We start from the raw sequence: 55596 nt of genomic DNA on the forward strand, positions 1-55596 counted from the left end.
ATCTGATGGAAATGGAAGCCACGCAAGCACCTTAAAATCACCATCATACACTAAATCAGTAAGTTGGCAGCATTACCAGAAAAGCCTGACGTCTATTTTCACCGCCAGGCCCTCCGCACTACATTCTTATGCAGCGGTTAAATACGTCTGGCCTGCCAGAAGTTTTTACGCCAGTAAACATTATCCAGAGAGGAGCGCATCACGCCACGGCTGGTCGAGGCATGAATGAACTGATTATCGGTGTCATAAATGCCGACATGAAGGCCGCTTTCACCGGAGCCCGTTTTAAAAAAGACCAGATCGCCGGGCAGGAGTTCGTCTTTATCAATTTCAGTGCCGATTTTCGCCTGCATACGCGTTTCTCGCGGAAGCTGGAGGTCAAATTTATCGCGGAAGGTCATCAGCACGAATCCTGAGCAATCCACCCCGCCCCGGCTCATGCCGCCGTAGCGATAAGGGGTGCCGCGCCAGTTGCTGAGCTGATCGTTCAGGCTGGCAATGACCGTAATGGAATCGGAAAGCCGTGGGTTGGGCGGAGGTGCATGATGGCTGCTGCATCCTGCAAGAAATAGCGCCGCAACAAGGAGAAACCAGAATCGCATTTCAGACGAATCCTCTGCTTTTTTTGTTCTTTCGGTAATTTAGCGTGCATCTATGCGACTGTGCAAGAAAGGTTATTCCTGCGCCGTGGAAATGAGCATCTTGTGGCCTTCAATATCCAGCCTCCGGAACGACATGTGGTAAGCGCTCGCAAGATTGGCGGCCGTCAGCACGTTGTCGCGCGTTCCGCTGGCAATCAGTTTGCCACGCGCCAGCAACCACACCCGATGCGCGTGGCGCAACGTATGGTTTAAATCATGGCTGCTCATCACAATGGCGATCCCCTTGCGACATAGCGCGCTGAGCAGGGTATCCAGCGCTGCCTGTTGGGCAACGTCCAGCCCGCTCATCGGCTCGTCCAGCAGCAGCATCCGCCCGTGAGGATTTCCCGCCGGATGGATCTGAAGGATAACGGCGGCCAGACGCACGCGCTGCCACTCGCCGCCGGAAAGCTGATTTGCCTGCCGGGTGAGCTTATCGTCTAACCCGAGCGCCGCAGCAACCTCGTTGAGCAAGCCCACCTGATTTTTATCAGACAGATGCAGCGTCAGGTAGTGCCAGACGGGCATCGCAAAGGGCGGAACCTGCTGCTGAACCAGGTAGCTTCGACGGGAGGCAAGTGTAGCGGGTAGCCAGTCGACGAGCGATTGCCCGAGAAAGGTTATCTCTCCTTCCCCGGTGGTCAGCCCCGCCATGCGAGCCAGCAGCGTGCTTTTTCCGGCGCCGTTTGGCCCAACCAGGTGAAGGATTTCACCTGCGTTGACTGCGGCAGTCACAGGCTCAAGACGTCCCTTCCCGGCAACGTCCGTGAGCTGCATCAGCAGCGTCATTATTTCGCCAGCGCCAGCTTGATTGATTCCATCACGATAGGATCTTCCGGCGTCATGTCAGGCGAAAAACGCTGCACGACCTGACCGTCACGTCCAATCAGGAATTTTTCGAAGTTCCACAGAATATCGTCCGGATAGAGCGGCGCGCGGCCTTTACTCGCCATACGTTCATAGAAACCACTCTCTTCAGGCGCAACGGCGGTCGGCGCCGCGGCCACCAGTTTGGCATACAGCGGATGACGATTTTCCCCGTTCACGTCAATTTTGCTGAACATCGGGAACGTCACGCCATAGGTTGTGCTGCAAAAGGTCTTAATTTCCTCTTCGCTGCCCGGCTCCTGGCCCAGGAACTGGTTGCACGGGAAGCCGAGTACGGTAAAGCCGTCTTTTTCCCAGGCTTTATGAATGTTTTCCAGCTGTTCATACTGCGGCGTAAGGCCACATTTCGACGCCACGTTCACGATGAGCAGCACCTTGCCCTTGTAGCCTTCCAGCGTGGTTTTCTCGCCGTCAATGGTCGTCACTTCGGTATTCAGAATATCAGACTGCATAGCATTCCCTCAGGTTGACTTACAGGTTGTGTTTTAACGTCCAGCTTTTAATAGTAGCCAGATAAAGACAGGCGCGCCCAGCGTTGCGGTCACCACGCCTATGGGCAACTCAGCGGCCGTCAGGGCGAGTCGGGCGATGATATCGGCAACCAGCAGCGTTGCCGCCCCGGCAACCGCCGAGGCCGGGAGCAGGGTTCGGTGGTCCGTCATGCCGCACAGACGCAGCATATGCGGGATCACCAGCCCAATAAAGCCAATCGCCCCCGCCAGCGCCACGCTTACGCCCACCATCCAGCCGATGGCGATAACCAGCACGTTGCGCCAGAATCCAATCGGCATCCCGAGCTGGCGAGCAGACGTTTCGCCCAGCGCGAGAATATTCAGCGGCTGCGCCTGGAAAACCATCCACAGGATAGCCGGGATCAGGAGCACCATCAGCCACCCCTGACGCCAGTCGACGCCACCAAATCCCCCCATCATCCAGTACATTAACTGGCGCAGATCGAAGGAGGTGGAGAAGTAGACGGCCCAGGTCATCAGCGCACTACAGATGATCCCCAACGCTACCCCGGCAAGCAGCAGCCGGCTGGTGGATAAATGGCGACGAGCAAAGCGCAGAAGGATAAGGGTTATCAACAGCGCGCCAAGGATGGCGCTGAGGCTAATCCCCCAGGCGGAGAGCTCGCCTCCCCCCAGCATCACGGCGGCGATAAGCCCGACGCCTGCACCATTCGAGACCCCGAGAAGCCCGGGTTCCGCCAGAGGGTTTTCAAATAATGCCTGCATGATCGTACCGCACAGCGCCAGCGCAGCGCCGACCAAAAGGACAGCCAGCGTCCGCGGCAGGCGGATCTGCCAGACAAAGAGCTGCCCTTCAGGCGTAAACCAGCTTTCCGGCCCCAGCCACCGATCGCCCGCACACAGGCTGACGGTGGTGGCGACAATCAACAGCACCCCGAGCAGACACAGGCGGCGGAGATCGGAGCGGTGCTGAAGACGGGCAAGATCAAGCATAGACGATAGGTTATCCGGTTGAGATATCATTGATTTTACGGCGGGTTTAGCAAATAGCGCAAAGAAAAAAGGCCGCGTGAGCGGCCTTTTTAGTTAGTTCATATTACTCTGCTTTGGGCGTTGCGTTTTCGACACGGCTTTTTAACTTCTGTCCGGGTCTGAAGGTCACCACGCGGCGGGCTGTAATGGGAATATCTTCCCCCGTCTTCGGGTTACGGCCCGGACGTTGGTTTTTGTCTCGCAAATCAAAATTGCCAAAGCCGGAGAGTTTAACCTGCTCACCATTTTCCAGAGCACGACGGATCTCTTCGAAAAACAGCTCTACCAGCTCTTTGGCATCCCGTTTGCTAAGCCCAAGCTTATCAAACAGATATTCTGACATTTCAGCTTTTGTAAGCGCCATAGGTTCAATCCCTCAATGATGCCTGGAATCGCTCTTTTAATGCCTCTACACATTTGGCGACGGTAGCGGCAATCTCCTCTTCTTCGAGTGTACGGCTGGTATCCTGAAGGATAAGGCTAATAGCGAGGCTCTTGAAACCTTCTGCTACGCCCTTGCCGCGGTACACGTCAAATAAGTTTACGCCAACTACCTGATTTACGCCAACTTTCTTACATTCGGCCAAAATATCTGCTGCGGGCACATTTTCAGCGACCACAACCGCGATATCACGGCGGTTTGCCGGGAAGCGTGAGACGTCCTGCGCCTGAGGAATGACGCGGTCTGCAACCGGGTTCCACTCCAGTTCGAATACGATGGTACGGCCATTCAGATCCAGCTTACGTTCCAGTTCCGGGTGAACAACCCCAATGAAACCAACACGTTTGCCGTCTAAATAGATCGCCGCACTCTGACCCGGATGCAGGGCTGGAATCGCTTCTGCGCGGAATTCAATTTCGGATAATTTACCGGTCAGATCGAGAATTGCTTCCAGATCGCCCTTCATATCGTAGAAATCAACCGTCCCTTTTGCCAGGTCCCAGTGCTCTTCATAGCGGTTACCGCTGATGGCGCCGGCCAGCATGAGATCCTGACGGATGCCTAAATTCGCCTGAGTATCCGGTACAAAGCGCAAACCGCTTTCGAAAATACGTACACGGTTTTGCTGACGGTTCTGGTTATAAACGATAGTGCCCAGCAGTCCCGTCCACAGGGACAGACGCATCGCTGACATCTCGCTGGAAATCGGGCTTGGCAGGATCAGCGCTTCCTGACCCGGGTGGATCAGCTGTTGCAGCTTAGGATCAACGAAGCTGTAGGTGATCACTTCCTGGTAGCCTTTGTCGTTCAGCATGGTTTTCACACGCTTCAGAGACAGATCGGCTTCGCGATGGCTGCCCATCACCAGACCCGCCTGCACCGGCTCGTCAGGGATGTTGTTGTAGCCGTAAACGCGGGCCACTTCTTCCACCAGATCTTCTTCGATCTCCATGTCGAAACGCCAGGATGGCGCAACGGCTTTCCACTCGTCCTGACCTTCTGTGACTTCGCAGCCCAGGCGCGTCAGAATGTCGGTCACCTGCGCATCGGCAACGTGGTGACCAATCAGGCGATCCAGCTTGCTGCGGCGCAGGGTAATGGTCGCACGCTTCGGCAGTGTCGCTTCGTTGGTCACATCAATTACCGGACCCGCTTCACCGCCGCAGATATCGATCAGCAGGCGAGTTGCACGCTCCATCGCTTTGTATTGCAGCGCAGGATCCACGCCACGCTCGTAGCGATGAGAAGCATCAGTGTGCAGACCGTGACGGCGTGCGCGGCCGGTGATGGAGAGCGGGCTGAAGAACGCGCATTCCAGCAGGACGTTTTGCGTCTCGTCGTTAACGCCAGAGTGCTCGCCGCCGAAGATACCGCCCATCGCCAGCGCTTTGTTGTGATCGGCAATCACCAAGGTGTCGGCGTTCAGTTTCGCTTCGCTGCCGTCCAGCAGAACCAGGGTTTCGCCCTCTTTCGCCATGCGCACGACGATCCCACCTTCGATACGATCTTTATCAAAGGCGTGCATTGGCTGGCCCAGCTCCAGCAGAACATAGTTGGTGACGTCAACCACGGCGTCGATAGAACGGATACCGCAGCGACGCAGTTTCTCTTTCATCCACAGCGGGGTTGGCGCTTTAACGTTAATACCTTTCACCACACGACCGAGGTAGCGTGGGCAGGCCTCAGGCGCGTCTACCTGAATCGGCAGCACGTCACTGATGGTTGCCTCAACCGGCGCGATCTCCGGCACGTTCAGTTCGGTCTGGTTTAGCACGGCCACGTCGCGGGCCACACCGATGATGCCTAAGCAGTCGGCACGGTTTGGCGTTACGCTGATTTCGATGGTGTTGTCATCAAGCTTCAGGTATTCGCGGATATCGGTACCGACTGGCGCATCCTGCGGCAGTTCAATAATGCCGGAGTGATCGTCGGAAATACCCAGTTCGGAGAAGGAGCACAGCATACCTTCAGACGGCTCACCGCGCAGCTTAGCCGCTTTGATTTTGAAATCGCCCGGCAGTACCGCACCGACGGTCGCCACGGCCACTTTCAGGCCCTGACGGCAGTTTGGCGCACCGCAGACGATATCCAGCAGACGATCACCGCCCACATTGACTTTTGTTACGCGCAGTTTGTCAGCGTTAGGGTGCTGACCGCATTCAACCACTTCGCCCACGACCACGCCGGTGAAGGCGCCAGAAACCGGCTCTACACCGTCAACTTCCAGACCCGCCATGGTGATCTGGTTGGAAAGCGCGTCGCTGTCCAGCGTGGTGTTCACCCATTCGCGTAACCACAGTTCACTGAATTTCATTGTTCTGTCCTGCCCTTATTTAAACTGTTTGAGGAAACGCAGATCGTTTTCGAAGAACGCACGTAAATCGGTTACGCCGTAGCGCAGCATGGTCAGACGCTCCATGCCCATACCGAACGCAAAGCCGGAATACACTTCTGGATCGATACCCACGTTGCGCAGCACGTTTGGATGCACCATGCCGCAGCCCAGCACTTCCAGCCATTTACCGTTTTTACCCATCACGTCAACTTCCGCAGACGGTTCGGTGAACGGGAAGTAGGACGGACGGAAGCGAACCTGCAAATCTTCCTCAAAAAAGTTGTTCAGGAAATCGTGCAGCGTGCCTTTCAGGTTGGTGAAGCTGATGTTTTTATCAACAATCAGACCTTCCATCTGGTGGAACATTGGGGTGTGGGTCTGATCGTAGTCGTTACGATAGACGCGACCCGGCGCGATGATGCGGATAGGCGGTTCCTGTTCCTTCATGGTACGGATCTGAACGCCGGAAGTCTGGGTACGCAGCAGACGGGTAGCGTCAAACCAGAAAGTGTCGTGGTCAGCACGTGCCGGATGATGGCCAGGAATGTTGAGGGCATCGAAGTTATGGTAATCATCTTCAATTTCCGGGCCAGTCGCCACGGTAAAGCCGAGCTCACCGAAGAAACTTTCAATACGATCGATAGTACGGGTAACCGGATGCAGACCGCCGTTTTCGATACGACGACCCGGCAGAGAAACGTCAATCGTTTCTGCCGCCAGACGCGCATTCAGTACTGCGCTTTCCAGCTCGGCTTTACGCGCGTTCAGCGCCTGCTGTACCTGCTCTTTGGCTTCGTTAATCACTGCACCGGCTGCCGGGCGCTCCTCTGCTGGCAGTTCACGCAGGGTAGTCATCTGAAGGGTCAAATGCCCTTTCTTGCCCAGATATTCGACGCGGACATTGTCTAACGCGGCAACATCTGAGGCCTGGTTAATGGCGGCCGTTGCACTGGCAACCAGCTCTGCGAGATGTGACATGGTTTTCCTCATTATGTCGGTGCAGACACCGAATTGTTGGACGTATTCTCTTAACTTCAGGCACAAAAAAAGCCTCCATCGGGAGGCTTATCTGGCGCTGTTTTTCGTTTCATCTTTCACGCGCTAGCCTCCTGAAGTCAGGTGCTAAAGTAAAAGAAGAAGCGGAAAATAGCAGCATTCATGCTTGCGTTACCTTGTAGGGTAAAAACCGTTAAGACCTTATTGAAAAGCCTGCACGGATAAATGTCAATCTTCTGATGGTGTTAAATGAAAAGAGGAGGCAAAGCCCCCTCTCTCAACTGGCTTATGCCAGTGCTGCTTTCGCTTTTTCGACCAGAGCGGTGAACGCTACTTTGTCGAATACTGCGATGTCAGCCAGGATCTTACGGTCGATTTCAACAGAGGCTTTTTTCAGGCCGTTGATGAATTTGCTGTAAGAAATACCGTTCTGACGTGCTGCTGCGTTGATACGCGCAATCCACAGTTGACGGAACTGACGCTTACGCTGACGACGGTCACGGTAAGCGTACTGACCTGCTTTGATAACAGCCTGGAAGGCAACGCGGTATACGCGTGAACGCGCACCGTAGTAGCCTTTAGCTTGTTTCAAAATTTTCTTGTGACGTGCACGTGCAATTACACCACGTTTTACGCGAGCCATGTGTGCTCTCCTGTATCTATTCTAAGTTAAAAAAGTTAAACGTTAACGACTTATGCGTACGGCAGGCACGCGATGACCAGGCCCAGATCGCCTTTAGAAACCATGGCTTTTGGACGCAGGTGACGTTTACGCTTGGTAGCTTTCTTAGTCAGAATGTGACGCAGGTTAGCGTGCTTGTGCTTAAAACCACCTTTACCGGTTTTTTTGAAGCGCTTAGCAGCACCGCGTACGGTCTTAATTTTTGGCATTTTAATAACTTCCACTTCGCATTGTTAAATAAACGAAACATAGGCGAACAAAACCTATGAAACCCGAAGGCTCCACAGATTTTGCTGCTTGAAGGCCTTACTGTTTCTTCTTAGGAGCGAGCACCATGATCATCTGGCGGCCTTCGATCTTCGTAGGGAAGGATTCGACTACTGCCAGTTCACTCAGATCGTCACGGACGCGGTTAAGCACTTCCATACCAATCTGTTGGTGGGCCATCTCACGACCGCGGAAACGCAGCGTGATCTTGGCCTTATCGCCATCTTCCAGAAAGCGAATCAGGCTGCGGAGTTTTACCTGATAATCGCCATCGTCGGTACCAGGACGGAATTTGATTTCCTTAACCTGGATAACTTTTTGCTTCTTCTTCTGTTCCTTAGAAGACTTACTCTTTTCATAAAGGAACTTGCCGTAGTCCATGATACGACAAACTGGCGGTTCGGCGTTAGGGCTGATTTCAACTAAATCTACTCCAGCTTCTTCAGCCTTTTCGATCGCTTCTCTCAGACTCACAATCCCCAGCTGCTCGCCTTCCAGACCTGTTAAGCGAACTTCCTGGGCGCGAATCTCGCCATTGATACGATTCGGACGTGCCGTTTGAACTCGTTTTCCGCCTTTAATACCTTATTCCTCCAGTTGTTGAAGACTGCGGCTGCGAATCTCTTGTTGCAGCTTCTCAATCACTTCACTTACGTCCAGGCTCCCCAGGTCTTTACCACGGCGGGTGCGAACGGCAACTTTGCCTGCTTCCACCTCTTTATCACCACAGACCAACATATACGGGACACGACGTAAAGTGTGCTCGCGGATTTTAAAGCCAATCTTCTCATTTCTCAAGTCTGCTTTTACGCGAATGCCCGCATTTTGTAGTTTCTGCGTCAATTCTTTAACGTAATCCGCCTGAGAATCGGTAATGTTCATCACCACGACCTGCACTGGCGCAAGCCAGGTTGGGAAGAAGCCTGCGAACTCTTCGGTCAGGATGCCGATGAAGCGCTCCAGTGAACCGAGAATCGCACGGTGAATCATAACCGGCACCTGACGCTCGTTGTCTTCGCCAACATAAGAGGCGCTTAAACGCTGCGGCAGGGAGAAGTCCAGCTGTACCGTTCCGCACTGCCATGCGCGATCGAGGCAGTCATACAGGGTAAATTCAATTTTCGGACCGTAGAATGCGCCCTCGCCCAGCTGGTATTCGAACGGAATACCGTTCTCTTCCAGCGCTACGGCGAGATCCGCCTCTGCGCGATCCCATGTCTCATCGCTGCCGATACGTTTTTCCGGACGCGTTGAGAGTTTGACCACGATCTTTTCGAAGCCAAAGGTGCTGTACATATCGTAGACCATACGAATACAGGCGTTAACTTCTTCACGGACCTGATCTTCAGTACAGAAGATATGCGCATCATCCTGAGTAAAGCCACGAACACGCATCAGACCGTGCAGCGCACCTGATGGCTCGTTACGGTGGCAGCTACCGAACTCCGCCATACGCAGCGGCAGATCGCGGTAGGATTTCAGACCCTGGTTGAAGATCTGAACGTGGCCCGGGCAGTTCATTGGCTTGATGCAGTATTCACGGTTCTCAGACGAAGTGGTGAACATCGCATCTTTGTAGTTGTCCCAGTGGCCGGTTTTTTCCCACAGCACACGGTCCATCATGAACGGGCCCTTCACTTCCTGATACTGGTACTCTTTCAGCTTGGAGCGCACGAACGTTTCCAGTTCACGGAAGATAGTCCAGCCGTCGTTATGCCAGAACACCATCCCCGGCGCTTCTTCCTGCATATGATACAGGTCAAGCTGCTTACCGATTTTACGGTGGTCACGCTTAGCCGCCTCTTCCAGGCGTTGCAGGTATGCGTTCAGGGCTTTCTTATCGGCCCACGCGGTACCATAGATACGCTGCAACATCTTGTTGTTGCTATCGCCACGCCAGTAAGCGCCTGCGATTTTCATCAGTTTGAAGTGATGACAGAAGCGCATATTCGGCACGTGCGGACCACGGCACATGTCGACGTATTCCTGGTGATGGTACAAGCCTGGCTTGTCATCATGAGCGATGTTTTCATCAAGAATCGAGACTTTGTAGCTCTCGCCGCGCTTCACGAAGGTTTCACGCGCTTCGTGCCAGCTGACTTTCTTCTTAATGACGTCATAGTTAGTTTCGGCGAGCTCGTGCATACGTTTTTCGAGCGCGTCGATATCTTCCTGGGTCAGGGTGTGGTCAAGGTCAACGTCGTAGTAGAAACCGTTGTCGATAACCGGGCCGATCGCCATTTTGGTGTTTGGCCACAGCTGCTTGATAGCATGGCCTAACAGGTGCGCGCAGGAGTGACGAATGATCTCCAGACCTTCTTCGTCTTTCGCGGTGATGATCGCAAGCGTTGCATCGCTTTCAATCAGATCGGACGCGTCTACCAGCTCGCCGTTTACGCGGCCTGCAATGGTTGCTTTTGCAAGTCCAGGACCGATATCCAGGGCAACATCCATTGGGCTAACAGCGTGGTCGAAATGGCGTTGGCTGCCATCAGGAAGAGTAATTACAGGCATTTTATATCCTTATTTGCAGTGATGCCCCACACATAAGAGCATATACAAAGAAAATAATCGTGATTAAACAGTAGATTACGAAACCATCTGACCAACAATCGTCAAATTGGTTCGTCATCATTCACCGGCCGATTTCAGAATAATGCGGGTTTACGACAGGCGACGTAATGGTAACACTATTGACAGGGCGAATGCACCTTCCAGCGACCGTTTTGAACCGCACATACTGTTGTCTGCATTAATGAACTTTTGTTGACGGGTGCTCGCAATCCGAAAGTGCTGAGCTATTCTTGATCTGGTCCTTAAACATCGAAGGGGTATCACATGAACGTATCGAGTAGAACCGTTGTGATATTAAATCTACTTTCCGCTGCTGGCCTGGTATTGATTCTGGCTGACAGATTCCATTGGTTTTAAGCCGAACCGGTGTTCCGGCATAACCTGTTCTCCCTTGTTGAGCGCTTTCTGGCGCAGACTTTGGTAGACTAAGGGTATCAACTGACAAGGATTAGGTTATGCCAACAAAAAGATTTGCCGTGAAGCACTGGAAAATGGTCGTGGTGTTAATTGCTATTTGCGGCGCGATGTTGCTGCTGCGCTGGGCCGCTATGATCTGGGGCTGATATTTTGTCAGCGAAAACCTGCCGTGAATTTACTGAATAAATCTTAACTATCTTTACGATAATTTATGGTCCAAAACCGGTACGTCATAAGCCGGTTTTCGACAGGCTGTGGCAGCGTATATATTCCGTCACACGTGGCAGTTGAAATATCAGGACCACTCACCCGCCACCAGCTTATGTACATCAAATGCATCATTCATTGACTGGCCGGTAGACTGAGAGCCAGGGGCAATGTTGGAGCCTGCTTCTACATCAGAGGCTTTAGCGATCCCGATTGGGCTGTTAACGTCATTGGCAGGTTGCGTATTATCAGCAGCAAATACGCCAAATGAAAGTGCGGAAAGCACCATCGCTGCTGTAGCGGTTTTGATTTTTTTCATAATTTTATTCTCATACTTATTTAATGCGATATGCCTGAGGCAAGTTTTTCGCCTGTGCCGTAAGTGTAGATCTGGATCACATTCTTGCCTAGTCAAATTATTTATCAATTCGTGTCAAATAAACTGAATAAGCCCTGGCCAGCTAATTATGGAGAAATTATGAAGATGAAACCAGACACATTATTTTAAAACGACGTTTAATATAAATAAGCACAGTTTCAGAAAATAAAAAACGGGCCGGGATTATTCTCGGCCCGACGATATTACATTTTATAACCTAATGAAATCGTGGTTCGGCGATCGGTATGTTCCGGTGCAGAATCAGGTGGGGATGAGTTCCAGGTTACGTTGTACGCCACCTTGAGTCCAAAGTGTTCATTGATCGCCACGTTCAACGCACTTTCTGAGTTCAGCGTTGTATCTTCAGCACCAAACACCGACACACCCTGGGTGAATTTTGCGTTGTCGGTCATCTGCCATGCATAGGTGCCCGATGCATAACCCAGCGGCTGGGTTTCATCTTCGCCGTTGGTGTACTCGTCGTAACGGACACCCGGACCGAATTCAAAACGCAGGCTGTGCACCGGCCCATTGAGGAACTGACGACCATAACCCGCAGTTACGACATCACGCTGGCGATAGCCGTTGTAGCGGTCAGTCAGCCAACTCGCCTGCCCGAACAGGTAGTCATAATCGGTCATGTTGTATCGGCTACGTCCGCCTACCGCGTATTTCTCCGATGAGCGTTGATCGTTAGCAGAGGTGTTGCTGGCATTTCCCCACAGCGACCAGGCCGTGGTGTTGCCGTACCAGGTCAGGGTGCTGTCTGCGGTCAGGGAGGAACTTTTCGTGTTACCGGATTGCGCCAGATACCCGGCATTCACGTTACCTTCAAAGGGTTTTTTGGCAGTGGAGGGATCGTCCATGACAGTAAAAACGGTATCATCGGCGGTTGCATTCAGTGACGCAAATACGCCACCCGCCAGCATCAGTGCTGCGGGTACTGTCTTCAAAAGCTTCATTTTATTTAAGGAGTCCGTACAACATAAAAAGAGACCGTCACGGTCTCGGAAACTTTCTTGCGGATCAATGACAAGGCGACCATAGAAAGGTAACAAATTATAAAAAGCCGCAAATAACATAGCAATATTTTCTTCTTTCATTTTTTGAATAAGAACGATCCCAAAACGCGTTTTATTTTATATGCCCGGCGCAGCTTATTTGTCAGCATTCATATTTAAAATCATACTGTTATTTACGTTGCCTTCCTGCCAAATGGTGCCAGGCTTAAAAGAACCCATGATAAAAGGAGGTCATGATGGCTTCGATTTATACGCTGACACTCTCCCCTTCCCTCGACTCCGCGACCATGACGCCGCAAATCTACCCGGAAGGTAAGCTGCGCTGTAGCGCGCCGGTGTTTGAGCCGGGCGGCGGCGGCATCAACGTGGCGCGCGCTATTACCCATCTCGGCGGAAAAGCCACCGCCATCTTCCCCGCTGGCGGCGCCACGGGAGAACATCTGGTGGCGTTGCTGGCAGATGAACAGGTGGCCGTAGACACCGTCGACGCTAAAGACTGGACCCGGCAGAATCTGCATGTCCATGTTGAATCCAGCGGCGAGCAATATCGCTTTGTGATGCCGGGGGCGATATTGACCGATGATGAGTTTCGTCAACTGGAAGAGAAAGTGCTGACCATTGAAAGCGGCTCATTACTGGTGATCAGCGGTAGCCTGCCGCCGGGCGTCAAAACAGAGAAACTGACGGCGCTGGTTCAGGCGGCGCTCCAGCGCGGCATCCGCTGCATTGTCGATAGCTCGGGCGAAGCCCTGAAGGCGGCGTTAGAACCCGGACAACTTGAACTCGTTAAACCTAACCAGAAAGAGCTCAGTGCCCTGGTTAATCGAGAACTCAGCCAGCCTGATGACGTTCGTACTGCCGCAGAAGAGCTGGTACGTACGGGAATAGCGCATCGCGTCGTGGTCTCTCTCGGTCCTCAGGGGGCGCTGGCCGTCGATAAGACGGGCTTTGTGCAGGTTGTGCCACCGCCGATGAAAAGCCAGAGCACCGTGGGTGCCGGTGACAGTATGGTTGGCGCGATGGTGCTGAAGCTGGCGCAGGGGGCTTCGCTTCTGGAGATGGCTCGCTATGGCGTCGCGGCAGGGAGTGCAGCCACAATAAACCAGGGAACGCGTCTGTGTTCGCTTGCGGATACCCAGAAAATTGTCGATTACCTCGAGAGAAGCTGAACCTGCTTCCCCTTCCCATGGAAGGGGAAGTCGCTAAACAGGGCTTATCGACTATGCTAAGAAAACTTTCAGGATAACAACGAGGTGAATTATGAGCAGTGGTGATATCACCCGCTACGTCGTAACCGTGAATATTCATGAGGCGTCGCTGACCGAACTGAATGAACTCAACAACGCGTTCACGCGCGCCAATTTTCTGCTTACGCTGACGGACGATGAGGGCAATATTCACGATCTCGGCTCACTGGCATTTGGCCTGATAAGCCCGCTGAGTCAGGAAGAGGTGAAGGCGCTGGCCAGTAGCCTGGTGGAAAGCGTGACTGACAAAGCCACGGAAATTGATGTGGATAGCTGGGAAAACTGGCATAAAAAAGAACAATAAGTGCCCTGTATAAAATTAAACCGCTCAGTTGTGCGTTAGTTCCTGTTTTTTTATAGCCGTTTTGCGCTAACTTTATGATCTGGCAGACAACATGGGAGAGACATCATGTGGCAGGCTATCAGTCATCTTTTAAGTGAGCAGCTGGGTGAAGGTGAAATTGAACTGCGTAACGAACTGCCAGGCGGAGAGATCCATGCCGCATGGCATTTACGTTACGCCGGGCGCGATCTTTTCGTTAAATGTGATGAGCGCGAATTGCTCCCCATTTTTACTGCCGAAGCCGATCAGCTTGAGCTGTTATCGCGCAGTAAAACAGTCACCGTTCCGCAGGTTTTAGCCGTCGGCAGCGATCGTGACTATAGCTTTCTGGTGATGAACTATCTTCCCGCGCGTCCTCTGGATGCGCACAACGCCTTTATTCTCGGGCAACAGATCGCCCGTTTGCACCAGTGGAGCGATCAACCTCAGTTTGGGCTCGATTTCGATAACGACCTCTCCACCACCCCACAGCCAAACGCATGGCAGCGCCGCTGGTCGACTTTTTTCGCCGAACAGCGCATCGGCTGGCAGCTGGAGCTGGCCGCTGAAAAGGGATTAGCGTTCGGCAACATCGACGCGATTGTTGAACATATTCAGCAGCGTCTGGCTTCGCATCAGCCTCAGGCTTCCCTTCTGCACGGTGATTTATGGTCAAACAACTGCGCGCTTGGGCCTGATGGTCCCTATATATATGACCCGGCCTGCTACTGGGGCGACAGAGAGTGTGACCTCGCGATGCTGCCGTTGCACCCTGAACAGCCGCCGCAAATTTATGATGGCTATCAGTCTGTCTCGCCGTTACCTGCGGGTTTCCTTGATCGTCAGCCGGTTTATCAGCTGTACACCTTGCTAAACCGGGCTATTTTGTTTGGCGGGAGTCATCTGGTAAATGCCCAGCGGGCGCTGGACCGTATTCTGGCGGCATAGCGGGAAGGGGCAGCATCACGCCCCTTCCCTTAGGATTTACAGGAAGCCAAGCAGCGTAAAGAAGAAATACCCGGCCACAATGATGATGACCGGCAGGATGTAGAGCGGGAAAAACTGCACAAAAATGGTATGACGCGGAACGACAATGCGCGATTCGATCTGCTCGCGGCTCATCCCGTCAGGGCCTTTCGCCTTCTCAAGTATCAGCTGATCTTCCACCCCTTCGCGTAAAAAGCGGGTCTGGCGACTCATGCGCGCGCCGGAGGCCTGCAACGCCATCGCGATAAATATCAACGCATAGATTATCCAGAAACCGACATTCAGCTGGTGGTGAAAATCCGGCGTGGGGGAGTTGAACCAGAAGACGTTCAGGAACGGGGTGTTAAACCGCATCATCTCAATCATGACGTGGGCAAAATCAAGCATAACGGCATTGATGCCCGGCTGTTTTTCGCTGTGATCGTACATAAATTTGAGTACGGAGATCAGCGTTGAAATCAGGGCGGGAATAAAAATAACCCAACCAGCAATACGTTTTAAGACCGCGATGCGTCCAGCTTGTTGATACGTCATTAGTTCCTCTTCATAAAGACGCGTTATTTGTGCCTAAGTCTACCTGCTGTCGGTCAATTTCGCCCGCTCTTTGCATGCAATATGCTAAATTGCTTGTGCTTAGCACCGTTCGTCTTACCCCAAGATAAGGAGATGTTGTAATGTCGACACCGCGCAAGATACTTGCCGCTATTTTTGACATGGATGGATTGCTGATTGATTCCGAACCCCTGTGGGATCGGGCTGAACTGGACGTGATGGCCAGCCTCGGCGTCGATATCAGTCGTCGTAACGAGCTTCCCGATACCCTGGGGCTGCGCATCGATATGGTGGTTGACCTTTGGTATGCCCACCAGCCATGGGTTGGCCCGAATCGCGACGAAGTTACGGCGCGCATTATCAACCGCGCCATCTCCCTCGTAGAAGAGTATAAGCCTCTGTTACCGGGCGTACGCGACGCTATCGCCCTGTGCAAGGCGCAAGGGCTGAAAGTGGGGCTGGCCTCCGCCTCACCGCTGCATATGCTGGAAAAAGTGCTGACGATGTTCGGGCTGCGCGACAGCTTCGACGCGCTGGCCTCGGCCGAAAAGCTTCCGTACAGCAAGCCACATCCGCAGGTGTATATGGACTGCGCCGCGAAACTGGGGCTGGATCCGCTTACCTGTGTGGCGCTGGAAGATTCGGTTAACGGCATGGTGGCGTCCAAAGCCGCACGTATGCGCTCCATCGTTGTGCCGGCTGAAGAAGGCCGACACGATCCCCGTTTTGCCCTGGCGGATGTCAGGCTGACGTCTCTTGAAGAATTGACTGCCCGCCATCTGCGTGGGGAGTAACGCTCTTTCAGGCAGCTTCGGCTGCCTGCCCCGCAGAATCAAAACAACGTTTTACTTTATTTGCTTTTCTCATTCCAGACTCCTATTCTTACGTGCAGAATGACAATAACCTGACTTCTGAGGCGCGTATGATACTGGATGCTTTTACTCTGGCAGGAAAAGTGGCGATGGTGACCGGGTGCGATACCGGTCTGGGGCAAGGCATGGCCATTGCCCTCGCCGAAGCAGGATGCGATATCGTGGGGGTTAACCGCAAGGTTCCTGACGAAACGGCAGCGCGCGTTACGGCGCTGGGACGACGCTTTATCGCGATTCGCGCCGATCTTGGCAAGCAGGAGAGTATTCAGAGCGTGGTGGATACCGCAGTCGCTGAGATGGGCCGCATCGATATTCTGGTTAACAATGCCGGCGCCATCCGCCGTGCCGATGCGCTGGAATTTAGTGAGAAGGACTGGGACGAGGTCATCGATCTCAATCTGAAATCAGTCTTTTTCCTCTCTCAGGCAGTGGCGAAACAGTTTATCGCGCAGGGTCAGGGCGGCAAGATCATTAACATTGCTTCCATGCTCTCCTTCCAGGGCGGCATCCGGGTGCCCTCCTATACGGCGTCCAAAAGCGGCGTGCTGGGCCTCACCCGCCTGCTGGCGAACGAATGGGCAACGCTGGGCATTAATGTGAATGCTATTGCGCCGGGTTATATGGTGACAAATAACACCCGGCAGCTTCGCGATGATGAGCAGCGCAGCCAGGCGATCCTCGACCGGATTCCGGCGGGCCGCTGGGGTCTCCCGGAGGATTTACAGGGTCCGGTGGTGTTTCTGGCTTCAAGAGCATCTGATTACGTTAACGGTCATACTCTCGCCGTAGACGGTGGCTGGCTGGCGCGCTAACCGCGCGTTTGTGACAAAGAGTTACACCGTCACCTCTTTCACACACTGTATAAAAACCCTATACTGTATGAATCGACAGTTTACCGGGTTTTATCATGACGGCGGAAGGCCACCTGCTTTTTTCACTTGCCTGTGCAGTGTTTGCCAAAAACGCTGAACTGACCCCTGTGCTGGCACAGGGGGACTGGTGGCATATTGTCCCTTCCGCCGTACTTACCTGCCTGCTGCCGGACATAGATCATCCAAAGTCATTCCTTGGCCAGCGGCTAAAGTGGATTTCAAAGCCCATCGCCAGAGCCTTTGGTCATCGCGGGTTTACCCACAGCCTGCTGGCCGTATTTGGCCTGCTTACACTCTTCTATTTAAAGGTTCCGGAGAGCTGGATCGTCCCGGCGGATGCCATTCAGGGCATGGTGCTTGGCTACTTAAGCCATATCCTCGCCGATATGCTGACGCCAGCGGGCGTACCGCTGCTCTGGCCCTGCCGCTGGCGTTTCCGCCTGCCAATCCTCGTGCCGCAAAAAGGCAACCAGCTGGAGCGCGTTCTGTGCATGGCGCTGTTTGCGTATGCCGTCTGGATGCCGCAGACATTGCCCGAAAATGGTGCAGTGCGCTGGTCATCGCAGATGATCAACTCGCTGCAATTTCAGTTCAATCGTTTTATTAATCACCAGATTGAACATTAAACCGACAATATAATCACTTTTGTCATAAACCATTCCATATGGATATAAGCGTGACATCACACTTCTGATAACCTTGCGCCAACAGGTTCGGTAAAAACCGACCGTATAATAAATCAGGAGAACGGGGATGAATTTTCCACTCATCGCGAACATTGTTGTGTTCGTCGTATTGCTATTGCTTCTCGCCCAGGCTCGCCACAAACAGTGGAGCCTGGCGAAAAAGGTACTGGTCGGTCTGGTCATGGGCGTGGTGTTTGGCCTGGCCTTACACGCTATTTACGGCTCCGACAGCCCGGTACTGAAAGACTCCATTCAGTGGTTCAACATTGTCGGTAACGGCTATGTACAGCTGCTGCAAATGATCGTTATGCCGCTGGTATTCGCCTCTATTCTGAGCGCCGTAGCCCGCCTGCACAATGCCTCTCAACTGGGTAAAATCAGCTTCCTGACCATTGGTACCCTGCTCTTCACCACGCTGATTGCAGCGCTGGTGGGTGTGCTGGTAACCAATCTGTTTGGCCTGACTGCTGAAGGTCTGGTGCAGGGTAGCGCTGAAACCGCGCGTCTGACGGCGATTGAGACCAACTACGTGGGTAAAGTGGCCGATCTGACCGTTCCGCAGATGGTGCTCTCCTTCATTCCGAAGAACCCGTTTGCTGACCTGACCGGCGCAAGCCCAACCTTCATTATCAGCGTGGTGATCTTCGCGGCATTCCTGGGCGTGGCTGCGCTGAAGCTGCTGAAGGACGATGCGCCGAAAGGCGAGCGCGTTCTGACGGCCATCGATACCCTGCAAAGCTGGGTGATGAAGCTGGTGCGTCTGGTCATGCAACTGACGCCGTACGGTGTCCTGGCGCTGATGACCAAAGTCGTTGCAGGTTCTAACCTGCAAGACATCATTAAGCTTGGCAGCTTTGTGATCGCCTCTTATCTGGGGCTGGGCATTATGTTTGTGGTGCACGGTATCCTGCTGGGCGTGAACGGCGTTAGCCCGCTGAAATATTTCCGCAAAGTCTGGCCGGTGCTGACCTTCGCCTTCACCAGCCGTTCCAGCGCGGCATCTATCCCGCTGAACGTGGAAGCACAGACCCGTCGTCTGGGCGTACCGGAGTCTATCGCCAGCTTCTCGGCCTCCTTTGGCGCCACCATCGGGCAGAACGGCTGTGCGGGTCTCTACCCGGCGATGCTGGCCGTGATGGTTGCCCCAACCGTGGGGATTAATCCGCTGGATCCGGTCTGGATTGCGACGCTGGTCGGTATCGTGACCATTAGCTCCGCCGGTGTTGCGGGCGTGGGCGGCGGCGCGACCTTCGCTGCGCTGATCGTTCTGCCTGCGCTTGGACTGCCGGTGACGCTGGTTGCCCTGCTGATCTCTGTTGAACCGCTGATCGACATGGGTCGTACCGCCCTGAACGTGAGTGGCTCAATGACCGCCGGTACCCTGACCAGCCAGTGGCTGAAGCAGACCGACAAAACAATTCTCGACAGTGAAGATGATGCCGAACTGGCCCATCGTTAATCACGGCCGAAATAAAAAAACCGCCTGAGGGCGGTTTTTTTATGGCTGTTATTCTTCAACCTCTTCATCCTGGCGGGTCTGCATAGCCCATCGCTGCGCCGATTCTGGCACAGTAAACGCAGGGGAGCGACGGAAGTGCTCGCCAATCAGCACGAAGGCAACGTATTTACCCCGTAACATCCAGACATCGCGAAAACCATCCACTTTCAGGGCATGGTCAGGCGGCGCGGGTTCAACGCGGGGCACATAGCTAATAACCTGGCGGTTTTGTTGACGAAGAGGTTTCATAAGCGACGGGTTCACTAAAGCAAATTCTTAAAGCAGGAAATTTCTATCATAGCCGATTCTCCCCCCACCCGTCGCGCCTGACATGTGGCAGATGGCTCCTTTCGCTAATCACTTCCTCTGAAAACGCTTAGTTCGCCTGCTAATTCATCACATTGTTCTATCCTTAATAGGGTTTTCAGGAACGAACAAAGGAGAATCGTGCAATGTCGAACAATGATAAACCCCATCAATCCCCTATTCATGGCACCGAAGAATCTCAACCGGGAATGGACTCACTCGCCCCTGCGGATGGCTCTCATAAACCGTCGCCGGGCCTCTCCGCGCCGGGCGAGCAACCTACTGCACCGGGAAGCATGAAGTCACCCGATGCGGACAACGAAAAGTTAAAATCTCTCGACCCGCACCGCAAAGGGGGTGAAGGCTATGCGCTGACCACCAATCAGGGCGTGCGCATCGCCGATGATCAGAACTCCTTGCGCGCCGGAACGCGCGGCCCGACGCTGCTGGAAGATTTCATCCTGCGGGAAAAAATCACCCATTTCGACCATGAGCGTATTCCTGAACGTATCGTTCACGCTCGCGGCTCTGCGGCGCACGGCTATTTCCAGCCGTACAAGAGCCTGAAGGAGATCACGAAGGCGGATTTCCTTTCCGATCCGAACAAAATTACACCGGTATTTGTGCGCTTCTCTACCGTACAGGGCGGCGCGGGTTCGGCCGACACGGTGCGTGATATCCGCGGCTTCGCCACCAAATTCTATACCGAAGAGGGCATTTTCGACCTCGTCGGGAATAACACCCCGGTTTTCTTCATTCAGGATGCGCATAAATTCCCTGACTTTGTCCATGCGGTAAAACCAGAGCCACACTGGGCCATACCGCAGGGACAAAGTGCGCATGACACCTTCTGGGACTACGTCTCCCTGCAACCGGAAACCCTTCACAACGTGATGTGGGCGATGTCTGACCGGGGGATCCCACGCAGCTATCGCACCATGGAAGGCTTTGGTATTCATACCTTCCGTCTGATTAACGCTGAAGGTAAAGCGACGTTTGTGCGTTTCCACTGGAAACCGGTCGCGGGGAAAGCGTCCCTGGTGTGGGATGAAGCACAGAAGCTGACCGGGCGCGATCCGGACTTCCACCGTCGCGAACTGTGGGAATCCATTGAAGCCGGTGATTTCCCGGAATACGAGCTGGGGTTACAGCTGATCCCGGAAGAGGACGAATTCAAATTCGACTTCGACCTGCTCGACCCGACCAAGCTTATTCCCGAAGAGCTGGTGCCGGTTCAGCTGGTGGGCAAAATGGTGCTTAATCGCAACCCGGATAACTTCTTCGCGGAGAATGAGCAGGCTGCGTTCCACCCGGGCCATATTGTGCCGGGGCTGGATTTCACCAACGATCCGCTGCTCCAGGGCCGTCTGTTCTCTTATACCGATACGCAGATCAGCCGTCTCGGCGGACCGAACTTCCACGAAATTCCTATCAACCGTCCGACCTGCCCGTACCATAACTTCCAGCGTGACGGGATGCATCGCCAGGATATCGATACCAACCCGGCGAACTACGAGCCAAACTCCATTAACGATAACTGGCCGCGTGAAACCCCGCCGGGGCCAAAACGTGGCGGATTCGAGTCGTATCAGGAGCGCGTGGATGGAACAAAAATTCGCGAGCGCAGCCCGTCATTCGGCGAATATTACGCTCAGCCTCGCCTGTTCTGGAACAGCCAGACCCCGATTGAACAGCAGCACATTATCGGCGGTTTCAGCTTTGAGCTGAGCAAAGTGGTGCGTACCTACATTCGCGAGCGCGTGGTCGACCATCTGGCGCATATTGATATCCAGCTTGCTCAGGGCGTGGCGAATAATCTCGGCATCACGCTCACCGATGAGCAATACCATGCCGCACCGCCAAAAGACGTGAACGGGCTGAAGAAGGATCCGTCCCTGAGCCTGTACGCGGTACCTGGCGGGTCAATTAAAGGCCGCGTAGTGGCTATTCTGCTGAACGATAAACCGCGCGCCAGCGACGTACTGGGGATCATGCGGGCGCTCAAAACCCAGGGCGTACATGCCAAACTGCTTTACTCTCGTATGGGTGAAGTGACGGCCGATGATGGCTCCGTCCTGCCGATTGCCGCGACCTTCGCCGGAGCACCGTCGCTGACGGTTGATGCGGTGATTATGCCGTGCGGCGACGTTGAGAGCCTGCTCGGTAACGGTGATGCCGCCTATTATCTGCTGGAAGCCTATAAGCACCTGAAGCCAATCGCTCTGGCAGGCGATGCGCGGAAGTTTAAAACTCTGCTGAAGGTACCGGATCAAGGGGAAGAAGGCATTGTCGAAGGTGATAACGTCGATGATGCGTTTATGACCCGGTTGTTTGACCTGCTCGCCGCGCACCGCGTGTGGTCGCGCAGCAGTAAGATTGACCAGATACCGGCGTAAAAAACCTGAAGCCCTCACCCCGGCCCTCTCCCCTGGGAGAGGGAGAAAACAATAAAAACGGTAACCAAAAGGTTACCGTTTTGCTTTTACCTCGCCACCGGGCTTTGCCTCAAAGATCCCTGAACGTCCCCAGACGATACCCACGCTCGGCAATCGCATACTTTAACGACGCCGATGTCAGCACATCCAGTTCTGCCAGACGCGGCCAGCAGTAGGCGCTCTTACGTACTATCTCATCGACAAACGCCGGGTGCGCCATTACCTCAAGCGAGCGCTCCCCTTTTGCGGCGGAGCCATCCAGCACCTTCAGGAACAGCGCTTCATCGATCTCGTCGCCATAAAATGCGCTGCTGAACCCCTCCGTTGACGTCACCGCGACGTCCGGCAACCCGCGCACCTCACGATCCACGCGCATCGCCACGCCTTTACGTTGCGCAAACTCTGCCACAAGCGGGAAAATCGCCGGGATCATATGCACATGATGATGGCTGTCAATATGGGTAGGTTCGCGGCCAAACACATCCACAAAGCGGTTAAACTGGCACTCCAGCTCGCGGGCAATCTCATCGAGCGGCAGAGCGTCCTGCTCCGCCATTTCCCAAATCCATTTCCCCAGTTTTCCCTCGCGCGTCAGACCCGGCATCGGTGAAAGGGGCAACCCAAGCGTCAGCACAAAATGCATGCCCACGCCCAGCTCGGGCAGCTCACGGCTTAACTGCGCCGCATGTTCCACCGCCTCACCGTTGATGAGCGCTGTTGTAGAGGTCACGACGCCCCGGCGACAGGCTTCAATAATGCCGTAGTTCTGCCCTTTTGACAGGCCAAAATCATCGGCATTGACGATCAGCAGGTTTTCCATCGCGCCTCCTCTTAACGGTGTGTGAGTTTCAGTTTCTCAACCGTTGCAGCAAAGTTTGGCAGCCATTTTTCATGCGCCAGGATCATCTCACTCGCGAGTTTTTCAGCGTCACGGTCAGAATGCACCAGCGGGCTGAGATTCAGCGCCAGCAGCACGTCATTCAGTTCGCCGCTCAGGGCAGCATTGCTCGCCGCCACTTCAAAGCCTTTGATGGTGTGAATCAGCCCCATCACCTTATCGTCGAAGTGGGTAATGCGGGGATGCGGTTTTGCACCCTCGCGTCCAAGGATGCAGGTCATCTCAACGGCCCAGTCTGCCGGGATATTGTCGATGTGCCCGTGATGGGGAACGTTCACATAGTGCTCGGCCTGCTTGTCATTGTAAATGGCGTTAATCACTTCACACGCCGCATCCGAATAGTATGCCCCGCCGCGCTGCTCCAGCTCTTTCGGTTTGACGTTCAGGTTCGGATCTTTATACAAATCAAACAGCTGCTTCTCTACTTTCTGCACAACCTGAGCGCGTGCGCCACCTTTGTAGTATTCGCCCATTTCAATGGCCAGCATCTCTTTCTGCTTGAAGTAGTAAAGCAGATACGAGCACGGCAGCAGATTCAGGGAGCGGATCAGCCCTTCGCTGAACGGCAGATCGAAGATGTTTTTCACCGAGGCCGCAGTCAGGCGACCAGAGGCGACGCCGTCGAGCAGTTCCGCAAAGCGCGATTGCCCGTTCACAATCACATCTTTGATAAAGACCATGTGATTCAGGCCGAACAGGTCAATGGACAGATCATCGTGCTCGGTCAGTTCCAGTACATCGCGGATGAACATCTTCATGCCAATCGGAATATTGCAGACGCCGATAAAGCGTTTGAAACCGGTATGGCGATAGACTGCCTCGGTGACCATCCCGGCCGGGTTGGTAAAGTTAATCACCCAGGCGTTCGGGCAGATCTCCTCCACGTCTTTAATGATGTCAAAAATGACCGGAATAGTACGCAGGCCTTTAAACAGGCCACCTGCCCCGTTGGTTTCCTGGCCCAGATAACCGTGGCTCAGCGGAATGCGCTCGTCCAGCTCACGCGCCTTCAGCTGGCCGACGCGCAGCTGCGTGGTCACGAAGTCAGCATCTTTCAGTGCCAGGCGACGATCCAGCGTTTTATGCACGGTTAAGGGCACGCCCGCTTTTTCAACCATGCGTTTGCACAGTTCAAAAATAATATTCAGCTTCTCCTGACCTTCTTCAACATCCACCAGCCATAATTCGCTGACCGGTAATTCATGATACCGTTTCAGGAAACCTTCAAGTAATTCCGGGGTATAGCTGCTGCCGCCACCAATGGTTACGACTTTTAATTTCTGTTGCATAATATCTCCCTTAGCGTATCAGGTTAATCGCCTGCAAGGTATAGCGTGCTCTTCCCGCTATTTGGGCAAGCCATTACGTCACTGTTCCTGGCGGATAAACCGCCGAAAGTTAATTAATTACCGTTAAATTTTTGCGGTAACTGTTCGGTGTGAATGAAGTCAATTTTTTAAAGGTTTTAATAAACAGACTGGGACTGCTGTAACCCGATTCGTAAGCGATATCGGTGACAGAGTAATTAGTAATTTCCAGCTGTTTTTTGGCAAAGTTAATGCGGATTTCATTAATAATTTGCACAGGCGTTTTACGGTAATAACGCTGCGTGGCGCGCGTCAAATATTCCTGCGATTTACCCGACAGCGCCACCATATTCTCCAGGGCGTTATCGCTGAACTGTCCTTTGTCGTGCATCAGCTCCACGGTACTACGCAGCCACTGAGGAATATCATCCACCACCTGCTGTTCTTCACGGTGATGGCGGAGGCGATTCATGACGTAGAACGTCACAGTTTCAATAAATTCATCAAATTCATTGTCGCGGAAATTCAGCGAGGCGATAACCGTTTCAATCCAGGTCATAAACTCATTTTTAACGCGATACACCTGTGACGCCACAAAGCAGAACGGCACCAGCGGCAGATAGTGCTTCTCGAAGAAACGCCTGCTCACCCCTACGTTCAGAATGCGTGTCGCACCAAACTCATAAAAGCTCTGGTGATAAGATCCCATCGGCAGGAAGACGAAATCGCCACGCTCAAGCAGGACGCGCTTACCGTTGATCTCCTGATAGTAGCGGCCGGTCAGAACAATCGTGAACTCGTAGTAGTCATGCTGGTGCAGACCGCTGGCGCTCTCCGTTTTGTTGTAAATCACCACGTGAAAATTTTTGCCATTAAACAGCTGCTGCTCATGTGCGGTTTTGATTTCCATCGTGCTGACCTCCTGCTACTTCATCCTGACTTATTGCATCTTCTCGTGAAGCTCGATGAGCTCCGCTACCAGCTCGCGCGCCAGCATGGAGGTCATCAGATGATCCTGCGCATGTACCAGCACCAGACTCACTTTCATCTTCCCTTCGCCCTGGTCGCTTTCGATAAGCTTCGTCTGCACCAGATGCGCTTCGTTTAACGCCGTACGGGACTGCTCCATCATGGTTTTCGCGGCAACGAAGTCGCCCTGCTTAGCCTGCTTAAGCGCCGCATACGCCAGGCTGCGTGCCTGCCCGGAGTTGATGATGAAGCCCATCACCACCTCTTCCAGATCGTTCTCTGCGGTTTCTTCGGCAACGATACTCTCTAAATCTAACATTTTTTAAGCTCCTTTCCGCTGGCGCGGGTTGCCCCGCGCCGTGCAATTTTAGAATTTCAGTGCGAGGGCGATATCCTCTTCGCTCTCTTCTTCATCGATAACCGTTGCGGCCTTGTTCGCAATCGCCACGAACGGCATGTAGAGCAGGGTTGCAATCCCAAGGTTGAATATCGCCAGCAGGAAGGCGGCCACGCTACCATTGGTGTTGAAGAACGCGCCCAGACCAGCCGGCATCGTCCACGGCGCAATGTTGGTCACCGGCGGGATAATGCCCAGGTAGTACGCCGTCAGCGTAATCGCGGCCAGCAGCGGCTGAACCAGGATGAAGGGAATGAACATCACCGGGTTCATGATAATTGGCAGACCAAACAGGATCGGCTCGTTAATCTGGAAGATGCCTGACGGCAGGGCCAGCTTCGCAACCTGACGATGGTCAGCGCGGCGAGAGACAATAAAGACCGCGATGATCAGACCCAACGTCGCCCCGGTACCGCCCAGGAAGATATAGGAGTCAAGCATCGGCTTCGCCCACACATGGAAGGTTTTACCGGCCGCCAGCGCCGCATCGACGGAGCCGTACTGCTGGTAAAGCGCGACGTTTTCCAGTGCCCATGGGGTCATAATACCGCTGTCCAGCGCCGCCAGTGCCAGTGAACCATGCACGCCGAAGAACCACAGCAGGGAGGTAAAGATGACATACGCCCAACCGACCACGCTACCCATCGACGCCAGCGGCGTTGAGATAGAGTCCATAATGATCTGGTGGAAGTTAGTTCCCCAGTGAGAGAGCGCCCAGGCAATAATCCCCATGATGGAGAGAATAATGAAGCCCGGAATCAACGCGGAAAATGAACGAGAAACAGAGGCCGGAACGCTATCCGGCAAGCGGATAACCCAGTTACGGCGAATAATGAAGGTGAACATTTCGGCCACCACCAGCCCGATAATAATACCGGAAATGATGTTTGCCCCACCCAGCCAGTTGGCGCCAACGGCATAAGCGTCGCCCACGCTGTACGGTGTGACGGTCATGAACGCGGCAATGGACAGTAAGCCTGCCGCCAGCGGATCCACTTTACGCTCTTCCGCCAGCGCCATTCCAATAAAGAAAGGCGCCATTAGCGACATAATACCCAACGTACCGTTGTATACGTTGCCGCCAATGGCTTTTAAACCATTAAGGGTTTCAATAGTTGAAGCATCTAACCTAATTCCTATGAATAAAAAAAGGAACCTTCTCCAAAGCTCAGAAAAACGTTGTTAATTAAAACGAACATTGCCCCGGCTAATGTCAACGGCATTAATTTAATAAAGTCGTTCTTAATGGCATTAACGTGAGGCTGCTTTCCTATTTTAACAGCAAAAGGAAGGAGTACCTTTTCAAGTGAAGCGATGACTTTACTCATAGGAAAATACCCTTAAAGGCCGCAACGATCGTTACGGCAGATTGTGTGTGAAATAACTCTTTGACGGGAAAAATAAAAAATTAATTAGCAGCTTTTTTAATCGCCGCAACGGCAGCTTTTAATACACCTAAACCATCAATCTTGCCGTATAAAACGGAATCGATCACTTCGACCGGCTTATTGGGTAGCAGACGTTGAATTTCTGGCAGCATATAAGCAATTTGCGGCCCGAGTAAAATAACGTCTGCTTTCTGGCCCTTCTCGCCCGCCAGCGTTTCCGGAAACGCCTCAATCACCACAGGGACTTCATATTTTTCGGCCTGCGCGCGCATTTTGGAAACCAGCAGCGAAGTGGACATGCCCGCAGAGCAAAACAGATAGATATGTTTCTTTTCCATGATAACTTCCCTCTTGTTTGGCTACCCGCCGTCTCGCTATCACTCGACTCGCTATCCTGGCTGACGGGCAGTGTGCTGAACATTGTTTATCGTTGAAGTGAGTATACGCAATGGTACAGGGAGGGGATAATTCTGGATAGACTGAAATTGTCTCTCATTGACCTGGCTTGTTGACTACCTTCACATTTCAGGCAAATAATTCGCGCCAAGAAATAAGATTCACGTATGCATAAAAAAACCGGCCTTCCGGCCGGTTTGTTAACGCTCTCAGGCAAGCAGGCTTACTGTGCCTTAGGTGCCTGTGGGTCGGTGTCGTATTCGGCACAGGTCTGGTAACCAGAATTGATCACGTGACCCGTATCATCCAGGGCGACAAAGTAGGTCTCTGCCTTACCATCACGTTGACCCAGAATATAGGTCTGGCAGGTACCACGCGCGTGGATCATAGTAACTTCTGAAGAAGGTTTACCGGCAATGGCTGCAACCTGGGAACGCGTCATGCCTTTTTTGACGTCTTTTACCACTGGCTGTGTGAACTGATCTTTGGTGCGATCGTAAGCTGTACACCCTGCCAGCATAGTCAGTACCGCCGCTGCGCTTAAAATTCCTGCTACGTTCTTGTTCATATTCCGTCCTCTTGTTTATCAGCGTGTTAACTAAGCATGGGATAAAAATTACTATTGTTCAACTTTGCGAGTTACGCCAGACGAATTTCGGAAAATTCTAATAAAACAACGGTAAGCTGCTAAATCGCTGTAAAACAGTACACTCAAAACTGTGATCCTTGTCGTTTCCCCGACAAAGGGTTAGTTTTAACAGATCACACTTTCTGTTTGGTTCTGCATAGGGAGGGCGTAATGGCTCTGCAACAAGAAATTATTCAGGCGCTGGGCGCGAAACCTGCGATTGATGCCAATGAAGAGATCCGTCGTAGCGTTGATTTTTTGAAAGCTTACCTGTCTGCACACCCTTTCCTGAAGACGCTGGTGCTGGGTATCAGCGGCGGTCAGGATTCCACTCTGGCCGGCAAGCTGAGCCAGATGGCCATCTCCGAGCTGCGTGACGAGACCGGTGACACCGCGCTGCAATTTATTGCCGTACGTCTGCCGTATGGCGTGCAGGCCGACGAGCAGGACTGTCAGGATGCGATCGCGTTTATTCAGCCGGACCGTGTTCTTACCGTAAACATCAAAGGTTCGGTACTGGCAAGCGAGCAGGCCTTGCGTGAAGCCGGTATTGAACTGAGCGATTTTGTTCGCGGCAACGAGAAAGCCCGTGAGCGCATGAAAGCGCAGTACAGTATCGCAGGGATGACCAAAGGGGTCGTCGTCGGCACCGACCACGCCGCGGAAGCCATCACCGGCTTCTTCACCAAATACGGCGATGGCGGCACGGATATCAACCCCCTCTTCCGCCTGAACAAGCGTCAGGGCAAGCAACTGCTGGCGGCGCTGGGCTGCCCGGAGCACCTGTATAAGAAGGCGCCAACGGCGGACCTGGAGGACGATCGCCCTTCCCTGCCGGATGAAGCGGCGCTGGGCGTCACATATGACAACATCGATGATTATCTGGAAGGCAAAACGCTCGACGAAGGTACCGCCAAAATTATCGAAGGCTGGTATCTGAAAACCGAGCACAAGCGCCGTCCGCCGATTACGGTGTTTGATGATTTCTGGAAAAAGTAAAAGCAAAACGGTAACTCAGTTTTACAGGCCGGGTAAGGCGTAACCGCCACCCGGCTCTTTTTTAACCACCGAACACCTGCTACACTGTATGCCTGAACAGTATATGGAGCAGTATGTGAGCAGGCGTCAATCCGCCCCGCGTCTTGAGTTTGAAGCGGCGGCTATCTACGAATATCCCGAGCATCTTCGCCCCTGGCTTGAGGCTCTGCCTAAACAGCCTGGCGTCTATTTCTTCCACGGCGACAGCGATACCATGCCGCTCTATATCGGCAAAAGCGTGAATATCCGCAGCCGGGTGATGTCGCACCTGCGTACGCCGGATGAAGCATCGATGCTCAGGCAGTCCCGGCGGATCACCTGGATCGAGACGGCAGGCGAACTGGGCGCGCTTCTGCTCGAAGCCCGGCTCATCAAGGAACAGCAGCCGCTGTTTAACAAACGCCTGCGCCGCAACCGCCAGCTGTGTTCCTTGCAGGTTAACGCAGGAAAACCGCAGGTTGTTTATGCCCGGGAAGTGGATTTTTCGCATGAACCCAATCTTTACGGTCTGTTTGCCAACAAACGTGCCGCACTGCAAGCCCTGCAATCCCTGGCTGATGAATTACAGCTTTGTTACGGCCTGTTAGGACTGGAAGCCACCACCCGCGGTCGCGCCTGTTTCCGCTCCGCGCTGAAACGCTGCGCCGGGGCGTGTTGTGGAAAAGAGAGCGTTGAAGAACATCATGCCCGGTTTATGGCGGGCCTGGCCTCTATCAGCGTTAACTGCTGGCCGTGGGAAGGCGCGGTGGCGCTGAAAGAAACCCGCGATGCGATGACGCATTATCACATCATCCGCAACTGGCTCTGGCTTGGCGCCGTTGAAAGCCTGGATGACGCTACCGCCCTGCTGCGCACCCCTGCCGGGTTCGATCAGGATGGTTACAAAATTCTCTGTAAGCCATTATTAACCGGAAAATATGAGATCATCGTCCTCAGTGACCCGGCAGCCAGGTAATTTCACTGAACAGCAGCGACCCCTTCGTTTCCAGTAAACGGAGGGTATGACTGCCCGCTTCCCAGCTGGCACCCTGATCGGCGGTCAGTAATTTGTCGCCCAGTTGCCAGGCGCCACTTAAGACAAAGACCACCCCACCGCGTGACGCGAAGGTAGTGAACGTTCGGGTAGCAACGCGCACCTTTGCCTGGCAGCAATCCCGTCGGGTCATGATGTTGAAGTCCATCGACATCTGCCCCTCTGTGAGCACGGCTTTCACCGCCAGATCGCCCGCAAATCGGTAAGGCTGGTGATGCTTCAGAGTATGACAAAACGCCCTGCCTGCATCCAGGGTCACCTCGCCGCCTTCCAGCAGCGTAATCACCCGGTCAACGCCCGGGAACGCGGAGAATTCGCCGTTACTGGCGATGGAGGCAATACTGGCCCGCCAGAAAAAATCCCGCGTCGCGGGAGGAAAACAGCAAATCTCACGCGTCTCACCCGCACCATTACGCCAGAGACTGACCGGCATTTTACGGATATCAAAGAATTCCATGACCACTCCTGAAGGACGCACCGTGCGCCAGGGCATTTTCACAGACGTATTATCGGCAGCAGTCAGGCCAGACCTTAGGCATGGGATAAAAGAAAAACCGCCGGTCCTGTCCACAGCGTTTTCGCTTTTGTAGACAGGAGCCCGGCGGTCTTAAGAGAGTGAACCGATTATTCGGTTGGTGCAGGCATTTTACCTTCCGGCGCTGCACGTTCTGTCAGACGCTTCTCAAAATTGGCATTAAATTGCTTTTTCTGTTCCGGCGTCAGAATGTTGTAAATCTTGTTCTGGGTTTCCATGTGGGCCAGCATGCGTGCTTTATGCTGCTCGGCCATTTTGTCGATCTGCGCTTCCGCTTTTGCTTTATCGAAGCTGTCGCTGGCAATGATGTCATGCATTGCGCGGCGCTCTTCCAGCGGAGGACGTTTCATCTGGTCACGCTGGCTTTTCATGATGTCGCGGATCTGCTGCTTCTGCGCATCGGTGAGGTTCAGATCTTTAAACATCATCATCTCATGGTGCATACCCGGCTTGCCTTTATGATGCATCATCATTTTGCCTTCCGTCGGCGCGGCGGTAGTGGTCGCGGTATCGGCGGCGAACGCCATGCTGGTAGCGCCCAGAGCCAGGGTAGAGGCAACAAACAGTGCAGTTAATTTACGCATAATGTCTTTCCTTACTTTCAGTTATTCTTCGGCGCTATGCCGTGTTGACGAGATTAACTTTACGGCGTTTATCGTCAATTAGTCAGAGCAACGGTAAAACAATGAAAGTGTAAAAAACAACTTTTCGCCAATTGTGGAGAAATTAAGGAAAAAGCGTGGAGAGATGAAACAAAAATATTCAACAGGATGATTTTAAAGAGATTATGGAGAAGTATAGCGAAGTGCCGTTTAATAATAAAGCAATTCTCCAGGAATATTCCGCAAACAATACCAGAGCGCTTTTAACGCTAAGAAATTTATTCTTCATTTCCCCTCCGGTCTGCGCGAGGGGAGACGTTCAGGGCATTTTTTCCAGCATCAGACCTGCTCGCAAACCAAACGCGACCGACGGATTAGGAAATAAAACATATTCCGTGGATTTCTGTACCGCATAGCGCGTCTCACCATCTTCCGCCAGCAGGACGCCCTGGCGAAACGGCGTAAAGTTCAGCGTATGGGGTGCCATATGAAGCTGGAAAGCCTCGCTTTGACGCGTGATCTGCTGCACGACCCGATAGCGCACGACGGGTTCCCGGGTGGGTTCCGGCGCAACCCCGGCTAGCAACGCCCGGAGCGCCTGATGCGTAGGGGTAAAACGCGTCAGGTCGTTTTGCCCGAACGGCAGCGCTTTTCCCAGCTCCAGGGTGCAGGATAACGCGCCAACATTCTCGCAGGTGAAGTGGGTAAACGTGCCGCCTGGCGTCTGGTGGAAGACCAGTGCCTCCAGCCCCGCATCGCCAAGCCAGGTCAGAAACGCCTCATCCCACGGCTGATGACGCTGCGGTAACACGCCAAAACGCACATGGTACGAGGCGCGAATGGCCGTATGCAGATCAAGGTGCCAGCGCGTTTCCCCCGCCCCGGCAAAAAACGCCGTGACCACCTTCTCCAGCCATTGCGCGCGAGTCGTCTCATCACTCTGTGGAAACTGCGCCCAGCGACCACCAAACATGCGGTTGATGTCGCTCACGAGATACCGTTTATTTTGCGCCAGCGCAGGCGGATTTCCCAGTACCACCAGCAGACGGCAGTGCAGCGTGATCTCTGCGCGATACAGCGCGCGCAGCAATAGTTCGACAATCTCCACGGGCGCGGTTTCGTTTCCGTGAATGCCGGTAGAAAGCAGCAGCGACAGGTTATATTTCCCCGTCGGCGTGAGTTCAAGCACGCCCGGCCCCAGCCATCGCCAGTGGAACGAAGGGCCTGCCCCCTCTTGCCGCTCCGGTGTCTCTTCGGCCAGCGTCAGCGCCAGTAAGTTTTCCATATCGTCTCCTTAGCGCTGGAACGGATAAACCGATCCCAGTTGCAGGATGGTTGATAATGCATCCAGCGCTTCGCGGCCTTCGCGCAGCAGCTGCGGATCAACCAGATCGGCCTGAACCAGACGGTCACGATAATAGCGGTCCACCCAGTCATTGAGAGTATTGAACAGCGTGTCGTTCATCATCACCGCCGGATTCACGGCCTGCAATTCCTCCGGCGTTAACACCACGCGTAGTCGCAGGCACGCCGGTCCCCCGCCGTTGGCCATACTTTCCCGAAGATCAAACACGCGCAGTTCATCAATCGGGTTATCCGCCTGCACCAGTTCGCTGAGATAGCGCCAGACGCCCTGATGGTTTCGGGACTCCTGCGGCAGCACCAGCATCATGCTGCCGTCATCCCGGCTCAGCAGCTGGCTGTTGAACAGATACGTTTCGACCGCGTCCTGCACGCTTACCGCCCGCGTGGGCACCTGAATCGGCATAAATCCCGGCACGCGTTCGCGCAGCGTGGCCAGCAACTTTTCCTGATGGGCAAACGCCTGCTCGTGGCAGAACAGCACCTGACGGTTGGAAACGGCAATGACGTCGTTATGAAACACGCCCAGGTCGATCACCTGCGGATTTTGCTGGGCAAAAATCACCTGAGAAGGATTAACCTGGTTCAGCCGCGCAACCGCCTGGCTTGCGGCTAAGGTTTGTCTCGCCGGATAACGAACCGGCGCGGCGTGGCCGCCCTCTTCCCGTCCATAGATAAACAGCTGCAAACCCGGCTCGCCATAGTCGCCGCCCAGACGGTTGTGGTTTGCCGCCCCTTCATCGCCAAACATCGCGACCTGCGGCAGCGCCGAATGTACCTCGAAATGCGCATCATGATTAAAAATGGCGCGCAGCACGCGCCCGGTGGTCTCCGCTTCGCTGGCGCGGTGGAATTTGTTGTTCAGGTTAGCAACGGTCAGATGCACTTTGCCGTCCAGCGTATCCGCCGACGGCGCAACGGTGGCGGCATTCGCCACCCACATCGAGGAGGCTGAACTGGCTGCGGAAAGCAGGTGTGGCGTCTGCGTGCCTGCTTTTTCCACCACCTGTTCATCCGTACCGCTGAACCCCAGCTGGCGCAGCACGGCCACGTTTGGGCGCTCCTGCGGTGGGATCACCGCCTGCGGGAAACCGGCATCGGACAGCGCCTTCATTTTCAATAGCCCCTGCTTCGCCGCCAGCTTCGGGTTCGAGACCTGGAAACGGTGCTTCGTCGAGGCTTCATTACCGAACGACAGCCCGGCATAGTGGTGCGTCAGCCCCACGAGGCCGTCAAAGTTAACCTCACGCGCTTTCATGGGCGTCACCCTCAGTAAAATCCAGCCCCGGATTCAACGTCTCCGGCAGCGTCAGCGCCGGGGTTTCCAGGCTTGCCATCGGCCACGCGCAGTAATCGGCGGCATACCAGGCGCTGGCGCGATGGTTGCCCGACGCCCCTACGCCACCAAACGGCGCAGTGCTCGCCGCACCGGTCAGCGGTTTGTTCCAGTTCACGATCCCGGCGCGCGCTTCCAGCAGCAGCTGGTCGAATTTCTCGCGATGCGGCGATATCAGGCCGCTCGACAGGCCGTAGCGGGTATTGTTGGCCATCTCGATCGCCGACTCAAAATCGTCATAGCGCCAGACGCACAGCAGCGGGCCAAAGACCTCTTCATCCGTCACGTTGCTTGTCGCACTCATCTCAATAATCCCCGGCGTCAGCAGCGACGTGCCGGGCTGAACCAGCTTCGGCTCCAGCAGGGTTTTCGCCCCGCGCGCCACGTGCTCCTGCCACGCTTTCAGTACGTTCAGCGCCGCCTGCCCGGAGATCAGCCCGCCGATAAACGGCTGCGGCTCGGCATCCCATTTCGCGGGAACCAGACGCGCGCTCACCTCCACCAGACGCTTCAGGAACGCATCCCCCTGCGCGCCGCGCTTAACCAGCAGGCGGCGGGCGCATGTGCAGCGCTGTCCGGCGGTAATGAACGCCGACTGAATGGTCAAGTGGACCGCGGCATCGATATCCTCCGGATCTTCCACAATCAGTGGGTTGTTGCCGCCCATCTCCAGCGCCAGAATTTTTTCCGGTTGCCCCGCCAGCTGACGATGCAGCTGATAGCCCGTTCCGGCACTGCCGGTAAACAGCAGACCGTCAATGTCGCTCAGCGCACTCAGCGCCTGACCGGTTTCACGCCCGCCCTGCACCAGATTCAGCACCCCCGGCGGCAGCCCCGCCTGCTCCCAGAGTTTTACCACTGCTTCTCCGGTTAAGGGGGTTAACTCACTCGGCTTGAAGATGACGGTATTCCCCGCCAGCAGCGCAGGCACAATGTGCCCGTTCGGCAGATGCCCGGGGAAGTTATACGGGCCAAACACCGCCAGTACCCCGTGCGGACGGTGGCGCAGCGTGGCAGCGCCGTCTGGCATCTCGGTATGCTGCTCGCCGGTGCGGGTATGGTACGCCTTCACCGATATCGCAATTTTGTTGATCATCGCCGTGACTTCGGTTGTTGCCTCCCAGCGCGGCTTACTGGTTTCGCAGGCAATGATGCGGGTCAGCTCGGCTTTATTGGCCTCCAGCAGCGCAGCAAATTTCTCAACCAACGCCTGGCGCTCGAAGAATGGCCGTTTCGCCCACGCCGGAAACGCGCGGCGTGCAGCCTGACAGGCCTGCTCAACCTGCCCGGCGCTTGCGTCGTTCCCAGACCAGAGCACCTCCTGGCCGACCGGGTTAGTTTTTGTCCGCGCGTCACCTTCGCCCGTAACCCAGTCACCGTTAATCCATAGAGTCATGCTGTTTTCTCCTCAGGGCAGAGCCGCACCAGGCGAACCGTGTCGCCAGCGTTACATTTCAGGGCATCCAGTTGCGCAGCCGTCAGTACCAGACGCTCGCATGATGGGTTGGTTCGCACCAGCATGGCGCGGAAGTTGGTGTAATTCTCGTTCGAGACCAGGCAGGCTGGCCACTCGCCCGGCGCGGGCTGGCCTTCTGAAACCTCAACCAGGCGGCTTTTACGGATGGCGCGAACGCGGTCAATGTCGCATTCCAGCGTCGGGCCGCCGTCGAAGATGTCGACGTAGTTACGGTAGCGAAATCCCTCTTTCTCCAGCACCGCGCGGGCCGGGGCGGTTTGCGGGTGAACTTCGCCGATCACCGCCTGCGCTTCTGGCGTTAGGAAATGGGTATAAATAGGATGCTTCGGCATCAACTCGGCGATAAACGCCTTCTGACCGGTGCCGCACAGGTAATCCGCCCGGCTAAATTCCATGGAGAAGAAGCGTTCGCCCAGACTCTCCCAGAACGGCGAGTAGCCCGTCTCATCAATCACGCCGCGCATCTCCGCGACCACTTTTTCGTTGAAGCGGTCGCGAAAGGCGGCCATAAACATAAAGCGCGATTTGGAGAGCAGATAACCGTTGCCCTCTTTGCGCCAGTCCGGATCGAGAAACAGGGTGCAGAGTTCGCTGGCGCCGGTATGGTCATTACAGAGAAAGAGCGTCGGCAGCGCGTTGTAAACGTTCAGCTCTTTCGAGGCGTGGACCATCGTGCCGACGCGGTAGTTGTACCACGGATCATTAAGCCCGACGGCCACCTCGATAGCGCAAATCCCCGCCACGGTTCCCGTGTCGGTATCTTCCAGCACGAACACATAGCCCTGTTCGCTTTTTGGCAACGTCCCCTGCCAGGTTTGCAGGGCGCGCTCAATGCGCGCCGACAGCGTTTTTTCATCAGCAGGCAGCGAGGTCAGCCCGCCCCCTGTCTTACCGGCAAGCTGCATAAGCCCGGCGAGATCGCCGTGCGCAACGGGACGGATGACCATCATGATGACACCCCGGACTTCACCTGTTCGCAGGCCAGCGCAAAACGATCTAAGCCAGTTCTGACCTCTTCCTCGCTGACGATCAGCGCAGGGGCAAAGCGCACCACGTTAGCACCGGCAATCAGCACCATTACGCCCTGCTTTGCCGCTTCCTGTGAAATCAGCTTCGCTTTGCCGGCAAACTCAGGGGCAAGCTCACAGCCTATTAACAGCCCCAGACCGCGGATCTCTTTGAACAGGCCAGTTTTGCTGTTAATGGCCGTGAGTCGCTCAACAAACCACTGGTGACGCTGCTTCACGCCGTTCAGCACCTCAGGGGTGTTGATGATATCCAGCACCTGTCCGGCGACAGCGGTTGCCAGCGGGTTGCCGCCGTATGTGGTGCCATGAGTGCCCACGGTCATCACGCTGGCCAATTTTTCGGTGGTCAGCATCGCCCCCACCGGGAAACCGCCGCCGAGCGCTTTGGCTGTTGAGAGCACATCCGGGGTCACGCCATAGTGCATGTAGGCATACAGCTCACCCGTGCGGCCCACGCCGGTCTGGACTTCGTCAAAAATCAGGACCGCGTTATGCCGATCGCACAGCTCGCGCAGCCCTTGCAGGAACGCTTTCTGGGCGGGCATGACGCCGCCTTCCCCCTGCATGGGCTCGACAATCACCGCACAGGTGGTGTCGTCAATCAGCTCGCTGGCAGAGTGTAAATCGTTATACGCCGCATGACGGATATCCGGCGGCAGCGGCGCAAAATCCTGAGAATATGAGGGCTGACCGCCCGCACTGACGGTAAACAGCGTGCGGCCATGGAAAGCATTTTTAAAGGCTACGATGCCGCTCTTATGCGCGCCGAATTTATCGTGCGCATATTTGCGCGCCAACTTCAGCGCCGCTTCGTTCGCTTCCGCGCCGGAGTTACAGAAAAAGACTTTTTCTGCGAAGGTGGCGTCGATCAGCTTCTTCGCCAGACGCAATGCCGGTTCGTTGGTATAACCGTTGCCGGTATGCCAGAATTTCGCCGCCTGGTCATTCAGCGCCTGCCGCAACGCCGGGTTTGCATGCCCCAGCGCATTCACCGCAATCCCACCTGCAAAGTCGATATACTCTTTGCCCTGCTGATCCCACAGGCGAGAGCCTTCCCCACGTACCGGAATAAAAGCCGCCGGAGCGTATACCGGCATCATCCATTCATCGAAATTTTCACGCGTAACTGACAGAGACATAGCGACCTCATCCGGTAAATAAAAGGTTGTTTAAATGTTAAATAATTGAGTGTTTGCACTGTGAATGTAGATTGCAGCGTTCGTGCCAGCCAGCGATAAAAATGCATAAATGGGTTTGGGTAACAGAATATCAATGAGTTACAATATGGAGTTATTCACTTATAATGCATAAATAGTGAATATTTTTACGACAAGCGGCGCTTTGCCGCATGAAAACAAGAAAGAGTATGCAGAGGCCAAATATAATTCTGGAATTGTGATCGCTCGCGAAATTTATCGGTCGTTTACGCCCTGTTCGAGGGCAAAACGCGCCGAAATGGTGCAAATATTGCACCGTTGGCATTATCTGTCGCAGTAATTGGGCGAAGCGGATAACAGACGACGTAAATTCTGCTACCATCCTTGCACTATTCACCTTGCATTGGCAGCGACTATGAAATTTGTCTCTTTTAATATCAACGGCCTGCGTGCCCGCCCTCACCAGCTTGAAGCGATTGTTGAGCAACATCAGCCAGATGTGATCGGCTTGCAGGAGACAAAAGTTCACGACGATATGTTCCCGCTCGAAGAGGTAGCGAAGCTGGGCTATAACGTTTTTTACCACGGTCAGAAAGGCCACTACGGCGTTGCGCTGCTGACCAAAGATACGCCGGTGTCGGTGCGCCGTGGCTTCCCGGGTGACGGTGAAGAGGCGCAGCGCCGCATCATCATGGCGGAAATTCCTTCCGCACTCGGCAATGTGACCGTCATCAACGGCTATTTCCCGCAGGGTGAAAGCCGCGATCATGAAACCAAATTCCCGGCCAAAGCGAAGTTTTATCAGGATCTGCAAAACTACCTGACAACCGAACTCAAAAAAGAAAACCCGGTGCTTATCATGGGCGACATGAATATCAGCCCGACGGATCTGGATATCGGTATTGGCGAAGAGAACCGTAAGCGCTGGCTGCGCACCGGCAAATGCTCTTTCCTGCCGGAGGAGCGCGAGTGGATGGAGCGCCTGCTGGGTTGGGGGCTGGTGGATACTTTCCGCACGGCTAACCCGGAAACGCAGGACCGTTTCTCGTGGTTTGACTACCGCTCTAAAGGCTTCGATGACAACCGGGGCCTGCGTATTGATTTGCTGCTGGCGAGCGCCCCCCTGGCCGAACGCTGCATCGAAACCGGTATCGACTATGACATCCGCAGCATGGAAAAGCCGTCCGACCATGCGCCGGTATGGGCAACGTTCAAGCTGTAAACTTCAGTGAATATTAAAAAAATTAGTCTCCTGTGCGCCCTTCTGGGCGCATTTGTTTTAATTGTTGTTTTGCTTCCTCCGGGCATGCTCTCCCTCGACACGCTAAAAATACACCAGCAAACGTTGCTCGCTCGTGTGGAGCAAGCGCCCCTTCAGAGCGCTCTGTTCTATTTTGCGGTTTACGTTCTGCTCTCCGCGCTATCGATCCCCGGAGCCGCGCTTCTGACGCTGCTCGGCGGGGCGCTTTTCAGCCTGTGGGAGGCGACGCTGTTGGTGTCATTTGCCTCGACGCTCGGCGCCACGCTTGCCATGCTCGTCAGCCGTTATCTGCTTCGAGACTGGGTGCAACGGCGCTTTGCCGCACAGATGAGCACGATAGATGCGGGAATGGATCGCGACGGCGCGCGCTACCTTTTTGCCCTGCGCCTGATGCCGTTGTTCCCGTTCTTTCTGGTCAATTTGCTGATGGGGCTAACCCGTCTCAGGGTGCGTCACTACTGGTGGGTCAGCCAGCTTGCGATGCTACCTGCCACCGTCATTTATCTGAACGCCGGACGCGAGCTGGGAAAACTTACCTCGCTGCGCGATATTCTGTCGCCGGGACTGCTGTTCGCCTTTACACTGTTAGGGTTATTACCGCTGGTCACTCGCTGGCTGTTTTCCCGTTACATCCCTTCGATTAAAAAGTGAGGCATTATGCGCCGGGTGCGTTTTTGCGCGTTTCTGACGAGTCTGCTGCTGGCAACCTCTGCCTTCGCCGCAGAGAGCTGGCAATCCATTCAGCAACAGGCCACCGGGCAGACCGTCTGGTTTAACGCCTGGGGCGGTGATGAGGCCGTTAACCGCTACCTCGACTGGGTGAGCGGCGAGATGAAAACGCATTACGCCATTAACCTGAAGATCGTTCATCTGGCCGATGCCGCCGACGCGGTGAAGCGGATCGAGACGGAACAGGCCGCAGGACGCAAGAGTAACGGATCGGTGGATCTGCTCTGGGTAAACGGGGAAAACTTCCGCACGCTGAAGGAGGCGAACCTGCTACTCACCGGCTGGGCGCAAACCCTGCCCAACTGGCGCTACGTCGATACCCGTAAACCGGTCACGGAAGATTTTGCCATCCCGACCGATGGGGCAGAATCCCCGTGGGGCGGCGCACAATTAACCTTTATCGCCCGTAAAGCGAGTATGCCGTCACCACCGGCAGATCCCCACGCGCTGCTGCTATACGCCCAACAGCACCCTGGCAAGGTGAGCTATCCGCGACCGCCGGATTTTACCGGCACGGCGTTTCTTGAGCAGCTACTGCTGGCGCTGACCGCCCATCCGGAGGCGTTAAAAAACGCGCCAGACAGTACCTTTGCGCAGGTCACCGCGCCGCTGTGGGATTACCTTGATATGCTGCACCCCCTGCTATGGCGCGAAGGGAACGATTTTCCTCCGTCGCCTGCGCGCATGGATACGCTGCTGGCCAGCGGCAGTCTGAACCTGTCGCTCACCTTTAACCCCGCCCATGCGATGCAAAAGGTGGCGAGCGGTGAACTGCCTGCCGACAGCTACAGTTTCGGCTTTCTCAAAGGCATGATCGGCAACGTCCATTTTGTCGCCATCCCGGCAAACGCCAGCGCGAGCGCAGGTGCGAAAGTGGTGGCGAATTTCCTGCTGTCACCGCAGGCGCAGATCCGCAAAGCTAATCCTGCCGTCTGGGGTGACCCGAGCGTGCTGGATGGCGAAAAACTGCCTGCGAAAGCGGCAAAACAGCTTCGCGCCTTTACCCCCTCAGGCACGCCTGATGTACTTCCCGAACCGCACGCCGCCTGGGTTAACGCCCTGGAGCAGGAATGGCTTCGCCGCTACGGAACCCGCTAAGCGGGCTGGTCTGGGCGGCAATGGCGGTCATCTATCTGCCCCTGCTTCCCGCCAGCGGCATGCTGCTGGCCCCGGCGTTTTCTCCCGGCAACTGGGCGACGCTGTTTGCCGACCCGCAGCTGCCGCAGGCGCTGGCCGCCACGCTGGTTTCCACGCTTATCGCGACGCTGGGCTCACTGTTTATCGCCCTGACCCTGCTTGCGCTTCTCTGGCCGGGTGAAGGCTGGCAGCGCCTGAGCACCCGTCTGCCGTGGCTGTTAGCCGTGCCGCACGTCGCCTTCGCCACCAGCGCGCTGCTGCTGTTTGCGGTAGGGGGGCAGTTTTACCGGTTCTGTACAGTCTGTTCGCCGCAGCTTGACCGCTACGGTATCGGGCTTGGCCTGACGCTTGCGGTCAAAGAGAGTGCGTTCGTTCTGTGGACAATCTACGCCGCGCTGCCTGAAAAGCGCCTCGTACAGCAGAAAATTGTCCTGCATACCTTCGGCTACGGACGAATGCAGGCGCTCAACTGGCTCGTCCTCCCGGCAATCGCCCCCGCGCTGGGCGCCGTGATGCTGGCGGTGCTCGCCTGGTCGCTTTCCGTGGTGGATGTGGCGATCGTGCTCGGGCCGGGCAACCCGCCTACGCTGGCGGTGCTGGCCTGGCAGTGGCTCACCCAGGGCGATGCGCAGCAGCAAACCAAGGGAACGCTGCTGTGTCTGGTGTTGCTCCTGCTGCTGGCGGCGCTTGCCGCGGTGGGATACGGCTTCTGGACGGCATGGCGGCGCGCCCAGCGTGCTCCCTCCGGGGTTCGTCGCGCTTCGCATAGTGTGCTGCCCGCACGGGTGCTGGGCGGGTTACTGCCGCTGTGCGGCGTGCTCTGTGCGATGGTTCTGCTGATGCTGGCACGCCGGGACGACATCGGCCCCGTCAGCGACAGCCTTTCACTGGGACTGCTGTCCAGCCTGACAGCGCTGGCCATCCTCATGCTCTGGCTTGAGTGGGGATCCCAGCGCGGCGCGGTGTGGATCTGGCTGCCGCTTGCCCTCCCGGCGCTGCCCCTCGTGTCCGGGCAATACGCCGTAGCGCTGTGGCTGGGCATCGACGGCCAGTACGCTGCGGTGCTCTGGAGCCATATGCTCTGGGTCCTCCCGTGGATGCTCCTGGTGCTGCAACCGGCCTGGCGCCGGCTCGATCCCCGGCTTATCCTCACTGCCAGAACGCTGGGCTGGCGGCGGGCGAAAATTTTCTGGCTAGTGAAATGCCCATTGATGGTTCGTCCGGCCCTGCTGGCCTTTGCCACCGGCTTTTCCGTGAGCATGGCCCAGTACATGCCTACCCTCTGGCTGGGGGCGGGACGTTTCACCACCCTGACGACGGAGGCGGTCGCCCTCAGCAGCGGCGGCAGCATTCCGATCCTCGCCAGCCGGGCGCTGGGTCTGTTGTTGTTGACCAGCAGCGTATTTGCCCTTGCCGCGCTGCTCTCCCGGCTCGTGGGCCGTCACAGACAAGGATTACGTTAATGCTAACCGTGAAAAATCTCACCATTGCGCCGCTCTTACATGAGGTCAACTTCCGCGTCCCGGCAGGGGAGATCGTCACGCTGATGGGGCCCTCCGGGAGTGGGAAATCGACCCTTTTCGCCTGGATGGTAGGGGCGTTATCCGCTGATTTTAAGGCGCACGGCGAGCTGTGGCTGAACGATCGTCGCTGCGATATGGTCCCCGTGGAAACGCGCGGGATCGGCATTCTGTTTCAGGATGCCCTGCTGTTTGACGCCTTCAGCGTGGGGCAAAACCTGATGCTGGCGCTGCCGGCGCACATCGTCGGGCGCGCCCGCCGCAACGCGGTCGAGCAGGCCCTGGAGACTGCCGGGCTGGCAAACCACTACACCAGCGATCCGGCGACCCTTTCCGGCGGCGAGCGCGCCAGGGTCAGCCTGTTGCGCGCCCTTCTCGCCCAGCCGCAGGCATTGCTGCTCGACGAGCCGTTCAGTCGACTGGATAAAACGCTGCGCGCCTCATTCCGGGCGTGGGTATTCGAGGTCACTCGCCAGCGCAGGATCCCGGTGGTGCTGGTCACGCATGATGAGGACGATATTCCGCCCGGCGGCGAGGTGATTGAGATTTCTCGCTGGCAATAATGTGCTAACGCAATGTTTTTGGCTTCAGGAGAGACGACAATGCCCCCCTCTTTTAATGACGTCAGGTTTTTCGATGAAACGTGTTTCTCAACTGACCGCGCTGGCCCTGATCTGCGGCCTCGCCTCACTCTCCTCCACGGCGGCTGATATGCCCCACTCCCTCACGCTGGCTCAGCTTCAGACGCAAAACGGCGCGGTAATTGATACGCGCATCAGTGCGTTCTATAACGGCTGGCCGCAGACCCTGAGCGGAACGTCCGGGCACGAGCCCGCCGCACTTAATCTCTCTGCCAGCTGGCTTGGGGCAATGAGCGATGAACAGCTCAGCGGCTGGGCAAAACAGCATCGGCTTACGCCAGACATGCCGGTTGCGCTCTATGGCAACGATAATGACAACCAGACCGTCAAAACACGGCTGGAGAAAGCGGGCTTTACCCACGTCTCCACCCTGAGCGATGCCCTGCAACAATCCGACCGTCTGCAACGTCTGGCGCATTTCGAACAGCTAGTTTATCCGCAGTGGTTCCGCCAGTTGCAGCAGGGCAAACCCGTTACCGCCGCACCAGCCGGAGAGTGGAAGGTGATCGAGGCTGGCTGGGGTGCGCCGAAGCTTTATCTCCTGAGCCACATTCCCGGCGCGGGCTATATCGACACCAATGAAGTGGAAAGCGAACCGCTGTGGAATAAGGTCTCTGACGAAAAGCTGAAAGCGATGCTGGCGAAGCACGGGATCCGTCACGATACCACCGTCATTCTGTACGGTCGCGACGTGTATGCCGCCGCGCGCGTGGCGCAGATCATGCTCTACGCGGGCGTGAAGGATGTGCGGATTCTGGATGGCGGCTGGAAGGCGTGGTCCGACGCCAGCCTGCCCGTTGAGCGCGGAACGCCTGCAAACGTGAAGCCAGCCCCTGATTTTGGCGCGCCGATCCCGGGCCAGCCGCAGCTGATGGTGGATATGGAGCAGGCCCGGGGAATGCTGCACCGTCAGGACGCGTCGCTGGTGAGCATTCGTTCCTGGCCAGAGTTTATCGGTGAAACCAGCGGCTACAGCTATATCAAGCCAAAAGGTGAAATTGCCGGTGCGCGTTGGGGCCATGCGGGCAGCGACGCGACCCACATGGAAGATTTCCACAATCCGGATGGCACCATGCGCAGCGCCGATGATATTGCCGCCATGTGGAAAACGTGGAATATCCTGCCGGAGCAGCACGTTGCGTTTTACTGTGGTACCGGCTGGCGCGCGTCTGAAGCCTTTATGTACGCCCGCGCCATGGGCTGGCAGAACGTTGCCGTCTACGACGGCGGCTGGTACGAATGGAGCAGCCATCCGCAGAACCCGGTCTCCACCGGGGAGCGCGGACCGGAGAGCGCACGCTAGCGGGGAAGTGACTTCAGCGTGATATAACCGCTCCAGATGCGCGTTGTGGTGGTCAGCCAGCACAACGCGCCAAACACCCATGCAAAGAGCGCGAAATGCGCCGGAAACAGGCTGCACAGCACAAACAGCGCGATGGTCTCTGTTCCTTCCGTTAATCCTCCAATGTAATAAAGCGACTTGTGCGCATAGCCGGGGTTGTCGATATCATGCTTCCCCGCCAGCGCGGCAAAGGCCAGAAAACTGCTGCCCGTCCCCATAAACGCGAAAAGCAGCCAGGCGGCGGCGATCGCATTATCAGCCGGAGCGGCCAGCGCAAAACCAAACGGCACCAGGGCGTAAAACAGGAAGTCGAGGGCGATATCAAGAAATCCTCCCGCGTCCGTCAGGCCACGGCGACGCGCCAGCGCGCCGTCCAGACCATCCAGCAGCCGGTTCAGCACAATGGGGATCAGCGCCGCCGGATACCAGCCCAGCGCCAGAAAAGGTAACGCCAGCACGCCAATCGCAAACCCGGCGAGCGTTAAGCCATCAGGCGTGATAAACGGTTTATCCAGCGCGGCGGCCAGCTGATTTAACCCGGGTTTCAGCCGGGGGTGCAGATGTTTATCCAGCATGTGGTTTACCTTTAAACGTGGCGCACAGCCCCTGAGTCGGGATATCCAGCGCGGCGTTAAAGCGGGCGGAAAGATTCTGAAAGGCAATCAGAGCCGTCATTTCGGTGATGGTCTCTTCCGTAAAGTGGCGCTTCAGCAGGCTTTTGATATTTTCATCCACCTCAGGCGGCGTGGCGGTGACCGCTTCCGCATAGGCCAGCGCCGCGCGCTCCTCTTCGCTGAACAGGGTGGAATTTTGCCAGTCGCTGATGGCCTGCACTTTCTCCAGCGCCCCGCTCCGCTCGGCCAGACGCAGGCTGTTGGCATCAATACAAAATGCGCAGTGGCAGATCTGCGAGACCCGCGTCATTAGTAGCGATCGCAGAACCGGGGTCAAACGCGCCTTGCGCCGCTCCAGATAGCCGACAAACAGCGCCACCAGCCAGAAAAGACGCGGCATACGCCCCCACCAGCGAGTGGGGTTCAGCACCGCGCCGAAGTGTTTTTTCTGCATGGCGGCGATGGGGCTAAGGCTGACGGGAAGGGTTTCCATGGGCGCAACCCAGGCGGATATCTCTTTCACCTGATTCTCCTGATGACTGGACTCTTTGGAAGGGCACGATAATATGTCGTTTTTCGCTATTAATTATTGACGAACATGCTGAAAACACTCGATGTGGTTGCGGCCATCCTCGAAAATGAGGGCAAGATTTTGCTTGCGCAGCGTCCCGAACATGCCGATCAGCCAGGAATGTGGGAATTTGCGGGCGGGAAGGTTGAAGCCGGTGAGACCCAGCCGGAAGCGCTGATCCGCGAACTGCGCGAAGAGCTCGGCATTGAGGCCGTGCCCGCGCGGTATGTGGCAAGCCACCAGCGGGAGGTGTCGCAGCGGCTGATTCACCTCCACGCCTGGCATGTGCCTGAATTTAGCGGTGAGCTGAAGGCGCATTATCACTCGGCGTTGGTATGGTGTACGCCAGAAGACGCGTTCACGTATGATTTAGCCCCGGCGGATATACCGCTGCTGGAAGCGTTTATTCTTTTACGCGACGCCAGACCAGCGGGTTTGTACTGAGGGTGCGTTCATCACGCTGGCACTGCAACAGCACGCCATCCGCCCTGACCACTGCGCCTTCGGAATAGTTTTGATCCTGATAGATACAGCACTGATTACACGGCTGCGCACGCTGGCCGCCAGCGCTAAAGACCTCTGGCGGCACGTTAACCTCGACATCCGGGCGAATGCGATCAGCCTGTGCCCCGGCGGACACCATCAAACATAACGCGGCCATTGCGTAACGGTTCATAGACTTTGTTTCCTTTGCATCGTTTATATCTATAACGGTCGATCCGGACGGGATCTTTAATGTATCTCGTCATCGCTTTTAGTTATGACGCGCGCCCTGTCATTAATTTCCCTTGCAGCATAAATTTCTGCTTGCCTCTCAAAGCGGTGCGGGTGGTATAGTCAAAAAAACGACACAAAACATCTCCGCCACACGCATAAATTATTATAAGAGGTTCTTATATCTATGGATCAGACACGCTCTCTGGAAAGCTTTCTTGCCCATGTTCAGCAGCGCGACCCGCACCAAAGCGAGTTTGCCCAGGCCGTTCGTGAAGTCATGACCACCCTGTGGCCCTTCCTTGAGGAAAATCCGCGCTACCGCCAGATGGCGCTGCTTGAACGTCTGGTAGAGCCAGAGCGCGTCATCCAGTTCCGCGTGGCGTGGGTGGACGATCGCAATCAGGTGCAGGTCAACCGCGCATGGCGCGTGCAGTTTAACTCCGCCATTGGGCCGTTTAAGGGCGGGATGCGCTTCCATCCTTCGGTGAACCTGTCTATTCTGAAGTTCCTCGGCTTCGAGCAGACCTTTAAAAATGCGCTCACTACCCTGCCGATGGGCGGCGGTAAAGGCGGGAGTGATTTCGATCCGAAAGGCAAGAGCGAAGGCGAAGTGATGCGCTTCTGCCAGGCGCTGGTCACTGAACTCTATCGCCACCTTGGGCCGGACACCGACGTTCCCGCCGGAGATATCGGCGTGGGGGGTCGTGAAGTGGGCTTTATGGCCGGGATGATGAAAAAGCTCTCCAACAACAGCGCCTGCGTCTTTACCGGCAAAGGTCTGTCGTTTGGCGGCAGCCTGATTCGCCCGGAAGCGACGGGTTACGGTCTGGTCTATTTCACTGAAGCGATGCTTAAGCGTCACGGGCTGAGCTTCGAGGGGATGCGCGTGGCGGTCTCCGGCTCCGGCAACGTGGCGCAGTACGCTATCGAGAAAGCGATGGCGTTTGGCGCGCGCGTGGTGACCGCCTCCGACTCCAGCGGCACCGTAGTGGATGAAGCTGGCTTTACGGCAGAAAAACTGGCGCGTCTGTGCGAAATCAAAGCCAGCCGTGACGGTCGGGTAGCGGATTATGCCCGTGAGTTTGGCCTGACCTATCTGGAAGGTAAACAGCCGTGGGGCGTGCCGGTGGATATCGCCCTGCCATGCGCGACGCAAAACGAACTGGACGTGGATGCCGCCCGGACGCTGATTAGCAATGGCGTGAAAGCGGTGGCCGAAGGGGCGAACATGCCAACCACCATCGACGCCACGGACCTGTTCCTGGACGCGGGCGTGCTGTTTGCGCCGGGCAAGGCCGCTAACGCGGGCGGCGTGGCCACCTCCGGCCTCGAGATGGCGCAAAACGCCGCGCGTCTCGGCTGGAAGGCGGAGAAAGTGGATGCGCGCCTGCACCACATCATGCTGGATATTCACCATGCCTGCGTGGAGTACGGCGGGGAGGCATCGCAAACCAACTACGTGCGCGGGGCGAATATCGCCGGGTTCGTGAAGGTGGCGGATGCGATGATTGGGCAGGGTGTGATTTAAGGTTTATATCGTGCGGCCGGGTGCCCTCACCCCGGCCCTCTCCCATAGGGAGAGGGTGAAAACCGGGCGTATCAGGCCGCGCTTTTCTTCTTTTTAAACGGTTTCTTCGCACCCGCGCCTGGTGCAACCATCCCTCTAAAGCGCTTCACCGGCGTGCTGCGCGCCTGATCGATCAGCTGGTAAAGCGTCCCCACCAGCGGCTGCATAAAGTCCTGATAGCGGCACTGCTTCTCGCTGATCTGCGTCAGCACCGATTCCCAGTGCGCGGTCATGTCCGGCCTGGCGGCCAGCTCCGGCAGGGAATGAATCAGCGCGCGCCCCGGCTCGGTCGAATGGATATAGCGCCCCTTTTTCTCAAGAAAACCGCGCTTAAAGAGCAGCTCGATGATCCCCGCGCGGGTTGCTTCCGTACCCAGACCGTCGGTGGCGCGCAGGATCTTCTTCAGATCTTTATCCTGCACAAAACGGGCGATCCCGGTCATGGCCGAAAGCAGCGTCGCATCGGTGAAGTGGCGCGGCGGCTGGGTCTGTCGTTCAACCACCTCCCCCTTCTCGCACAGCAGTTCGTCGCCTTTGGCCACGACCGGCAGCGGCGTACCGTCGTTCTCTTCGTCACGCTCTTTGTTGCCGAGCAGCGTGCGCCAGCCCGCTTCCGCGAGGAAACGCGCTTTGGCGATAAATTTGCCTTTGGCAATGTCCAGTTCGATAACGCACTTGCGGAACACCGCGTCCGGGCAGAACTGCGTCAGATACTGACGCGCGATCAGGTTATAGACTTTTGCTTCGTTGTCGGTCAGGTTGACGTTGCTGGTGCGCGCCGTCGGGATTATCGCGTGGTGGGCATCGACTTTTTTATCGTCCCAGCAGCGGTTATGGGTATCCGGGTTTACCGCCGGTTGCGGCAACAGATCCGGCGCATGGACACCAATGGCGTTCATCACCGAGTGGCGTCCGGCGAAGTGTTCCTCCGGCAGATAGCGGCTGTCCGAACGCGGATAGGTGATCAGCTTGTGGGTTTCATAGAGCTTTTGGCAGATATCGAGCACGTTCTGCGCGCTCAGGCCAAACTTTTTCGCGGCCTCGATCTGCAACGCCGAAAGGGAGAACGGCAGTGGTGCGGGCTCTGATTCCCGTTTGTCGTTATAGCTGGTGACTATCGCGGGCTGGCCGGTAATGCGGTTAACCACGTGCTCCGCCAGCGGACGATGCAGCAGCCGTCCCTCTTCGTCCTGATATGACTCACAGGCATCGCTCGGCTGCCAGACGGCGGTAAAGCGTTCGTCTTTCGGCGTGACGATATGCGCTTTGACTTCGAAGAAGTCTTTGGCGACGAAATTTTCGATCTCTTCGTCGCGACGCACCACCAGCCCCAGCACCGGGGTTTGAACACGCCCAACAGAGAGTACGCCCTGATAGCCCGCATTGCGTCCCAGGATGGTGTAGGCGCGGGTCATGTTGATCCCGTACAGCCAGTCCGCGCGGGCACGTGCCAGCGCGGAGACACACAGGGGAATAAATTCGCTGTTGGCGCGCAGGCGCGAAATCGCGCGCTCCACCGCCTGCGGGTTGAGGTCGTTGATAAGGCAGCGCTGCACCTGCTGACGCTTTTCCGGCGCCAGCTCCAGGTAGTCCAGCACTTCATCGACCAGCAGTTGCCCTTCCCTGTCCGGGTCACCCGCGTGGACCACTTCCGTCGCCTCATGCAGGAAGCGCTTAATGACGTTGAGCTGTTTGGTGACGGAAGGACGCGGTTGCAGACGCCACTTTTCCGGCACAATTGGCAGATCGTTGAGATTCCAGCGGGCGTAGCGGCTGTCGTAGACATCCGGCTGCGCCTGTTCAAGCAGGTGCCCGATACACCAGGTGACCACCTGTCCGTTACCGCATTCGATAAAGCCATCACCTTTGCGATGCGGCTTGGGCAGCACGTCGGCGATGGCACGCGCCAGACTCGGTTTTTCGGCAATAAACAACCGCATCGAATTAACGGATCTCAATCATCGGGCGACCACCGCGGGCGGTCACCAGCTCACCAATGGCCGTCAGGGTGATGCCAAACTCGGCAGCCGTCGCCTGAACGTCAGCTTCAGCTTCCGGCGTCACCGCCAGCAGCAGACCGCCGGAGGTTTGCGGATCGCACAGCAGGTTACGCCATGCTTCCGGCATTTCGCCCATTAAATGGCCGTAGCTGGCGAAGTTGCGCTGCGTCCCGCCCGGCACCGCGCCCTGAGCAATGTACTCTTCCACGCCCGGCAGTTTCGGCACATCCTGATACCAGACCTGCGCCTGCACGCCTGCGCCCTGACAGACTTCAGAGAGGTGCCCCAGCAGACCAAATCCGGTCACGTCGGTCATGGCCTTCACGCCGTCGATATTAGCGAATGCCGCACCGGCGAGGTTCATCTGACACATCACTTCCGTTGCCAGACCGATATGCTCGGGCTTCAGCAGGGATTTCTTCTCGGCAGTGGTCAGTACGCCAATGCCCAGCGGCTTGGTGAGGAACAGTTTGCAGCCCGGTTGCGCCGTGCTGTTGCGCTTCACGCGTTCGGTGGGCACCACGCCGGTGACGGCCAGGCCGAAGATCGGCTCCGGCGCATCGATAGAGTGTCCACCGGCCAGGGCAATACCCGCCTGCTGGCAGGCAAAGCGTCCGCCTTCAATCACGTCGCGGGCAATTTCCGGCGGCAGGGTGTTAATCGGCCAGCCCAGAATGGCGATCGCCATGATCGGTTTACCGCCCATCGCAAAGATATCGCTGATGGCGTTGGTGGCCGCAATGCGTCCGAAGTCGAATGGGTTGTCGACAATCGGCATAAAAAAGTCAGTGGTGCTGATAATGCTGGTGCCGTTACCTAAGTCATAAACCGCTGCATCGTCACGCGTTTCGTTACCGACAAGCAGGTTCGGGTCGACAAACTTCGCCTGCTCACTGTGCAGGATGGTCTCCAGCACTTTCGGGGAAATTTTACAACCGCAACCGGCTCCGTGGCTGTATTGCGTTAAACGAATGGTTTGCTCGCTCATGGACGTCTCCTGTCATCTCAATCGCGCTATGGTAGCGCTCATTCCATAAAGAGGTAAGTATGACTGTCTGAATTCTGCGGCGGATGCTCAGAATCCAGACAGTTTAGCGCGGGTAATTAAAAACGGCTGACGAAAGGCGTGGTGTCCGGCACGCTGATGGTGCTGGAGGCTTTAAGCTGCGGGGTGCCGAGATAGAGGAAGCCGACAATTTTATCGTGCTCGCCACAGGCAAAGCCATCACGCACGACCGAACTTTCGGTCAGCGGTCCGGTGCGCCAGATGCCATTGAAGCCTTGCGCGACGGCGGCCATTTGCATTGCCATTACCGCGCAACCGGCAGACATCTCCTGCTCCCAGACCGGCACTTTATGATCGGCCTGGCATTTTGCGACTACCGCGATGATCATCGGCGCACGGAATGGCGCGTTGCGGGCTTTATCAATCCCCTTCTCATCCTGGCCTGCGGCAACAGCCCCCTGCTCCAGCAGCTGGCTGAAGCGGCCGCGCCCTTCGCCTTCAATAATAAAGAAGTGCCACGGCTGCAATGTGCCATGGTCCGGCGCACGCATTCCGGCACGCAGAATGTTTTCCAGCTGCTCGCCGACGGGTGCCGGTTCGGCCAGGCGGGAAGCGCTACGACGGTTAACAAGCAGTTCAAGTGCGTCCATTGGTTAACTCCTTTCATGAAATTTACTCACAAAATTAACACGACAGCAGAATTTGTTACAGCGTGGCAGGCGATTCCTGCTGACAAGTGGCGGTTGGGTCATTACGATAACCCAACATTACCGTCCAGTGGCGACGGAAACAGTCCTTTTCTGGTTAGGGAGAATACATGCGAACCCTTTGGCGAATCTTTGCCGGTTTCTTTAAATGGACGTGGCGACTGCTCAACTTCGTCCGCAACCTGGTGATGAACATCTTTTTCATCTTCCTGGTCCTGGTATGCGCTGGTATCTGGATGCATATCAGCAACGCAAACCAGTCGCAGCATTCGACGCGCGGCGCACTGTTACTCGATATCACCGGGGTGATTGTTGATAAGCCATCGACCAGCAACCGTCTGGGCGTGATTGGCCGCCAGCTGTTCGGCGCAACGTCAGACCGTCTCCAGGAAAACTCCTTGTTTGATATTGTCGACACCATCCGTCAGGCCAAAGACGATCGTAACATTACCGGTATCGTGTTGGACCTGAAAGATTTTGCCGGCGCCGATCAGCCGTCAATGCAGTACATCGGTAAAGCGCTGCGCGAATTTCGCGACAGCGGTAAACCGGTTATTGCCATTGGCGACAGCTACACCCAGGGGCAATATTATCTGGCGAGCTTTGCCAATAAGATCTGGCTTTCGCCACAGGGCACGGTCGATCTGCATGGCTTCGCCACTAACGGTCTGTACTACAAATCGCTGCTCGACAAGCTGAAGGTCACTACCCACGTCTTCCGCGTCGGGACCTATAAATCCGCCGTGGAGCCGTTTATCCGCGATGATATGTCCCCTGCCGCTCGTGAAGCGGACAGCCGCTGGATTGGCGAGCTGTGGCAGAACTACCTCGGCACCATTGCCGCTAACCGTCAGATTACCGCTGAGCAGGTCTTTCCGGGCGCGCGCGGCGTGCTGGACGGCCTGCGCAAGGTGGACGGCGATACAGCGAAATACGCGCTTGATAACAAACTGGTCGATCAGCTGGGTTCCAGCGCTGAAATTGAAAAAGCGCTGACCAAACAGTTCGGCTGGAGTAAAGAGGATAAAAACTACAGCGCCATCAGCATGTATGACTACGCCGCGAAAAAGCCGGACGACAGCGGTGACAGCATCGCCGTGGTGTTTGCTAACGGGGCCATTATGGACGGGGAAGAAACGCCGGGGAACGTCGGCGGAGACACCACCGCGTCGCAGATCCGCGATGCGCGCCTGGATCCGAAAGTGAAGGCAATTGTCCTGAGGGTGAACAGCCCTGGCGGCAGCGTCAGCGCCTCTGAAGTGATCCGTGCTGAACTGGCCGCCGCGCGCGCCGCAGGCAAGCCGGTAGTGGTCTCGATGGGCGGCATGGCGGCTTCCGGGGGGTACTGGATCTCGACGCCAGCCAACTACATCGTGGCTAACCCAAGCACGCTGACCGGCTCGATTGGCATCTTCGGTGTGATCAACACCGTTGAGAACAGCCTGGATTATCTCGGCGTCCACACCGACGGCGTTTCCACCTCGCCGCTGGCAGACGTGTCCGTTACCAAATCCCTGCCGCCTGAGGTGTCTGAGATGATGCAGCTCAGCATTGAGAGTGGCTATAAACGTTTCATCACGCTGGTTGCGGACTCCCGTAAAAAGACGCCAGACCAGATTGACCAGATCGCGCAGGGCCACGTCTGGACCGGCCAGGATGCGAAGAGCAACGGTCTGGTAGACAGCCTGGGTGACTTCGACGACGCCGTGAAGAAAGCGGCGGAGCTGGCGAAGCTCAAGCAGTGGCACGTGGACTATTATCAGGACGAACCGACGTTCTTCGATATGGTCATGGACAGCATGTCCGGCTCCGTCCGTGCCATGCTGCCGGACGCGCTTCAGGCTTATCTGCCGGCGCCGGTGGCGACCGCGGCGAAAGCCATGAGAGCGGAGAGCGACAAGCTCGCAGCCTTTAATGATCCACAGAGCCGTTACGCGTTTTGCCTGACCTGCGCGAACGTGCGTTAAAAACCGTCCCCTCTTCCCGTGAAGAGGGGATTTTTTCTTTTGAAGAACAAGAACTCATTACCATGCAGAAGAAATCAATATATGTCGCCTATACCGGCGGTACCATCGGTATGCAGCGCTCAGAAAATGGCTATATCCCGGTTTCCGGCCACTTGCAGCGCCAGCTGGCGCTGATGCCTGAATTTCACCGTCCGGAAATGCCGGACTTTACCATCCACGAATATGAGCCGCTGATGGACTCCTCCGACATGACGCCGGAAGACTGGCAGCATATTGCGGATGATATTAAAGCCCATTACGACCAGTACGACGGCTTCGTGATCCTTCACGGTACCGACACCATGGCGTTCACCGCCTCGGCGCTCTCCTTCATGCTGGAGAACCTGAGCAAGCCCGTCATCGTGACCGGTTCGCAGATCCCGCTGGCGGAACTGCGTTCAGACGGGCAGATCAACCTGCTTAACTCCCTGTACGTGGCCGCTAATTACCCGATCAACGAGGTAACGCTGTTCTTCAACAACCGACTGTACCGCGGGAACCGTACCACTAAAGCGCACGCCGATGGCTTTGACGCTTTTGCCTCACCTAACCTGCAACCGCTGCTGGAAGCGGGGATCCATATCCGTCGTCTGGGCACGCCGCCCGCACCAAATACCGCAGGCGAACTGATCGTTCACCCGATCACCCCGCAGCCGATCGGCGTGGTGACGATTTATCCGGGTATTTCCGCCGACGTGGTGCGCAACTTCCTGCGCCAGCCGGTGAAGGCGCTGATCCTGCGCTCCTATGGTGTGGGTAACGCCCCGCAGAACGGTGAATTCCTGAAAGAGCTTCAGGAGGCGAGCGATCGCGGGATTGTGGTGGTCAACCTCACCCAGTGTATGTCCGGCAAAGTCAATATGGGCGGCTACGCCACCGGTAATGCCCTGGCGCACGCTGGCGTGATCAGTGGTTTCGATATGACCGTTGAGGCAACGCTGACTAAACTTCACTATTTACTGAGTCAGGATCTGGATATTGATTCCATTCGCCGCGCCATGATGCAAAACCTGCGCGGTGAACTGACGCCGGACGAATAAGGAGTTCCCATGAAGCAACGCGCCCTGTTACTGGTCGATTTGCAAAATGATTTCTGTGCGGGCGGTGCACTGGCCGTCGCGGAAGGCGACAGCACCGTAGACGTCGCGAATTCGCTGATTGCGTGGTGTAAAGCTCGTGGTGAAGCGGTGGTGGCGAGTCAGGACTGGCATCCGGCAAACCACGGCAGCTTTGCCAGCCAGCACAACGTTGAGCCTTACAGCCAGGGCGAACTGGACGGGCTGGCACAAACCTTCTGGCCCGATCACTGCGTGCAGCAGACGGAAGGCGCTGAGCTGCATCCGCTGCTGAACCAGAAGGCCATCGACGCGGTGTTCCACAAAGGTGAAAACCCCACCATCGACAGCTACAGCGCGTTCTTTGATAACGGTCATCGTCAGAAGACGGCGCTGGACGCGTGGTTGCGCCACCATGAGATCACCGAGCTGATTGTGCTGGGCCTGGCGACGGATTACTGCGTGAAGTTCACCGTGCTGGATGCGCTCCAGTTGGGCTATACCGTGAATGTCATCACCGACGGTTGTCGCGGGGTAAATATTCAGCCGCAGGACAGCGCTCAGGCGTTTATGGATATGGCAGCAGAAGGCGCAACGCTGTATACGCTGGCTGACTGGATGGAGACGCAGGCGTAAGCTTTTTAGCCGGGTGACGGCTTAGCCTTACCCGGCCTACTTTCTCTGGTTTTGTAGGCCGGGTAAGCGTCAGCGCCACCCGGCATTTCTTCCCCAATCCCCATAAAGTGAACTCCCTCGCATCACAAGCGAAACGGCGATGCTATTCTCTTCAGGCTGTTTTTTCGCCACGCCTTTTCTGTGGCGTGGTTATTTTTATTCAGTCAAAGAGGAACTTATATGAAACGTTTGCCCTTGCTGGCAGCATTACCCTTGCTTTGCGCGTCACTGGCTTCCGCCGCGCCCCTGATGTCCGTGGGCTACTTCAATGGGGGTGGCGATGTTACCGCCGGACCGGGTGGCGATATTCATAAACTCGACGTCCGCCAGATCACCCACCTCAACTACTCGTTTGGTCTGGTCTA

At 55.9% G+C, this 55596-nt stretch carries 59 protein-coding genes, 1 pseudogene and 1 other annotated feature (1 of these 61 only partly in view); of the genes and pseudogenes, 24 read left to right on the forward strand and 36 right to left on the reverse strand.

Annotation, left to right across the window (positions count from 1 at the left end):
- Positions 1 to 137 precede the first annotated feature (137 nt).
- From ACOTYB_RS19380 to thrS, 12 genes are all read right to left on the reverse strand, one after another.
- Positions 138 to 602 carry an NlpC/P60 family protein gene (locus ACOTYB_RS19380; protein WP_003857796.1) on the reverse strand — a complete coding sequence of 155 codons (465 nt, stop codon included), beginning with the start codon at positions 600 to 602 and terminating at the stop codon, positions 138 to 140.
- 72 nt (positions 603 to 674) lie between these two features.
- The gene (gene btuD / locus ACOTYB_RS19385) at positions 675 to 1430 is read right to left on the reverse strand and encodes a vitamin B12 ABC transporter ATP-binding protein BtuD (RefSeq protein ID WP_022650906.1); all 756 of its coding nucleotides are present in this window, start codon (positions 1428 to 1430) and stop codon (positions 675 to 677) included.
- Positions 1430 to 1981 (reverse strand): glutathione peroxidase, encoded by a 552-nt coding sequence (locus ACOTYB_RS19390; protein ID WP_022650905.1) that lies wholly within the window; start codon positions 1979 to 1981, stop codon positions 1430 to 1432. The genes btuD and ACOTYB_RS19390 overlap by 1 nt, the downstream gene beginning before the upstream one ends.
- A 33-nt stretch (positions 1982 to 2014) precedes the next feature.
- On the reverse strand, positions 2015 to 2995 hold the full coding sequence (btuC, locus tag ACOTYB_RS19395; protein WP_032609032.1) for a vitamin B12 ABC transporter permease BtuC: 981 nt from the start codon (positions 2993 to 2995) through the stop codon (positions 2015 to 2017).
- Positions 2996 to 3098: 103 nt separating this feature from the next.
- Complete coding sequence (gene ihfA / locus ACOTYB_RS19400) at positions 3099 to 3398, reverse strand: integration host factor subunit alpha (protein WP_003857805.1); 300 nt, start codon at positions 3396 to 3398, stop codon at positions 3099 to 3101.
- A gap of 4 nt (positions 3399 to 3402) precedes the next feature.
- Complete coding sequence (gene pheT, locus ACOTYB_RS19405; protein ID WP_022650903.1) at positions 3403 to 5790, reverse strand: phenylalanine--tRNA ligase subunit beta; 2388 nt, start codon at positions 5788 to 5790, stop codon at positions 3403 to 3405.
- A gap of 15 nt (positions 5791 to 5805) precedes the next feature.
- A complete protein-coding gene (pheS, locus tag ACOTYB_RS19410; RefSeq protein WP_003857809.1) occupies positions 5806 to 6789 on the reverse strand; it encodes a phenylalanine--tRNA ligase subunit alpha in 984 nt (327 codons plus the stop codon).
- Between the two features lie 62 nt (positions 6790 to 6851).
- Positions 6852 to 6976, reverse strand: a sequence feature (Phe leader region).
- Positions 6927 to 6971, reverse strand: a complete 45-nt coding sequence (gene pheM, locus ACOTYB_RS19415) for a pheST operon leader peptide PheM (RefSeq protein ID WP_001386830.1) — start codon at positions 6969 to 6971, stop codon at positions 6927 to 6929. Its footprint overlaps the feature before it by 45 nt.
- A gap of 117 nt (positions 6977 to 7093) precedes the next feature.
- Positions 7094 to 7450, reverse strand: a complete 357-nt coding sequence (gene rplT, locus ACOTYB_RS19420; protein WP_000124850.1) for a 50S ribosomal protein L20 — start codon at positions 7448 to 7450, stop codon at positions 7094 to 7096.
- Positions 7451 to 7500: 50 nt separating this feature from the next.
- Positions 7501 to 7698 carry a 50S ribosomal protein L35 gene (gene rpmI / locus ACOTYB_RS19425; RefSeq protein ID WP_001124225.1) on the reverse strand — a complete coding sequence of 66 codons (198 nt, stop codon included), beginning with the start codon at positions 7696 to 7698 and terminating at the stop codon, positions 7501 to 7503.
- Positions 7699 to 7795: 97 nt separating this feature from the next.
- The gene (gene infC / locus ACOTYB_RS19430) at positions 7796 to 8338 is read right to left on the reverse strand and encodes a translation initiation factor IF-3 (RefSeq protein WP_023616141.1); all 543 of its coding nucleotides are present in this window, start codon (positions 8336 to 8338) and stop codon (positions 7796 to 7798) included.
- Between the two features lie 3 nt (positions 8339 to 8341).
- Positions 8342 to 10270 carry a threonine--tRNA ligase gene (gene thrS, locus ACOTYB_RS19435; protein ID WP_003857814.1) on the reverse strand — a complete coding sequence of 643 codons (1929 nt, stop codon included), beginning with the start codon at positions 10268 to 10270 and terminating at the stop codon, positions 8342 to 8344.
- Between the two features lie 324 nt (positions 10271 to 10594).
- Between thrS and yncL the strand changes: the two genes are divergently transcribed.
- The gene (gene yncL / locus ACOTYB_RS19440; RefSeq protein ID WP_071785204.1) at positions 10595 to 10687 is read left to right on the forward strand and encodes a stress response membrane protein YncL; all 93 of its coding nucleotides are present in this window, start codon (positions 10595 to 10597) and stop codon (positions 10685 to 10687) included.
- 98 nt (positions 10688 to 10785) lie between these two features.
- The gene (gene yniD / locus ACOTYB_RS19445) at positions 10786 to 10893 is read left to right on the forward strand and encodes a small membrane protein YniD (RefSeq protein WP_003857815.1); all 108 of its coding nucleotides are present in this window, start codon (positions 10786 to 10788) and stop codon (positions 10891 to 10893) included.
- Positions 10894 to 11042: 149 nt separating this feature from the next.
- Here the strand turns inward: yniD and ACOTYB_RS19450 are convergent, their stop codons facing one another.
- Positions 11043 to 11273: a hypothetical protein gene (locus ACOTYB_RS19450; RefSeq protein ID WP_022650901.1), complete on the reverse strand. Its 231-nt coding sequence runs from the start codon at positions 11271 to 11273 to the stop codon at positions 11043 to 11045.
- Between the two features lie 263 nt (positions 11274 to 11536).
- Positions 11537 to 12295, reverse strand: coding sequence for a DUF481 domain-containing protein (locus ACOTYB_RS19455; protein WP_026080717.1), 759 nt, complete (start codon positions 12293 to 12295; stop codon positions 11537 to 11539).
- Positions 12296 to 12591: 296 nt separating this feature from the next.
- Here ACOTYB_RS19455 and pfkB point away from each other — a divergent pair, with 296 nt between their 5' ends.
- The 3 genes from pfkB to ACOTYB_RS19470 all read left to right on the forward strand — a co-directional run bounded on the left by pfkB (position 12592) and on the right by ACOTYB_RS19470 (position 14872).
- On the forward strand, positions 12592 to 13524 hold the full coding sequence (pfkB, locus tag ACOTYB_RS19460) for a 6-phosphofructokinase II (RefSeq protein WP_126524958.1): 933 nt from the start codon (positions 12592 to 12594) through the stop codon (positions 13522 to 13524).
- A gap of 91 nt (positions 13525 to 13615) precedes the next feature.
- Positions 13616 to 13906, forward strand: a complete 291-nt coding sequence (gene ghoS / locus ACOTYB_RS19465; protein WP_003857822.1) for a type V toxin-antitoxin system endoribonuclease antitoxin GhoS — start codon at positions 13616 to 13618, stop codon at positions 13904 to 13906.
- A gap of 105 nt (positions 13907 to 14011) precedes the next feature.
- On the forward strand, positions 14012 to 14872 hold the full coding sequence (locus ACOTYB_RS19470) for a fructosamine kinase family protein (RefSeq protein ID WP_022650899.1): 861 nt from the start codon (positions 14012 to 14014) through the stop codon (positions 14870 to 14872).
- Positions 14873 to 14908: 36 nt separating this feature from the next.
- On the opposite strand, the gene ACOTYB_RS19475 is transcribed toward ACOTYB_RS19470, so the two are convergent.
- Positions 14909 to 15445, reverse strand: a complete 537-nt coding sequence (locus ACOTYB_RS19475) for a YniB family protein (RefSeq protein ID WP_015570741.1) — start codon at positions 15443 to 15445, stop codon at positions 14909 to 14911.
- Between the two features lie 140 nt (positions 15446 to 15585).
- Here ACOTYB_RS19475 and hxpB point away from each other — a divergent pair, with 140 nt between their 5' ends.
- From hxpB to tcyP, 4 genes are all read left to right on the forward strand, one after another.
- A complete protein-coding gene (hxpB, locus tag ACOTYB_RS19480) occupies positions 15586 to 16257 on the forward strand; it encodes a hexitol phosphatase HxpB (protein ID WP_220153751.1) in 672 nt (223 codons plus the stop codon).
- A gap of 128 nt (positions 16258 to 16385) precedes the next feature.
- A complete protein-coding gene (gene kduD / locus ACOTYB_RS19485) occupies positions 16386 to 17147 on the forward strand; it encodes a 2-dehydro-3-deoxy-D-gluconate 5-dehydrogenase KduD (RefSeq protein ID WP_421765870.1) in 762 nt (253 codons plus the stop codon).
- 95 nt (positions 17148 to 17242) lie between these two features.
- The gene (locus ACOTYB_RS19490; protein WP_015570742.1) at positions 17243 to 17833 is read left to right on the forward strand and encodes a metal-dependent hydrolase; all 591 of its coding nucleotides are present in this window, start codon (positions 17243 to 17245) and stop codon (positions 17831 to 17833) included.
- Between the two features lie 127 nt (positions 17834 to 17960).
- Positions 17961 to 19352 carry a cystine/sulfocysteine:cation symporter gene (gene tcyP, locus ACOTYB_RS19495; protein WP_421765871.1) on the forward strand — a complete coding sequence of 464 codons (1392 nt, stop codon included), beginning with the start codon at positions 17961 to 17963 and terminating at the stop codon, positions 19350 to 19352.
- A gap of 48 nt (positions 19353 to 19400) precedes the next feature.
- Here the strand turns inward: tcyP and cedA are convergent, their stop codons facing one another.
- Positions 19401 to 19655 carry a cell division activator CedA gene (gene cedA, locus ACOTYB_RS19500; RefSeq protein WP_071785203.1) on the reverse strand — a complete coding sequence of 85 codons (255 nt, stop codon included), beginning with the start codon at positions 19653 to 19655 and terminating at the stop codon, positions 19401 to 19403.
- Between the two features lie 188 nt (positions 19656 to 19843).
- Between cedA and katE the strand changes: the two genes are divergently transcribed.
- Positions 19844 to 22093: a catalase HPII gene (gene katE / locus ACOTYB_RS19505; protein ID WP_220153750.1), complete on the forward strand. Its 2250-nt coding sequence runs from the start codon at positions 19844 to 19846 to the stop codon at positions 22091 to 22093.
- Positions 22094 to 22202: 109 nt separating this feature from the next.
- Here the strand turns inward: katE and chbG are convergent, their stop codons facing one another.
- From chbG to osmE, 7 genes and pseudogenes are all read right to left on the reverse strand, one after another.
- On the reverse strand, positions 22203 to 22952 hold the full coding sequence (gene chbG / locus ACOTYB_RS19510) for a chitin disaccharide deacetylase (RefSeq protein WP_045342744.1): 750 nt from the start codon (positions 22950 to 22952) through the stop codon (positions 22203 to 22205).
- An 11-nt stretch (positions 22953 to 22963) separates the two neighbouring features.
- Positions 22964 to 24319, reverse strand: coding sequence for a 6-phospho-beta-glucosidase (locus tag ACOTYB_RS19515; RefSeq protein WP_022650894.1), 1356 nt, complete (start codon positions 24317 to 24319; stop codon positions 22964 to 22966).
- Positions 24320 to 24428: 109 nt separating this feature from the next.
- Positions 24429 to 25247: a transcriptional regulator ChbR gene (gene chbR, locus ACOTYB_RS19520; RefSeq protein WP_017384663.1), complete on the reverse strand. Its 819-nt coding sequence runs from the start codon at positions 25245 to 25247 to the stop codon at positions 24429 to 24431.
- Positions 25248 to 25277: 30 nt separating this feature from the next.
- On the reverse strand, positions 25278 to 25625 hold the full coding sequence (gene chbA, locus ACOTYB_RS19525) for a PTS N,N'-diacetylchitobiose transporter subunit IIA (RefSeq protein WP_409249013.1): 348 nt from the start codon (positions 25623 to 25625) through the stop codon (positions 25278 to 25280).
- Positions 25626 to 25673: 48 nt separating this feature from the next.
- Positions 25674 to 27031 (reverse strand): annotated as a pseudogene (gene chbC / locus ACOTYB_RS19530) (PTS N,N'-diacetylchitobiose transporter subunit IIC).
- A gap of 80 nt (positions 27032 to 27111) precedes the next feature.
- Positions 27112 to 27429, reverse strand: coding sequence for a PTS sugar transporter subunit IIB (gene chbB, locus ACOTYB_RS19535; protein WP_220153749.1), 318 nt, complete (start codon positions 27427 to 27429; stop codon positions 27112 to 27114).
- Between the two features lie 281 nt (positions 27430 to 27710).
- Positions 27711 to 28055 carry an osmotically-inducible lipoprotein OsmE gene (gene osmE, locus ACOTYB_RS19540; RefSeq protein WP_003857836.1) on the reverse strand — a complete coding sequence of 115 codons (345 nt, stop codon included), beginning with the start codon at positions 28053 to 28055 and terminating at the stop codon, positions 27711 to 27713.
- A 231-nt stretch (positions 28056 to 28286) separates the two neighbouring features.
- Here osmE and nadE point away from each other — a divergent pair, with 231 nt between their 5' ends.
- On the forward strand, positions 28287 to 29114 hold the full coding sequence (gene nadE / locus ACOTYB_RS19545) for an ammonia-dependent NAD(+) synthetase (protein WP_003857837.1): 828 nt from the start codon (positions 28287 to 28289) through the stop codon (positions 29112 to 29114).
- A gap of 103 nt (positions 29115 to 29217) precedes the next feature.
- On the forward strand, positions 29218 to 30108 hold the full coding sequence (cho, locus tag ACOTYB_RS19550; protein ID WP_409249015.1) for an excinuclease Cho: 891 nt from the start codon (positions 29218 to 29220) through the stop codon (positions 30106 to 30108).
- On the opposite strand, the gene ves is transcribed toward cho, so the two are convergent.
- The 7 genes from ves to astC form a co-directional block, all read right to left on the reverse strand.
- Entirely contained in the window at positions 30086 to 30643 is a 558-nt protein-coding gene (ves, locus tag ACOTYB_RS19555; RefSeq protein ID WP_022650891.1) for an environmental stress-induced protein Ves, read from the reverse strand. The genes cho and ves overlap by 23 nt on opposite strands.
- A gap of 167 nt (positions 30644 to 30810) precedes the next feature.
- Positions 30811 to 31305 carry an ATP-independent periplasmic protein-refolding chaperone Spy gene (spy, locus tag ACOTYB_RS19560; RefSeq protein ID WP_015570753.1) on the reverse strand — a complete coding sequence of 165 codons (495 nt, stop codon included), beginning with the start codon at positions 31303 to 31305 and terminating at the stop codon, positions 30811 to 30813.
- Positions 31306 to 31642: 337 nt separating this feature from the next.
- On the reverse strand, positions 31643 to 32608 hold the full coding sequence (gene astE / locus ACOTYB_RS19565; protein ID WP_022650890.1) for a succinylglutamate desuccinylase: 966 nt from the start codon (positions 32606 to 32608) through the stop codon (positions 31643 to 31645).
- A 9-nt stretch (positions 32609 to 32617) separates the two neighbouring features.
- Positions 32618 to 33943, reverse strand: coding sequence for an N-succinylarginine dihydrolase (astB, locus tag ACOTYB_RS19570; protein ID WP_047054479.1), 1326 nt, complete (start codon positions 33941 to 33943; stop codon positions 32618 to 32620).
- Positions 33930 to 35417 carry a succinylglutamate-semialdehyde dehydrogenase gene (astD, locus tag ACOTYB_RS19575; protein ID WP_220153747.1) on the reverse strand — a complete coding sequence of 496 codons (1488 nt, stop codon included), beginning with the start codon at positions 35415 to 35417 and terminating at the stop codon, positions 33930 to 33932. The genes astB and astD overlap by 14 nt, the downstream gene beginning before the upstream one ends.
- Positions 35414 to 36448 (reverse strand): arginine N-succinyltransferase, encoded by a 1035-nt coding sequence (gene astA / locus ACOTYB_RS19580; RefSeq protein WP_022650887.1) that lies wholly within the window; start codon positions 36446 to 36448, stop codon positions 35414 to 35416. Before astA ends, astD begins: the two co-directional genes overlap by 4 nt.
- Positions 36445 to 37665, reverse strand: coding sequence for a succinylornithine/acetylornithine transaminase (gene astC / locus ACOTYB_RS19585; RefSeq protein WP_220153746.1), 1221 nt, complete (start codon positions 37663 to 37665; stop codon positions 36445 to 36447). The genes astA and astC overlap by 4 nt, the downstream gene beginning before the upstream one ends.
- Positions 37666 to 38098: 433 nt before the next feature.
- Here astC and xthA point away from each other — a divergent pair, with 433 nt between their 5' ends.
- The 6 genes from xthA to ACOTYB_RS19615 all read left to right on the forward strand — a co-directional run bounded on the left by xthA (position 38099) and on the right by ACOTYB_RS19615 (position 44274).
- Complete coding sequence (xthA, locus tag ACOTYB_RS19590; RefSeq protein WP_022650885.1) at positions 38099 to 38905, forward strand: exodeoxyribonuclease III; 807 nt, start codon at positions 38099 to 38101, stop codon at positions 38903 to 38905.
- Between the two features lie 6 nt (positions 38906 to 38911).
- Positions 38912 to 39595: a TVP38/TMEM64 family protein gene (locus ACOTYB_RS19595; protein ID WP_032609023.1), complete on the forward strand. Its 684-nt coding sequence runs from the start codon at positions 38912 to 38914 to the stop codon at positions 39593 to 39595.
- A 6-nt stretch (positions 39596 to 39601) separates the two neighbouring features.
- Entirely contained in the window at positions 39602 to 40771 is a 1170-nt protein-coding gene (locus tag ACOTYB_RS19600; RefSeq protein WP_409249014.1) for an ABC transporter substrate-binding protein, read from the forward strand.
- Positions 40744 to 42273, forward strand: coding sequence for an ABC transporter permease subunit (locus ACOTYB_RS19605; protein WP_045342749.1), 1530 nt, complete (start codon positions 40744 to 40746; stop codon positions 42271 to 42273). The genes ACOTYB_RS19600 and ACOTYB_RS19605 overlap by 28 nt, the downstream gene beginning before the upstream one ends.
- Entirely contained in the window at positions 42273 to 42893 is a 621-nt protein-coding gene (locus tag ACOTYB_RS19610; protein ID WP_023315913.1) for an ATP-binding cassette domain-containing protein, read from the forward strand. Before ACOTYB_RS19605 ends, ACOTYB_RS19610 begins: the two co-directional genes overlap by 1 nt.
- Positions 42894 to 42966: 73 nt before the next feature.
- Positions 42967 to 44274: a sulfurtransferase gene (locus ACOTYB_RS19615; protein WP_045342814.1), complete on the forward strand. Its 1308-nt coding sequence runs from the start codon at positions 42967 to 42969 to the stop codon at positions 44272 to 44274.
- On the opposite strand, the gene ACOTYB_RS19620 is transcribed toward ACOTYB_RS19615, so the two are convergent.
- Together ACOTYB_RS19620 and ACOTYB_RS19625 are read right to left on the reverse strand one after the other, a co-directional pair.
- On the reverse strand, positions 44271 to 44888 hold the full coding sequence (locus tag ACOTYB_RS19620; RefSeq protein ID WP_045342750.1) for a CDP-alcohol phosphatidyltransferase family protein: 618 nt from the start codon (positions 44886 to 44888) through the stop codon (positions 44271 to 44273). The two genes, ACOTYB_RS19615 and ACOTYB_RS19620, sit on opposite strands and share 4 nt — an antisense overlap.
- Entirely contained in the window at positions 44878 to 45450 is a 573-nt protein-coding gene (locus ACOTYB_RS19625) for a carboxymuconolactone decarboxylase family protein (protein ID WP_045342752.1), read from the reverse strand. The genes ACOTYB_RS19620 and ACOTYB_RS19625 overlap by 11 nt, the downstream gene beginning before the upstream one ends.
- A gap of 75 nt (positions 45451 to 45525) precedes the next feature.
- Here ACOTYB_RS19625 and ACOTYB_RS19630 point away from each other — a divergent pair, with 75 nt between their 5' ends.
- Positions 45526 to 45942, forward strand: coding sequence for a pyrimidine (deoxy)nucleoside triphosphate diphosphatase (locus ACOTYB_RS19630; protein ID WP_023315911.1), 417 nt, complete (start codon positions 45526 to 45528; stop codon positions 45940 to 45942).
- Here the strand turns inward: ACOTYB_RS19630 and ACOTYB_RS19635 are convergent.
- Positions 45902 to 46174: a YnjH family protein gene (locus ACOTYB_RS19635; RefSeq protein ID WP_003857857.1), complete on the reverse strand. Its 273-nt coding sequence runs from the start codon at positions 46172 to 46174 to the stop codon at positions 45902 to 45904. The genes ACOTYB_RS19630 and ACOTYB_RS19635 overlap by 41 nt on opposite strands.
- Before the next feature lie 225 nt (positions 46175 to 46399).
- Between ACOTYB_RS19635 and gdhA the strand changes: the two genes are divergently transcribed.
- Positions 46400 to 47743, forward strand: coding sequence for an NADP-specific glutamate dehydrogenase (gene gdhA / locus ACOTYB_RS19640; protein ID WP_023324482.1), 1344 nt, complete (start codon positions 46400 to 46402; stop codon positions 47741 to 47743).
- A gap of 71 nt (positions 47744 to 47814) precedes the next feature.
- On the opposite strand, the gene ACOTYB_RS19645 is transcribed toward gdhA, so the two are convergent.
- The 3 genes from ACOTYB_RS19645 to ACOTYB_RS19655 all read right to left on the reverse strand — a co-directional run bounded on the left by ACOTYB_RS19645 (position 47815) and on the right by ACOTYB_RS19655 (position 51438).
- Positions 47815 to 49722 carry a DNA topoisomerase III gene (locus tag ACOTYB_RS19645; RefSeq protein ID WP_421765872.1) on the reverse strand — a complete coding sequence of 636 codons (1908 nt, stop codon included), beginning with the start codon at positions 49720 to 49722 and terminating at the stop codon, positions 47815 to 47817.
- A 4-nt stretch (positions 49723 to 49726) separates the two neighbouring features.
- Entirely contained in the window at positions 49727 to 50770 is a 1044-nt protein-coding gene (selD, locus tag ACOTYB_RS19650) for a selenide, water dikinase SelD (protein WP_015570773.1), read from the reverse strand.
- 116 nt (positions 50771 to 50886) lie between these two features.
- Complete coding sequence (locus ACOTYB_RS19655) at positions 50887 to 51438, reverse strand: NAD(P)H nitroreductase (RefSeq protein ID WP_023324479.1); 552 nt, start codon at positions 51436 to 51438, stop codon at positions 50887 to 50889.
- 167 nt (positions 51439 to 51605) lie between these two features.
- On the opposite strand from ACOTYB_RS19655, the gene sppA reads away from it, so the two are divergent.
- The 4 genes from sppA to ACOTYB_RS19675 form a co-directional block, all read left to right on the forward strand.
- A complete protein-coding gene (sppA, locus tag ACOTYB_RS19660) occupies positions 51606 to 53462 on the forward strand; it encodes a signal peptide peptidase SppA (RefSeq protein ID WP_045141479.1) in 1857 nt (618 codons plus the stop codon).
- A gap of 62 nt (positions 53463 to 53524) precedes the next feature.
- Positions 53525 to 54541: an asparaginase gene (ansA, locus tag ACOTYB_RS19665; protein ID WP_023303507.1), complete on the forward strand. Its 1017-nt coding sequence runs from the start codon at positions 53525 to 53527 to the stop codon at positions 54539 to 54541.
- 9 nt (positions 54542 to 54550) lie between these two features.
- Positions 54551 to 55192 carry a bifunctional nicotinamidase/pyrazinamidase gene (gene pncA / locus ACOTYB_RS19670; RefSeq protein ID WP_047051509.1) on the forward strand — a complete coding sequence of 214 codons (642 nt, stop codon included), beginning with the start codon at positions 54551 to 54553 and terminating at the stop codon, positions 55190 to 55192.
- Between the two features lie 219 nt (positions 55193 to 55411).
- Positions 55412 to 55596: the 5' portion of a glycoside hydrolase family 18 protein gene (locus ACOTYB_RS19675; protein WP_045336650.1), read on the forward strand. The gene runs 1072 nt beyond the window's last position; the window shows 185 of its 1257 coding nt (coding positions 1–185); the start codon lies at positions 55412 to 55414; its stop codon lies beyond the right edge, outside the window.

This window comes from Enterobacter cloacae complex sp. IR5450 (genome assembly GCF_049238665.1).
Lineage (GTDB): Bacteria > Pseudomonadota > Gammaproteobacteria > Enterobacterales > Enterobacteriaceae > Enterobacter > Enterobacter hormaechei_C.

Excerpts from the sequence above, each read along its gene's own strand:
- ACOTYB_RS19380 (WP_003857796.1), bottom strand. The coding sequence starts at position 602 with ATGCGATTCTGGTTTCTCCTTGTTGCGGCGCTATTTCTTGCAGGATGC.
- btuD (WP_022650906.1), bottom strand. The coding sequence starts at position 1,430 with ATGACGCTGCTGATGCAGCTCACGGACGTTGCCGGGAAGGGACGTCTT.
- ACOTYB_RS19390 (WP_022650905.1), bottom strand. The coding sequence starts at position 1,981 with ATGCAGTCTGATATTCTGAATACCGAAGTGACGACCATTGACGGCGAG.
- btuC (WP_032609032.1), bottom strand. The coding sequence starts at position 2,995 with ATGCTTGATCTTGCCCGTCTTCAGCACCGCTCCGATCTCCGCCGCCTG.
- ihfA (WP_003857805.1), bottom strand. The coding sequence starts at position 3,398 with ATGGCGCTTACAAAAGCTGAAATGTCAGAATATCTGTTTGATAAGCTT.
- pheT (WP_022650903.1), bottom strand. The coding sequence starts at position 5,790 with ATGAAATTCAGTGAACTGTGGTTACGCGAATGGGTGAACACCACGCTG.
- pheS (WP_003857809.1), bottom strand. The coding sequence starts at position 6,789 with ATGTCACATCTCGCAGAGCTGGTTGCCAGTGCAACGGCCGCCATTAAC.
- rplT (WP_000124850.1), bottom strand. The coding sequence starts at position 7,450 with ATGGCTCGCGTAAAACGTGGTGTAATTGCACGTGCACGTCACAAGAAA.
- rpmI (WP_001124225.1), bottom strand. The coding sequence starts at position 7,698 with ATGCCAAAAATTAAGACCGTACGCGGTGCTGCTAAGCGCTTCAAAAAA.
- thrS (WP_003857814.1), bottom strand. The coding sequence starts at position 10,270 with ATGCCTGTAATTACTCTTCCTGATGGCAGCCAACGCCATTTCGACCAC.
- yncL (WP_071785204.1), top strand. The coding sequence starts at position 10,595 with ATGAACGTATCGAGTAGAACCGTTGTGATATTAAATCTACTTTCCGCT.
- yniD (WP_003857815.1), top strand. The coding sequence starts at position 10,786 with ATGCCAACAAAAAGATTTGCCGTGAAGCACTGGAAAATGGTCGTGGTG.
- ACOTYB_RS19450 (WP_022650901.1), bottom strand. The coding sequence starts at position 11,273 with ATGAAAAAAATCAAAACCGCTACAGCAGCGATGGTGCTTTCCGCACTT.
- ACOTYB_RS19455 (WP_026080717.1), bottom strand. The coding sequence starts at position 12,295 with ATGAAGCTTTTGAAGACAGTACCCGCAGCACTGATGCTGGCGGGTGGC.
- pfkB (WP_126524958.1), top strand. The coding sequence starts at position 12,592 with ATGGCTTCGATTTATACGCTGACACTCTCCCCTTCCCTCGACTCCGCG.
- ghoS (WP_003857822.1), top strand. The coding sequence starts at position 13,616 with ATGAGCAGTGGTGATATCACCCGCTACGTCGTAACCGTGAATATTCAT.
- ACOTYB_RS19470 (WP_022650899.1), top strand. The coding sequence starts at position 14,012 with ATGTGGCAGGCTATCAGTCATCTTTTAAGTGAGCAGCTGGGTGAAGGT.
- ACOTYB_RS19475 (WP_015570741.1), bottom strand. The coding sequence starts at position 15,445 with ATGACGTATCAACAAGCTGGACGCATCGCGGTCTTAAAACGTATTGCT.
- hxpB (WP_220153751.1), top strand. The coding sequence starts at position 15,586 with ATGTCGACACCGCGCAAGATACTTGCCGCTATTTTTGACATGGATGGA.
- kduD (WP_421765870.1), top strand. The coding sequence starts at position 16,386 with ATGATACTGGATGCTTTTACTCTGGCAGGAAAAGTGGCGATGGTGACC.
- ACOTYB_RS19490 (WP_015570742.1), top strand. The coding sequence starts at position 17,243 with ATGACGGCGGAAGGCCACCTGCTTTTTTCACTTGCCTGTGCAGTGTTT.
- tcyP (WP_421765871.1), top strand. The coding sequence starts at position 17,961 with ATGAATTTTCCACTCATCGCGAACATTGTTGTGTTCGTCGTATTGCTA.
- katE (WP_220153750.1), top strand. The coding sequence starts at position 19,844 with ATGTCGAACAATGATAAACCCCATCAATCCCCTATTCATGGCACCGAA.
- chbG (WP_045342744.1), bottom strand. The coding sequence starts at position 22,952 with ATGGAAAACCTGCTGATCGTCAATGCCGATGATTTTGGCCTGTCAAAA.
- ACOTYB_RS19515 (WP_022650894.1), bottom strand. The coding sequence starts at position 24,319 with ATGCAACAGAAATTAAAAGTCGTAACCATTGGTGGCGGCAGCAGCTAT.
- chbR (WP_017384663.1), bottom strand. The coding sequence starts at position 25,247 with ATGGAAATCAAAACCGCACATGAGCAGCAGCTGTTTAATGGCAAAAAT.
- chbA (WP_409249013.1), bottom strand. The coding sequence starts at position 25,625 with ATGTTAGATTTAGAGAGTATCGTTGCCGAAGAAACCGCAGAGAACGAT.
- chbB (WP_220153749.1), bottom strand. The coding sequence starts at position 27,429 with ATGGAAAAGAAACATATCTATCTGTTTTGCTCTGCGGGCATGTCCACT.
- osmE (WP_003857836.1), bottom strand. The coding sequence starts at position 28,055 with ATGAACAAGAACGTAGCAGGAATTTTAAGCGCAGCGGCGGTACTGACT.
- nadE (WP_003857837.1), top strand. The coding sequence starts at position 28,287 with ATGGCTCTGCAACAAGAAATTATTCAGGCGCTGGGCGCGAAACCTGCG.
- cho (WP_409249015.1), top strand. The coding sequence starts at position 29,218 with ATGGAGCAGTATGTGAGCAGGCGTCAATCCGCCCCGCGTCTTGAGTTT.
- ves (WP_022650891.1), bottom strand. The coding sequence starts at position 30,643 with ATGGAATTCTTTGATATCCGTAAAATGCCGGTCAGTCTCTGGCGTAAT.
- spy (WP_015570753.1), bottom strand. The coding sequence starts at position 31,305 with ATGCGTAAATTAACTGCACTGTTTGTTGCCTCTACCCTGGCTCTGGGC.
- astE (WP_022650890.1), bottom strand. The coding sequence starts at position 32,608 with ATGGAAAACTTACTGGCGCTGACGCTGGCCGAAGAGACACCGGAGCGG.
- astB (WP_047054479.1), bottom strand. The coding sequence starts at position 33,943 with ATGAAAGCGCGTGAGGTTAACTTTGACGGCCTCGTGGGGCTGACGCAC.
- astD (WP_220153747.1), bottom strand. The coding sequence starts at position 35,417 with ATGACTCTATGGATTAACGGTGACTGGGTTACGGGCGAAGGTGACGCG.
- astA (WP_022650887.1), bottom strand. The coding sequence starts at position 36,448 with ATGATGGTCATCCGTCCCGTTGCGCACGGCGATCTCGCCGGGCTTATG.
- astC (WP_220153746.1), bottom strand. The coding sequence starts at position 37,665 with ATGTCTCTGTCAGTTACGCGTGAAAATTTCGATGAATGGATGATGCCG.
- xthA (WP_022650885.1), top strand. The coding sequence starts at position 38,099 with ATGAAATTTGTCTCTTTTAATATCAACGGCCTGCGTGCCCGCCCTCAC.
- ACOTYB_RS19600 (WP_409249014.1), top strand. The coding sequence starts at position 39,602 with ATGCGCCGGGTGCGTTTTTGCGCGTTTCTGACGAGTCTGCTGCTGGCA.
- ACOTYB_RS19605 (WP_045342749.1), top strand. The coding sequence starts at position 40,744 with ATGGCTTCGCCGCTACGGAACCCGCTAAGCGGGCTGGTCTGGGCGGCA.
- ACOTYB_RS19610 (WP_023315913.1), top strand. The coding sequence starts at position 42,273 with ATGCTAACCGTGAAAAATCTCACCATTGCGCCGCTCTTACATGAGGTC.
- ACOTYB_RS19615 (WP_045342814.1), top strand. The coding sequence starts at position 42,967 with ATGAAACGTGTTTCTCAACTGACCGCGCTGGCCCTGATCTGCGGCCTC.
- ACOTYB_RS19620 (WP_045342750.1), bottom strand. The coding sequence starts at position 44,888 with ATGCTGGATAAACATCTGCACCCCCGGCTGAAACCCGGGTTAAATCAG.
- ACOTYB_RS19630 (WP_023315911.1), top strand. The coding sequence starts at position 45,526 with ATGCTGAAAACACTCGATGTGGTTGCGGCCATCCTCGAAAATGAGGGC.
- ACOTYB_RS19635 (WP_003857857.1), bottom strand. The coding sequence starts at position 46,174 with ATGAACCGTTACGCAATGGCCGCGTTATGTTTGATGGTGTCCGCCGGG.
- gdhA (WP_023324482.1), top strand. The coding sequence starts at position 46,400 with ATGGATCAGACACGCTCTCTGGAAAGCTTTCTTGCCCATGTTCAGCAG.
- ACOTYB_RS19645 (WP_421765872.1), bottom strand. The coding sequence starts at position 49,722 with ATGCGGTTGTTTATTGCCGAAAAACCGAGTCTGGCGCGTGCCATCGCC.
- selD (WP_015570773.1), bottom strand. The coding sequence starts at position 50,770 with ATGAGCGAGCAAACCATTCGTTTAACGCAATACAGCCACGGAGCCGGT.
- ACOTYB_RS19655 (WP_023324479.1), bottom strand. The coding sequence starts at position 51,438 with ATGGACGCACTTGAACTGCTTGTTAACCGTCGTAGCGCTTCCCGCCTG.
- sppA (WP_045141479.1), top strand. The coding sequence starts at position 51,606 with ATGCGAACCCTTTGGCGAATCTTTGCCGGTTTCTTTAAATGGACGTGG.
- ansA (WP_023303507.1), top strand. The coding sequence starts at position 53,525 with ATGCAGAAGAAATCAATATATGTCGCCTATACCGGCGGTACCATCGGT.
- pncA (WP_047051509.1), top strand. The coding sequence starts at position 54,551 with ATGAAGCAACGCGCCCTGTTACTGGTCGATTTGCAAAATGATTTCTGT.